Consider the following 56,912-nt stretch of genomic DNA (forward strand, 5'->3'; position numbering starts at 1 on the left):
GGCGTTGTTATCGACATCGAGGAGTAATCAATACTCCCTAAAAGAGGACCTGCCTTGCGGCAGGTCCTCTTTGTTTATAGGAGGGTGGCCGACCGAAGGAAAAGCGTTGCTATCGACATCGAGGAGTAATCAATACTCCCTAAAAGGGGACCTGCCTTGTGGCAGGTCCTCTTTGTTTATAGGAGGGTGACCGACCGAAGGAAAAGCGTTGCTATCGACATCGAGGAGCAATTCTCCTCAGTGAAACAGAAAGACCTGCCTTTAGGCAGGTCTTTCTGTTTCACTGAGGATCCAGCCGTCAGGCTGGCTATTTTTTTGCCCTTGTTGTGCGAGAGGGTGCCTGTAGAAGCAGAGGTCACACCCACAACTCCAACACGTGGATTTCCTGCCAGCGCAGGCCCTTCCGGGTCATGGCCTGGGTGAGGGAAGCCTCTGCCTCCACTGGGGCTTTCCAAGCCAGGCCGCAGCCGGCGCTGATCTCTCTCGGTACCGGAATGAGCCGGCCGGGCAACTGCTGCTGACGGCAGAACTGTTCCATGCTCATAGCGTCGGTAGTGGTGGAGAAGGTAATGACGAGGGCCGGTTTCTTTTCCCGCATGGCCGGCCTCAGGGACGGACCACCCGGCCGGCGGTAGTCATCTTTTCCACGATATCATACATGTTGGTGACTCCGCCCACCGCTAGCTGTTCAGTAAGGCCAAAGTAGTTCAGGCAGGTGCCGCAGGTGAGGATCTCCACCCCCTGGGCCTCCAGACTTTTCAGATCCTCCAGGGAAAGGGAGCCCTGAGTGGTCAGTTTTGCACCGCCGTTATAAAACAGAAGGGTCTTGGGAAGTACCTCCTGTTGGGTGAGGGCGAAAAGAAAACTCTTCATCAGGGCGGCTCCCAGCTCGTCGCTGCCGGTACCCATGCAGGGGGAGGAGATGACCACCACCGTGTCTCCCCTGCTGCCGCCGGGGACCAGGCAGGTCTCCTCTCCGGATTCCTGAGGGAGGGCGCTCTCCCCAATCTCCATGACTACCCGGAACTGCTTGTCTCCCAGCTTTTCGGATTTAACGCCGTAGCCATTGTTGTGGGCCAGACGAGTCAGGTTTTGCACTGCCACCGCATTGTCCACCAAAGTCTCCACCGTGCCGGGGCCATTCAGCTCCTTAATGGCGTTTTTGGTTTTGACTACCGGAATGGGGCAGGGATCGCCCATAGCGTTTACTTGCTTGCGCATGATTGTCTCCTCCTGTGTTGTAATCGGGCCTGGAGCCCGTTGGAGTAAAGTGCTTTTTCTTAGTATAGCCGCCAACGGGTTGGATGTAAAGTTCTATATAGATTATAGAAAAATAGAATAATTTGATTCAATCAGGTGAGAGAGTACTGGAATCCTGGATATAAATCCTGAGAAGCTGGAATTATAAAACGAAATTTCAGTTTATGGTTCGATTTATACCCATTACATTGCCATACCACTTTTTTTCTGATATGCTTATTTATAACGTGCACTCCCAAACAGAGAAAGTTGGTGTGCTATGAGGCAGTATGTGACCGGAGCCCTCCTGCGGTATATGGATCTGCTCGGGGACAGTACGGAGGATTACTATCTTTGTTATGATTGCAAAAAGGATGAACTGAGATTTTCAAAGAATATTGGGCAGATTGTGGACCTTTTTTCAGGAAAGGAGTCCAAATGTGGGCTGAAGGACTGGCTCGGGATCGTGGCCCCCATGGATCTGCCCAAACTGAAGCGGCTATTTCAGGATTTGCTGGAAGGGGAAATGCGGTATTTCAACGTGAATTACCGTATCCGAGACAGGTACGGCAACCGGATCTGGATCAACAGCCGGGCCAGATGCTATTCTGGTGAGGATGGCCGCCCGGACTATGTGCTGGGACGGCTTACTCGCCAGACCAAGGTGGGAAACGCCAGCGGCGCTTATCATCACGACGGATTGATGCAGACCCTGAGCCGTTACAGAAGCGAGGGCCTGGATGGATTTTTGATGGCTATCAGTGTGGATGGCCTGGAGCGGATCAATGTGAAATGCGGCCGGGCCTTCGGAGACGCTGTAATCAAGTCACTGGCCGAAAGTATGGCCGCCGCCATCCACAATGTAGAATTGGTATTCCGTACCAGCGGAGACTGCTATTGCGCCCTATTGCCCACCATCGATCAGGCGGATGCAGAGCGTTATTTTGAGACGGTACAGAGAGAACTGCGGGACCAGTGTACCATCTCCGGTGGGGCGGTTTCCATCCAGACCTATCAGGTGCCGGAGAGCTATATTCTCCTCCAATATGCGGAGAGTGCCCTGGATACCGCGAAGCTGCGGGGGAAAAACCGCCTTTGCTTTTTCTCCCCTCAGGATTATGAGCGGAAGCTGGCAACCATCGAACTCCAGGAAGAGCTGGAGGCCGCGGTCCGGGCGGAGTTTAAGGGATTTTCCATCCAGTTTCAGGCTCAGGTGCGGTCGGAGAGCTTTGATCTGTACGGAGCGGAGGCCCTGCTCCGGTTCGATTCCCCCCGGCGCGGCGCCATCCAACCCGCCGAGTTTATCCCCGTTCTGGAGGACAGCGAGCTCATCTGCCCGGTGGGACTGTGGGTGCTGCGGCAGGGACTGGAGCAGTGCCGCCAGTGGCGGAGGACCCATCCCCGGTTTCATCTCAGTGTCAATATGTCCTATGCCCAGCTCCGCCAGCCGGAGATCCAGTCCGATGTACTCCGGATCCTGCGGGAGAGTGGGGTACCAGGCAATGCCCTCACTATTGAGGTCACCGAGAGCATGGAACTCAAGGACTACCCACATCTAAATACCATTTTCAGAGAATGGAAAAAGGAGGGAATCCAGATCTCGGTGGATGACTTCGGCACCGGATATTCCAGCCTGGGCTGGTTGAAGGAGTTGGCCATCGACGAGATCAAGATCGACCGCTGCTTTGTCAGTGGAATCCAGAACAGCGCCTACAATTTGCGGTTGTTGTCCAATATGATGGAGTTGGCTGACAGCTGCCAGATCCGGGTTTGCTGCGAAGGAGTAGAAAAGCTTGAGGAGCTCTCCGCGCTGAGCCGGCTGCGGCCTGCGCTCTATCAGGGCTACTATTTTGCCAGGCCGTGTACACCGGAGGCCTTTGCAGATAACATACTGAACGGGCGCTTTGATCCTCCCAAGCTGGCAGTAGCGGCGGAGCCTGCCTGCGCCGGACAAGTCCCACTGGCCATGGAAGGACTGGAGCACGACCTGCTTAACGAGACGGAGGAGATCATTGCCATCTGCGACATTAAGACCTATGAGATCTGTTACCTGAATCCGTCTGGCCAGAATACATACGGAGTGCGGGATTACCTGGGGCAGAAATGCCACAAGGTATTCTATGGTATGGACTCTCCCTGCCCATTCTGCACGAACAGAGAGCTGCGGCAGGATACGTTTCTCGTTCGCGAGGAGTGGAATGAATATTGCAGCCGCCATCTGCTGCTCAAGGAAAAGCTGCTGCGGGAGCACGGCGGGCGGCTCCGCCTGAGTGTGGGAACGGACATTACCAAAGGAGAATTTGTGAGCCAGAGGACGCAGGAAAGGCTGGCCTTCTCTCAAAAGGTGGTGCAATATGTAGAGACCCTTTCCAGACAGCGGGACTTCGGCCACGCGGTGCTTCAGGCGCTGGCCGCGGTGGGAGAATTCTACAAAGCGGACCGGGCTTACCTGTTTGAACGCAATCCCGTTCAGGAGGACCACTGGGACAATACCTATGAGTGGTGCGACTGTAATGTGGCGCCCATGAAAGACAATTTACAGGGTGTGCCGCCGGAAGGAATCCAACGATGGATGGAGCTTTTTTCCAGAGATCAGTCGGTGGTTATTTACAATCTGGAGCCGTTGCGCAGAAACTGGCCCGTGGAGTGGCGGGATTTGAGCATGCAGGGTATCCAGCGGCTGATTGCTGTGCCCTTCCGGGAGGAGGGACGGCTGGTGGGCTTTATCGGGGTGGATAACCCCCGGTATTCCATCGAGGACGACGCCCAGATCCGATTGTTGGCATATTTCCTGGCCATGCGGCGGCAGCGGGACCGGGACGAGCACCGACGGTAAAAGAATATGTTCAGGCAGCGGACCGGCAGGTCCCGGGATCAGGCGGATCGGCTTCCCTGTCCCGGACCTGTCGGTCCGCTTTGGACGCGACGCCTTTTTACAGTGGGGACTCTCCCGCTGGCCCCGTGTGTGTTTCCGATCTCCGTTGAGGAATCGGTCGCCCTTGAGGGCTAGGTCTCTTTGGCTGGATAGATCCTTTGCTGCGCTCAGGATAACAAAACAAGGGGCTGTTGCGTCAAGCGCAACTGCCCCTTGTAAAATTGAGCTTACCCCGCCTGTTCTGCCGGCTTTCCGGTGTACAGCTGATAATATTTGCCCTTCTGTTCCATGAGCTGGTCGTGGGTGCCCCGCCCAATGATGCGGCCCTGCTCCATGACCATGATACAGTCGGCGTTGCGGACGGTGGACAGCCGGTGGGCGATGACGAAGGTGGTCCGCCCGGCCATCAGGGCGTCCATGCCGTCCTGCACCAGCTTTTCCGTGCGGGTGTCGATGGAGGAGGTGGCCTCGTCCAGGATGAGAGCGGGGGGATCGGCCACGGCGGCCCGGGCGATGGCAATGAGCTGCCGCTGACCCTGAGACAGGTTGGCCCCGTCCCCGGTGAGCATGGTATGGTACCCGTCAGGCAGGCGGCGGATGAAGCCGTCGGCGTTGGCCAGCCGGGCGGCGGCCATGCAGGCCTCATCGGTGGCCTCCAGATTGCCGTAGCGGATGTTGTCCATTACCGTGCCGGTGAACAGATGGGTATCCTGAAGGACGATGCCCAGGGAGCGGCGGAGATCCGCTTTTTTAATCTTGTTGATGTTGATGCCGTCGTACCGGATCTTGCCGTCGGCAATGTCATAGAAACGGTTGATCAGGTTGGTGATGGTGGTTTTGCCCGCGCCGGTGGCCCCTACAAAGGCGATCTTCTGTCCCGGCTTGGCCCACAGGCTCACGTCGTGGAGCACCAGCTTGTCGGGGGTATAGCCGAAGTCCACGTGATCCAGCACCACGCCCCCCTCCAGCTTGGTATATGTAACGGTGCCGTCGGCCTTGTGGGGGTGCCGCCAGGCCCACAGATCGGTGCGGGTGGCGCTCTCGGTAAGCTGGCCGCCGGGCTCCTCCCTGACGTTGACCAGCTCCACATAGCCCTGGTCGGCCTCGGGCGTCTGGTCCATCAGGTCAAAGACTCGCTGAGCGCCGGCGGCGGCGGTGACCACGAAGTTGACCTGCTGGCTCACCTGGGTGATGGGCTGGGTAAAGCTCTTGTTCAGGCCTACAAAGGTGACCACCGTGCCCAGGGTTACCCCTGCCAGGCTGTTGATGCCCAGCACAGCCCCCACGATGGCCACCAGCACATAGCTGAGCCAGCCAATGTTGTTGTTGATGGGCATAAGCAGGTTGGCATAGCGGTTGGCCTTGTCGGCGCTCTGGCGGAGGGACTCGTTTACCTGGCGGAAGTCGGCCTTGGCGGTCTCCTCGTGGCAAAATACCTTGACCACCTTCTGACCGTCCAGCATCTCCTCAATGAAGCCGTCCACAATGCCCAGATCCCGCTGCTGCTTTACGTAGTATGCTCCCGACAGCCTGGAGAAGGTGGCGGTGACCCACAGCATCACCAGGGCGGTAAGCACCGAGATGACGGTGAGCATGGGATTGATGAGCAGCATGGTGATCAGGGTGGCTACCATGGTAATGGAGGAGTTGACGATCTGGGGAATGCTCTGGCTGAGCAGCTGCCGCAGGGTGTCCACGTCGTTGGTGTATACCGACATGATATCCCCGTGGGCGTGGGTGTCAAAGTATCCGATGGGCAGGGCCTCCATCCGCTGGAAAAGGTCGTTCCGAAGCTGGCGCATGGTGCCCTGGCTCGCATTGACCATGATCCGGTTGTAGGCAAAGGCGGCCACCACGCCCACCCCCATCAGGCAGCCCAGGCGTACCATGCTGGCGGCCAGCCCGCTGAAATCCCGGGAGCCGCTGTTCACCATGGGGAGGATGTAGTCGTCCACCAGGGTCTGGGGAAAGGTGGCAGCTACCACCGTGGCCACAGCGGAGACAAGGATGCACAGGATCACTAGGACGAACAGGACCCCGTAGGAGCGGAGCATATAGCGGAGCACCCGGTTCAGCACTTTACCGGCACCGGCCTTTCGTTTGGTTTCGTTCATGATTGCGATAGCCTCCTTTTACGCGCTCTGGTCGAAGTCGCCCCCGCCCTTTACCTGGGATTCGTAGATCTCCCGGTAAATGGCGTTGGTCTTGAGCAGGTTTTCATGGGTATCAAAGCCATTGATACCGCCCTCATCCAGCACCAGAATGCGGTCGGCCTGCTCCACACTGGAGATTCGCTGGGCGATGATGAGCTTGGTGGTGCCGGGGATCTGCCGGGCAAAGGCCTGCCGGATCCTGGCGTCAGTGGCGGTGTCCACGGCGGAGGTGGAGTCGTCCAGGATGAGTACCTTGGGATGCTTGAGCAGGGCCCGGGCAATGCACAGCCGTTGCTTCTGGCCTCCGGAAAGGTTGGCGCCGCCCCGCTCCACCCGAGTCTGGTAGCCGTCGGGGAAACGGTCGATAAATTCGTCGGCGCAGGCTGCCTTGCATGCGGCGACGCAGGCCTCCTCGGTGGCCTCCGGGTCGCCCCAGCGCAGATTGTCCAGGATGGTGCCGGAAAACAGGGTGTTCTTTTGAAGCACCACCGCAACCTGACTCCGAAGGACCTCGGTATCATAGCGGCGCACGTCCACGCCGCCCACCCGGACGGCCCCCTGGCTCACGTCGTACAGCCGGCAGATCAGATTGACCAGGCTGCTTTTGCCGCAGCCGGTACCGCCGATGATCCCAATGGTCTCGCCCGCCCTGATATGCAGGTCGATATCCCGGAGGGCCATTTTATCGCTGCCGCTTTTATAGGAGAAGCTGACATGGTCGAAGTCGATGGAACCGTCGGCCACCTCGGTCACCGGCTGGGCCGGCTCGGACAGGTCGGGCGTTTCCCGCAGCACCTGGCTGATCCGGCGGATGCTGGCCATGGACATGGAGATCATCACCACCACCATGGACAGCATCATCAGGCTCATCAGCAGGGACATGATGTAGCTGAACAGGCTGGTGAGATCGCCGGTGGTCATGGAGCCTCCTACGATAAACTGAGCCCCCAGCCAGGAGGCGGAGAGAATGCAGAAGTAGACTGCCAGCATCATGGCCGGGTTGTTAAAGGCCAGCAGACCCTCGGCCTTGACGAACAGCCGGTACAGCGCGGCGGAAGCCCGGGAGAACTTGCGGTTCTCGTAGTCTTCCCGGACAAAGGCCTTTACGACCCGGATGGCGGACACGTTCTCCTGCACACTGGCGTTCAGGTCGTCGTATTTCTGGAACACCTGGTTGAAGAGCTTCAGGGTGACCACCATAATGGCTCCCAGCACCAGAATGAGAAAGACCACTGCAATGAGGAACATCAGGCTCATGGCGGGACTGATGAGGATGCACATCATGTAGCTGAACACCAGCATGAGGGGGGACCGGGCGGCGATGCGGATGACCATCATAAAGGCGTTCTGCACATTGGTGACGTCGGTGGTCATCCGGGTGACCAGGCCGGGCACGCTGAATTTGTCGATGTTGGAAAAGGAGAAGGTCTGGATTTTATTGTAGATGGCCTCCCGCAGGTTGGCTGACAGACCGGCGGAGGCGCTGGCGGCGTACTTGCCCGCCAGGGCGCCGAAGGCCAGGCTGAGCAGGGCCATGACCACCATCAGAAGCCCATAGCGGTATACCACCGGCAGGTTGGCGGCCTCCAACCCCCTGTCGATGATGATTGCGGTGATGAAGGGCATCAGGATCTCCATCAGCACCTCCAGCGCCGTCAACAGGACGCACAGGACGGCGTCCCTCCGGTACCGTCCCAGCTGTTGCAATACTTGTTTCACGAAATGAGTTCCTCCTCTTGCGCTTGACGCGGATAATGTTAGATACCTTACAATTTATAGCACATAATCCATTGCAAATGAAATCCGAATCTGTTATGATCAATAAAAGAAATTTATTGATTTTTGGATACCTGCATTATAATCGGACGAGAGAGGAGCGGTTTTTTTGAATACCACACAGCTGGAGTGCTTTATGGAGGTGGCGGACACGCTGAATTTTTCCCGGGCGGCGGAACACCTGCGGCTTACCCAGCCTGCCGTCAGTCACCAGATCAGGACTCTGGAGAATGAGCTGGGGGTGACTCTCTTTCACCGCACCAGCAAGACGGTCCGGTTGAGCAGGGAAGGACAGATGTTTCTGCAATACGCCGGAGACATCCTGAAACTGACGGGAGAGTCGGCGGCCCGGGTCAGGCGGTGTCAGGCCGAGCGGCCGGTGGAGCTGAGCATCGGCTGCCGCAGCGCCGTGGATCTGGAACTGATCCTGCCCGCCCTGGAACGGCTGCGGCGGGAGGAACCCAGGGTGATTCCACGGTTGCGGCTGGTGCCAACCACCGTCTTGGACAACTTGCTGGCCGAGGGAGAGGTGGAGGTGATGCTTACCTTCCAGGAGACCGCGCCCCAGAACAGCGTGTACCGGGAGCTGCTGCGCTGCCCAGTGGCGTGTGTGTGCCGTCCGGACCATCCCCTGGCCGCCACAAACAGGCTGAGGGTAGAGGACCTGACGGAGGCGGGGCGGATTGCCGTCTCCCGTCCTCCGGCTTGTCCGCCCACCGTGTTTGCCCTCCAGGGGCCGGTGGTCACGGCTAGCCCGCCGGAGCAGGTGATCTTCTGCGACAATATGGAAGTACTGCTTACCATGGCGGAGGCCGGGTATGCCTTTGGGATCATGGCGGTCTTTCCGGGAGTCCTGCGTCCGGGGCTGTGCTGCCGCCCTCTGGAGGGGTGCCAGCCCCTATCCTACGGGGCGGCATGGCGCAGAGGGGACCGCACTCACGCCCTACGCCGGTTTCTGGCTCTGCTGGAGGAGACCGTGGGACAGGACGGCGGAGAACAGGCTTTACAATGAGCCGGGGAAGGACTATCATGAGGACAAGCATCAACAGGGAGGAATGAACCGTGAAGCTGGATTTTACCCAAATGGAAGAGAACGCCATGCCCAACTTCAAGGGAGGCAAGCTGACCACCTACGGCAAGTTGCACGTGGATGACCACAACCGGATCATGCAGGGACGGCTGACGCCGGGAGCCTCCATCGGCCTGCACACCCACACGGGGAGCAGCGAGGTGGTGTACATCCTCAGCGGAACCGGCAAGGCCATTTATGACGGCGAGGAGGAGAAGCTGGGGCCGGGGGACTGCCACTACTGCCCCGAGGGCCATGCCCACACCCTCATCAACGACGGGGAAGAGGATCTGATCTTCCTGGCCGTGGTCCCCCAGCATTGAGTGGAGAAAACACAGAAGGAGACCGCCGCGGAACGATGCCGTCCGCGGCGGTCTCCTTCTGTTCTGTGGATCTGCATACCGGGAAGGGACTTCCGGAGAAGCCCCCGGACTGCGCTCAGGTATGATCTCTGTCCCGCAGATCCCGGAAGAGCAGGGTAATGCACCAGATGGCCGCCAGGCCCACCAGGGTGTAGACAATGCGGCTAAAGGTGCTGGCCTGACCGCCAAAGAGAAAGGCCACCAGGTCAAATTGGAAAATGCCGATGCTGCCCCAGTTGAGTCCGCCAATGATGGCCAGGATCAGGGCAATCTTGTCCAGGAACATAAGATATGCTGCCTCCTCCAAATTGAATTGCCGCAGTTAGCATATCCGTTTTTCCGGCCAATATTCAAAAAAATACAGCTCAGCCTCCCAGCCGGCGGCCCAGCCAGCCCCGGCGGAGCTCCACCGCCTTCTGAGGGCAGAGCTCGTGACAGCAGTAGCAGTGGATGCAGGACCGGGGGTGGACCTTAGCCTTGCCTCCCTTGCCCGTCATGGTGATGGCCTTGCCGGGGCAGGCGTTTTTGCAGATGGCGCAGCCCACGCACCGGTCCTCCATGATGTGGGGGGTCTGGGTGAGCAGCCCCTTGGTCAGTCTGTGTGCCGCCCTGGTGAGGGGCCCCAAAAAGCCCATCAGGTCCTCCCATACGAACTTGGGCAGACGGTAGTCCGGGATGCGCAGGTCCTCCAGCTTAGCCCCCACCAGCTGAATTTCTTCCGGGAGGGTGGGAGAGAGTCCCCGAGCCGCGGCGGCCAGCAGCACCGGATTATGCTCTCGTGGCAGGCCCATGATCTCCCCAGCGATCACGTCCAGGGCAAGGGGGCTGTCGGACAGCAGTAGCAGCCCCACCTGCCGGGGTGTGCCCGAGGAGCCGGGTCCCTCGCCCTCCATGGCCAGAACGGCGTCCATGACGCACAGCCGGGGGTTCAGAAAGCCCACCAGGTCCAGTAGCACCTGGGCGAACTGCTCGTGGCTGTGATGAGAGCCGTGGAATCCCACCTTGGCCAGGCCCGGGATGATGCCGAAGCTGTTTTTCACCGCTCCGGTCATGCTCATAAAGACATGGGTCTTCATTTTGCAAAGGTCAAAGGCCCCGTCGGTGTCCAGTACCGGGGCGATGATCTCCGCCTGCCGCAGCACCTGACCCTCCGGCAGATCTACCAGCCGGGCGGAGGGATCCAGGGCCAGCTCCGCCCCGGCCTCTTCCGCAGCCCGAGCCATGCCGGTCTTTTCGTACAGGTTTCGCAGCACCGACTCCTTTTGCAGCGCGCCCCCGGGGCTGTCTCCGATAACGGCGGTCCCGCCAGCCTCCTTTACCAGCCTGGCGATGGCCGCCACCACCGCCGGATGGGTGCAGATGGCGGACTCCGGCGGGACGGGCCGCAGCAGGTTGGCCTTCAACAGGATCCGCTCCCCCGGATGAACAAAACGCTCCATGCCCCCCATGGCCGCCACGGTTTCCCGGATGGCCTGCTCCGCGCCGCCGTAGTCAGGGCAGGGGACGGCGTATACCTGGTACTCCATCAGTCCAGGCTCCTGGGACCAAAGCCGTGGGGGAGCAGCTCAGCCAGAGTGAGTTTCACATACTGCCGGTCAGACCGGGCCACCAGCAGGGTGAGCCGGGGGGAAAACTCATAGAGCATCTGGCGGCAGGCCCCGCAGGGCCAGCAGTAGTCGGTGGAGTTGCCCACCACCGCCAGCCGCTCAAAGTCGTCCCGATGGCCCTCGCTTACCGCCTTCACCAGGGCGGTGCGCTCGGCGCAGAGGGTGGAGCCGTAGGCGGCGTTCTCCACATTGCAACCGGTAAAGACCGTCCCGTCGGTACAGGCCAGGGCGGCCCCCACCGGGAAGCGGGAATAGGGGACATAGGACCGGTCCAGCATGGTAAAGGCCAGGTCCACTAATTCTCGGTCAGTCATAAGATACCTCCTGTGGGATGGGATGGATAGCTATGCCCTGCCGGGGGCGGGCAGTCGCTGCACCAGCAGCATGGATACCCCGCCGGTCACTGCTCCGGTGACCAATGAGCACAGCAGCAGGGGGGGCAGGTACACCAGAGGGGCCCGGGAGCCCAGCACCACAATGGCGGCCAGGATCTGACCGGTGTTGTGGGCGGCGGCTCCTGCGATGGACACCCCGAAGAGGGACAGGCCGGGGAGGTGGACCAGCAGGGCCATGACCGCCAGGGCCAGCAGTCCGCCGGTGAGGGAGAAGGCCAGTGCCATTAAATTGCCCCCCAGCAAGGAGCCCAGCAGGCAGCGAGCCGTCAGAATGAGCAAGGCTTCCCGGCCGGACAAACGGCACAGAGCGTACACGGTGACCAGGTTGGCCAGCCCCAGCCGAAGGCCGGGCAGGGGGAAGAGGATGGTAAGAGGGACCAGACCCTCGGCCACCGACAGGGCCAGGGCAAGGGCGGTGAGCACCGCCGAGCGGGTGAGCCGCTGGAGTCCGTGGGTCACGGCATGCACCTCCTTAAAATGGGTATAAGGCAGGGGAACTTCTCAGCCGGTGACAGCGTCAAAGTCTAAGTCATGGGTCCCGGTAAGGGAGACGATCAGCCTGTTGGGCAGGCAGATGATCTGTTGACCCGCCTGGGTGATTTTTCCTGTGTGGACGCAGTCCTGACTGGGACAGTCGCTGTGAAGGATGGACACTCCGTCCCCCTCCACCAGAAGGGTAAGAGGGTAAGACAGCTCATCCAGGGTCAAAGTCACCGGTTGGGTAATCTCCTCCAGCCGGTACTCCGCCAGGATCTCTCCATCCAGGGTGACGGCGGCGGTGAGACTTTCCCCGGGCTCCGATTGAAGGGCGGCCAGCAGCAGAAAAGCGGCGGTGGCCACCAGCAGAGCTGTCAGTCCGTCCCACAGGGTGGGCCTGCGGCGGTCAGCGGCGGGCGATCTCATAGGTATACCCCCGTTCCTCGCCGGTGGGGCGCAAACCCTCCTCCAGCCCCTGGGTGACCACCACCCGGCTGTCGGCGGTACACAGCACCAGCTCAAAGTTCGTCCGGCTTCGCCAGAACTCCAGGGCGGCATCCTCCCCCGCCACAAAGAGGGCAGTGGACAGAGCGTCGGCCAACATATGGTTTTCAGATACCACTGTTACCGATAACAGGCCGGAGTCGGCGGGATAGCCGGTTTTTGGATCGATGATATGGTGATATTGTATGCCATTCTCTTCAAAATACCGCTCATATCCTCCGGAGGTGGAGGCGGTCTGATCCTCCATGGAGAGGACGCACAGGGTCTGAGCGGTGTCCTGGGGATCTTTGACCCCCACTTGCCAGGCCGAGCCGTCTTCCTTCCGGCCCAGGGCGGTAACGTTGCCTCCCAGATCCAGCAGGGCGGAGGAGGAGCCGGCATCCCGGATGGCGGCGGCAGCCTGGCCGGCGGCGTAGCCCTTGGCCACCGCACCCAGATCCACCTCCATGCCGGCGGCCTCCAGCCGGGCGGTGGAGGCTTCCTTGTCTACCTCCAGCTTGCCGCTGTCCACCAGAGACAGGGCACCAGCCAGGGTCTGAGGATCGGGCACCTGTCGTTGGTCGGTGGTGAAGCCCCAGGCGTCCATCACCGGGGCGATGGTGACATCAAAATCTCCGGGGAGCAGCTGGGACACCGACTTGGCAAAGGCGAGCAGCTCTGTCACCCGGCTGTCCAGGGGCACGGAGATACCGTCCCCGGCATGAGCGTTGAGGGCCGAGAGCTGGCTGTCCGCGTCTGTGCGGGAGAGCAGGCCGTCCAGCTCTTCCACCGCCTGCCGGGCGGCCTGGACCGCCTCCTCCCCCGGGCCGTCGTATACTCGGACGGTCATAACCGTATCCATAGAAAAAAACTGGGCCTGGGAGGGCTCCGTCTGGGCGGCGGGAGCGGCGCAGCCCGTTAAAAGAATAAAAAACAGGAATACAGAGAGGATTCGCTTCATATGGTACTCCGATCCGGGATGTCATCTTTTCCAGTTGTAAAAACACATATTCCAACACATCCAACGAACAATATTTTAGCATAGTTTGCGCAAATTGAAAAGGGAAAAGGAATCGGGGCTTGCAAAATGCCCCGGGTTCTGATACACTATATGAGATTGATGATTCGGAGCGCCTGCGGCAGCCGGCGCACAGTCACAGGAGATGGATACATGAACAAGAAAGAACAGAGAGTGCAGCGTGCCCGGGAAGAGGATATTATCCTGACTAAAGTACTGTGGTGGATCCTGGGCGCGGTGGTGTTAGAGGTCCTGCTCCTTCTGCTGAATAAGTTCTATGTCAATTATACGGTAGATGGGATTGAGGTCGCCGTGGCGATCCAGAGCATGTTCAACGTGCTGATCTATGTTGTGCCCGCTGTTTTCGCGGTTCTGCTGGTTTGGGCTCTGGTGGCCTACAAGCGGGGCAAGGGCTATCTGCTGCCCTTTGTGTTGACTGGCATCGCCTTTGTGCTTACGGTGTGTACCGTGATCATCTGGAAGTTTTATGACAGGGGGATTAGCCTGCTGACCGTGGCGGTGCCTACCGTGGCGGTGCTGGCCCTGATTTTTTACCTCTATCAGCGGGAGTTCTTTTTCTCCGCATGCCTCAGCGCCCTGGGTCTGCTTGGGGTCCGCATGGCTGCCAGCGCGGCGGGAAATCCCGTGATAGCCTATGGATATCTGGCGTTGCTGGCGGTGGTGTTGCTGGTGTCCGTGGTGGCGTTCCGGAGCATGCAGACCCACGGCGGTGCGCTGGTCCTGAAGGGCAAGAAGCAGGAGATCCTTGCCAAGTCCGCCAACTATGTTATGTTGTATGTCACCTGCGCCCTGGTGGCCGCCGTGGTTGTTGCGGCTGTGGTGCTGGAAGGCCTGATGGTTCTTTACGGAGTACTGGCGGCCTGGCTGCTCATCCAGGCGGTGTATTACACCGTTCGCCTCATGTAAGTTAAGAATGAAAAAATGGACTCGCATTTTGCGAGTCCATTTTTTATGTGTTACCACCGCAAATGAATTGAAAATAGGCCTGCTTGATATGACTGCTGTCCTTTTTCCGTATGGGTACCCGGTCGCCGTTGTCCATCAGGAATCCGTCGCTCTCCACAGCGGAGATTCGATTCATGTTGGCCACGCAACGCTTATAGCAGGACAGAAATTGCGTCTGGCCATCCAGAGCCTCCATAAAGGTGTCAAAGGGGATATATGTACGCAGTACACCGGCGTCTGTGTGAAGTTGCACGGCGTTATGGTGCATATCCACCCACAGCAGCCGATCCAGATCCACCCGAGTCCAAAGTCGGTTGGTCAGCACCTCCACATATTTGTGGGCTTCGGCCTGGGGTTGATGGAGATTTACTGTATTAAATACAGGTGCGGGATGCTTTGCAGCCGTATTCTTTGTGTCCACTGATAAACTCCTCCAGTCCATACCGCGGTTTGCAGGGCGGGAAATACCGGGGAACGGGCCGGCATTGCTTTTTTGTTACATTATAGCAAAGCTTACCTTGTCTGACATCAGCCTAAAGTATGAGAAGGGGCCCATGGCAGAAAAATGGGGAATTACCATTGTCTCAGCTTGCTTTTTACGGTACAATCAAAGCAGGCTGGCAGAAATGAGGTGCTGCATGGATACCCAACACAGAGAACAGGTAGACCGCCAGATCTGCGCCAACTGCGGCGGTACCATAAGGTGGAACATTGCCAGGCAACGGCTGGAGTGCGCCTCCTGCCGGACGCCTTATGAGATCCGCACCACGGTGGACAGGGTGGAGGAGCACGACTTTGACGGCTATATCAGACGGGAGGGGGAGTGGGTCTCCTTCCCAGAGACGACCATGATCGTCTGCGGAGGCTGCGGGGCCCAGATTGCGGTGGACGAGCACACAACCGCCACGGTCTGCCCTATGTGCGGATCCACCCAGCTGCTGGAGGGCCGGCAGGAGGCAGGCGTCCCTCCAGACGGGGTGGTGCCCTTCCGCATTGACCGGGAGACTGCCCAGCAGAATTTTTCAAAATGGGTGAAAAGCCGGTGGTTTGCGCCCAACAGGCTGAAACAGGCCTACCAGGCCGGCAAGCTCCAGGGGATATATCTCCCTTTCTGGACTTTTGACGCTCAGGTCACCAGTTATTACTGGGGGGCGGGGGGCACCCAGCACCATGTGGATGACGGAGAAGGTAAAAGCCACGTGGAGGTCCACTGGCACCCGGTGAGCGGCCAGGTAGAGGGAAGCTATGACGATATCCAGATATGCGCCGCACAGAACGCCGCCAGTCAGGTGGTGGAAAAGGTGCTGCCCTATAACACGGTGGAGAATACAGCTCCCTTTTCCCCCAGCTATCTCTCCGGTTTCCTGGCGGAGCGGTATGCCATCCCGGCCACCCAGGCGGTGGACAGCGCCCGTGCCCAGATCCAGGCGGATCAGGAGAACCAGGCCGAGGGGGATATCTTGGGCAGAGGTTACAACCTGGCCCGGGTGGATCGGGTGGAGAGCCATTACCACCGGCTAACCTACAAGCATGTGCTGCTCCCTGCCTGGACCTCCGCCTTTGCCTACAACGGCAAGCAGTACATGTATATCATCAACGGCGAGAGCGGCAAGGTCGGGGGGCAACGGCCCTACAGTGTTCCAAAGATCCTGGCCGCGGTGGGGGTGGCGGCTGCTGCCTTTATCACGGCGGTGATGCTGCTTTCCGGTGCGGTGGCCCCGGCCCCCGCGGGGGATGTGCCGCCGGAAGAAGCTGTGGTCTGCCAGATGGAGTTGCCCTGGCAGGCCTGGGACGAGACCTTGTAAACAGAAAGGACGGATAATCCATGGCATGGTTTGGTCAGGGAAAAGACACCATTGAGTGGGAAGAATTTCGGGACGACGTACTCTTTTACAAATGGCCCGCCAAGGAGATCAAGCGGGGTTCCCGGTTGATCCTTCGTCCGGGACAGAAGGCTATCTTCTACTCCGACGGAGTGGTAGGGGCCGTCTTTGAAAACCCGGGCAACTTTGATATCTACACCGACATCGTGCCCTTCTTTTCCACGCTGAAAGGCTGGCTCTCTCTCCGGGGAGACAGCGGGATGCGGGCGGAGGTCTACTTCGTCAACGCCAAGGAGCTCACCCTTCCCTGGGGCACCCGGCAGCGTATCATGATCCCCACCCCTGAGGTGCCCACCGGGGTGCCGGTGGGGTGCAACGGCAACCTGGTTCTGGAGTTTCGGGATTACCAAACCTTTATCAACCAGGTGGCCGGAGTGCGGGAGACCTACTCCCTGGAGGACGTGTCCGAGCGGATCATGGGCGAGCTCAACCCTGTAGTGGCAGAGGCCATCCTGGGGGGCGAGCGGCAGATGGGTCTCAATGCCCTCATTGCCCTCCAGCAGAACAGCCGCCGGCTGGGCAAGGCGATCCAGACCGAGCTGGACAAGGAGCTCAGCGAGTTTGGCTTGGGGGTGGCCGATGTAAATATCCTGGCCTTCAGCTATCCTCCCGAGGTCCAGAAAATGGCGGAGAAGGCGGCTGCCCAGTCCTTTATCAGCGATCTGAACAAGTATACCACCATCAGTATGGCTGACAGCATGGACGTCCCCGGGGGTGCTGGGAACAACGCCGCCTCCGCGATGGGTATGGCGGTGGGAATGCAGATGGCCAGCCAGATGATGGAGTCCATGAAGCAGCGGCAGCCTGAGCCCGAGCCCCAGACCGCCGGGCCGGCATGCGCCGCCTGCGGCTTCCAGAGCCCCATTGCCTCCAAGTTCTGTCCCCAGTGCGGCACCCCCATGCCCCAGGCGGCCCAACAGGCCGGGGACCGGTTCTGTCCCACCTGCCGGAAAATGGTTTGTGGAAAGTTCTGCCCCGATTGCGGTACCCAGACAGTGTAACAGAGCAAAAACTCCGCCCCGGATTGATACGGGGCGGAGTTTTTATGGGGCGATGGGATTACAGGCAGCTCTTCAGCTGGTCCACCATGTCGGTGTGCTCCCAGGGCAGGTCGATGTCGGTGCGGCCGAAGTGACCGTAAGCGGCGGTCTGCTCGTAGATGGGGCGGCGGAGGTCCAGCTTCTCAATGATCTTGGCGGGGCGCATATCAAAGCACTGGTTGACGATCTGAGACAGCTTCTCCTCGCTGACCACGCTGGTGCCGTAGGCGTCCACCAGCACGGACACGGGATGGGCCACGCCGATGGCGTAGGCCAGCTCGATCTGGCACTTGCGGCACAGGCCGGCGGCCACCAGGTTTTTGGCGATGTACCGGGCCATGTAGGCGGCGGAACGGTCCACCTTGGTGGGATCCTTGCCGGAGAAGCAGCCGCCGCCGTGGGCGGCGGAGCCGCCGTAGGTATCTACAATGATCTTGCGGCCGGTGAGACCGGTGTCGCCCACGGGGCCTCCAACCACGAAGCGGCCGGTGGGGTTGACGAAAAACTTGGTGTCCTTGGTGATGTACTGGGCGGGGATGATGGGCTTGATGATCTCCTCTACAATGGCCTCCCGCAGATCCTTCAGGGCGATGTCGGGGTCGTGCTGGGTGGATACCACGATGGCGGGGCAGGAGAGCACCTTGCCGTCGTCGTCGTACTCCACGGTGACCTGGCTCTTGCCGTCGGGGCGGAGCCACTTCAGCTTGCCGGCCTTGCGCACGTCGGCCAGCTGGCGGGACAGCTTGTGGGCCAGGGAGATGGGGGCGGGCATCAGCTCGGGGGTCTCGTCGCAGGCGTAGCCGAACATCATGCCCTGGTCGCCGGCGCCAATGCGGTCGGCCTCGTCGCTGCCGCCCTCCTGGAGCTCAAAGGACTGGTTGACCCCCATGGCGATATCGGGGGATTGCTCGTCAATGGCGGTCATCACCGCGCAGGAGCGGTAGTCAAAGCCATAGGCGGGGTCGGTGTAGCCGATGCGCTCCACCGTCCGGCGGACGATGGCGGGGATGTCAGTGTAATGGCTGGTGGTGATTTCACCCATGACGGTGACGATGCCGGTGGTGGTAAAGGTTTCGCAGGCCACGTGGGCGGTGGGGTCGGCGGCCAGGATATCGTCCAGAACAGCGTCGGAGATCTGGTCGCACACTTTGTCGGGGTGACCCTCGGTGACGGACTCCGAGGTAAACAGACGGTTTGCCATAATGATACCTTCCTTTCTAAGCTGGAGCAAAAACGCGCTCCGCCGGACGGCGGAGCGCGTTGGGCTCGTCCATCCTCATCTTTCGATTTCCTCGCCGGATTTGGCACCTTGCCAACGCAGGTTGCCGGGCTTCATCGGGCCGTTCCCTCCACCACTCTCGATAAGGCATATTCAATTGACTGTGGCTATTTTACTGGCTTTTTCCCAGTATTTCAATAGACAAATAGACGAAAGTGTATAGGCCCCGCGGCGCTGTTCTGTCAGGCCTTCCAGCCGTTCAGGTAGGCCTCCTGGTCGGGGGTAAGCCTGTCGATGGCCAGGCCCATGGCGGCCAGCTTCACCCGGCCGATCTCATCGTCGATCTCGTCGGGCACCTGGTAGACCTTTTTCTCCAGGCTGTCTTTATGGCGCACCAGCCATTCCAGGGCCAGGGCCTGGACAGAGAAGGACATGTCCATAATCTCGGCGGGGTGGCCGTTGCCGGCGGCCAGGTTCACCAGACGGCCCTCGCCGATGACGTTGAGCACCCGCCCGTCGGGCAGGGTAAAGCCCTCGATGTTGTCCCGGCGGAGTTCCCGGCGTACAGCCATTTCCGCCAGACTCTTCACGTCCACCTCGCAGTCGAAGTGGCCGGCGTTGGTGAGGATGGCGTTGTGCTTCATCACCGCGAAGTGCCGGGGGACGATCACGTCCTTGCAGCCGGTGACGGTGACAAAGATATCGCCGTATTTAGCGGCCTCATCCATGGGCATGACCCGGAAGCCGTTCATAGTAGCGTCGAGAGCCTTAAAGGGGTCCACCTCGGTGACGATGACGTTGGCGCCCATGCCGGAAGCCCGCATAGCGACCCCCTTGCCGCACCAGCCGTAGCCGGCCACCACCACCGTCTTGCCCGCCACTACCAGGTTGGAGGTGTGCATGATGGCGTCCCACACGCTCTGGCCGGTGCCGTACTTGTTGTCATAGTAGTGCTTGGCCTTGGCGTCGTTCACCGCCATCATGGCGCAGGGCAGGATGCCCTCCCGCTCCCGGGCCTTCAGGCGGAGAATGCCGGTGGTGGTCTCCTCGCACCCGCCGATGAGGTTCTCTCCCAGGTCGGCGCACTTGCCGCCCAGCAGATGGATGAGGTCGCCGCCGTCGTCCACCACCAGGTGGGGCTTGAACTTCAGGGTCTCGATCAGGTGGCTCTCATACTCCTCGGCGGAGGCGCCGTGGATGCCGAAGGTCTCCACTCCCAGGTCGGCCAGGCCGGCGGCCACGTCGTCCTGGGTGGACAGGGGGTTGGAGCCGGTGAGCCGCACCTGAGCGCCCCCTTTGGAGAGCACATAGCCCAGGTTTGCGGTTTTGGCCTCCAGATGGACGGACACCGCCACCCGCAGCCCGGCAAAGGGCTGTTCCTTCTCAAAGCGGGCTTCAATGCCGCTGAGGGCGGGCATGAAGTCCCGCACCCAGCTGATCTTGCGGCGGCCCGAGAGGGCCAGGGAAGGATCTTTTACAATACTCATAGGTTACCTCCTTGGGGAGCGGCCGAGGGACTGGGCCCATCCCAGAAATCCAAAGTAAGCAGGGGCATGGTTTTGCGGAATGCCTTGATCCGGTTATGGATGTCAAGCAGCTGCTCCCGGGTAGGGGCGGCGGGAGAGCCGTAGGCGGGACAGGTAAAGAACCAGCAGAACTTGGCTCCCGCCTGGATAACCTTCCGGTAATAGGGCTCGGTGGCTACCCAGTGGGCATTTTCCACAGTGCACCGGCAGGCCACCCCGAAGGGCAGCTTGTGGGAGCGGAGCAGGGTGGAGGCCCGGGCGGCGTCCCCTGGGTCCACGTCCACCTGGATGGCGGGGAAGAGGTTGCCCACCCGCAGCAGGTCGGCGCACAGGGCGGGGGTGATGGCCTGAGGAGGGGTAAAGGCGGCAAAGACGCAGTCAGTATATTTATTGCACAGGGCAATGATCTTCTCCTGAAGAGAGAGCGGGTCGCCGCCGCTGAAAATAAAGAGGTGGCCGCCGCCGGCCCTCCTGACTTCCAGCTCCTGATCCAGGCTGTCAAACTCCATGGACGGACGCACCCCGTAGATGGAAGCGCCGCAGCCGTCACAGTTCATAGCGCAGGGAAAGGAGGGAGGAAAGATGACAGACCAGGGAGCCTTCTGCCCGCCCTGAGTGGAGCTGGACTCCCGGGCGGGCCAATCCAGCAGCCCGCCGTGGATAACGAAATTTTCAAAGATTTTTTTCAATACCTGAGGGTGGATGTCGGTATACATGCTCCGGATGAGCTGATTCCAGTTGTTGTCCGGATCAGTCATGGCCCGGTGAAACAGATTCCGGTAGGCCGGGGAGAGCTGGGCTCCGGTATGCTTGTCCAGCCAGTCCATCAGCCTGGGCAGATTGGCGTCCGGGTCCCGCTCCAGATAGTCCATGGCTTTGGAGACGCCGAAGGCTTTGAGCAGGTTCGGTATGCCCATAGCGAGCCTTCCTCCTTCCGCATACGATGACATTTTGACTATCATACCGCCTGGAGCCCCGGCACGCCATAGACAAATATGGGATGCTGTATAGTTTGATGAATATGAAACAAAATTACCGCCCTGCCGATATACAACCGGGGGAGAGTGTGGTATACTAAACTGATACTTTAATGCTACCTTTACCAGATACGAGGAGTGAGCCTATGCGCACCGGACTCATTACATTCCATTTTGCCCACCACTACGGCGCTCAGCTCCAGGCCCTGGCTACCATGAAGGCCATCGAAAGCCTGGGTCACAGCTGTGAGATCATCGACTACCGCCTGCCCCACACCACCCGCTCCAGCCAGCTGTTCAAAAAGCATCTGGCCGTCCGGGATATGGCGGCGGATGCCCATACCGCCCTCCATTACGCCGCCTTCAAGCGGAGGTTTGACCGGTTCGAAGCCTTTGTGACGGAAGAAATGAACCTCTCTCCCCGGCGATATATCTCCATCGACCAGCTGCGGCAGGCGCCCCCGGCCTACGACGTGTATGTGTCGGGCAGCGACCAGATCTGGAATCCCTTCATCTATGAGGATAAGCAGTTTGATCCGGCCTTCCTGCTGGATTTTGTCCAGGAGGGCCGGCGGATCGCCTATGCCCCCAGCCTGGGAGTGCCCCAGCTGCCCGAGGACAAGGGGCGGGAGCTGAAGGCCTACCTGGAGCCCTACTCCGCCCTCTCCGTCCGGGAGAAACGGGGGCAGATGCTGGTGGCCCAGACCACCGGACGCCAGGCCAAGGTAGTGCTGGACCCCACCCTGCTGCTCAACGGGGAGGACTGGGGCAAGCTGGCCAGTCCCCCTGCCTTCCAGGAGCCCTATATCCTGTGCTATTTCGTCTCCGATCCCGGAGAGGTGGCTCCCTATGCCCAGGCCCTGTCCCAGCGCACCGGCTGGCCCATCGTCCAGCTGGCGGGGGCCCGGCGAAAGATCGACGGGGCCCGGGAGCTGGTCTTTGACGCGGGGCCCCGGGAGTTTCTGGCCCTGTTCCGGGATGCTTCCGCTGTGGTTACCAATTCCTTTCATGGCGCCGCCTTCTCCCTGCAATTCAAGAAGAATTTCTTTACCTCCATGTCTCCCAAGGAGCGGCGGGAGCCCACCTTCTCCCGGATCTACAGCCTGCTGTCCCGGCTGGGCTGCGCCGATCGGATCATCGGCCTGGACACCACCGCCCCCATCGACCGTGAGATGGACTACGAGGCGGTGTACCGGAAGCTGGAGGAGGCCCGGGCCGACTCCATTGCCTACCTGAAGGCTGCCCTGGAGGGAAGTGTTCAGGAGGATACTCCGGAGGAGGTGGGAAAGTCCGTTGCCAGCAAGCCAGTTCTGTGCAAGAGTGAGGATTGCACCGGCTGCACCGCCTGCGCCTCTGTTTGTCCTGTGGGGGCTATCACCATGGAGGCCGACCACGAGGGCTTCCTCCGACCGGTGGTGGGGGAGAGCTGCATTCTCTGCCGCAGGTGTGAGCAGGTGTGTCCTGCTTTGAAGGAGTCCCTCAGGGGTCCCGCTCCCAGCTGTGCCCACGCCCTGTGGAATCTGGACGCCGCCATCCGGCAGGAGAGCACCTCCGGCGGATTCTTCACCCTGCTGGCCGGGCAGGTGCTGGATCGGGGAGGCGCGGTGTTTGGCGCCGCCTTTGACGACACTATGACCGTCCGCCATGTCTGTGCCCGCAGCCGGGAGGAGCTGGCCGCCATGCGGGGGTCCAAGTATGTCCAGAGCGACCTGACCGGTGTGTTCCCCCAGGTGAAGGCTCTGCTGGAGGAGGAAGTCCCCGTCCTGTTTACCGGCCTGGCCTGCCAGGTGGACGGCCTGCTGCAATATCTGGGGAAGGACTATGACAACCTGCTCACCTGCGACATGGTGTGCAACGGCGTCCCCTCTCCCGCCGTGCTGAAGGCCTGGCTTCACAATCTGGGACTCAACCACGGGGCTCCGGTCACTGGGGTCCGGTTCCGGGACAAGGCCGGCGGCTGGACTCACTCTCAGATGACGGTGCGCTTTGCCGATGGGGCCACCTTTAGCCAGCCCCTGAACAGCAGCCCCTATGGCCGGGGCTTTGGGATGCAGCTCTTTCTTCGACCGGCCTGCTCCAAGTGCCGCTATACTTCCACCAGCCGCCCGGCGGATCTGACCATGGGGGATTTCTGGGGCCTGGACCCCAAACTGAAGCTTCCCACTCAGCGGGAGCAGGGGATCTCCCTGGTGCTGGTGAACAGCGCCAAGGGCCAGGTGGCCTTTGACGCTCTGGCGGACCAGTTCAGCCAGGTGGAGCGGCCTGTGGCTGAGGCGGTGGCGGGCAATCCCCGGCTCCATCACCCGCTGAACCATAATCCCAAGCGGGCTGCCTTCTTTGCGTCCTTTGCCGCTATGCCCTTTGAGAAGGTGGAGCAGAAGTTCCTCACCCCGCCTCCCCTGTACAAGCGGGCGGCGGGCAGGATGCTCACCCCCGGCATGAAGGATATGATCCGCAAGATCCTGAAATAATGGGGAAAAGTTTACAAATTGTTTGGGAATTTTCCCGTCTACCCTGCTACACTGGGGCACACTGAGGCTGGGGCGGAGGTTTCGCCCCCTGGGAGGTAATTGAATTTGAGTGTGATCCAACGCTGGCTGGACCGGCTCTGCTACAAGCATCCCCGGTTCGGTATTCCCAATCTGATGCTCATTGTGGTCATCGGTACCGCCCTGGTGTGGCTGCTGGATCAGTTCAGCCAGAGCTATTCCATGTCCAATCTGCTGTGTTTTGCCCCCTATTTTATCCTGCGGGGGGAGGTATGGCGGTTGGTGACCTTTATCTTTGTGCCGGAGACCAGCAACCTGCTTTTCCTGGCGATTTCCCTCTACTTCTACTACTGGATCGGCTCGGTGCTGGAGAAGCACTGGGGAACCACAAAGTTCACGGTGTTCTATCTGGTGGGGCTGGTGCTCAACATTCTGGCGGGCTTTTTGGTCTACTTTGTGTTCCCCACCCCGTTCAACACCGCAACCATGTACTATGTGAACCTGTCCCTCTTCTTCTCCTTCGCTACCCTGTACGGGGAGATGCAGGTGCTGCTGTTTTTTGTGATTCCCATCAAGGTCAAGTGGCTGGCCTGGGCGGACGCGGCCCTCTTTGCCTTTGATATCATTCTCAGCCTGACCAAGATCCCTACTTTGGGTATGTACGCTCTGGTTGGAGTGGCGGCCCCTATCGTGGCCATCCTCAACTATCTGATCTTCTTCTGGGATGATCTGATGGCCAGTCTGGGCAGGGTGAAGCGGCAGACCGCCCACCGCGCCTCCCGCCAGACGGTGAACTTCAAGCAGGCCACTAAGCATGCCCAGCAGACGAAAGGATATATTCACAAGTGCGCCGTCTGCGGTAAGACCGACACCGACTACCCGGATGAGGAGTTCCGGTACTGTTCCAAGTGCAACGGCTACTACTGCTACTGCTCGGAGCACATCCACAACCACGTGCACATCCAGTAAAAAAATCGCCCCGGAGCCGCGCTCCGGGGCGATTTTTTAAAATTCTTTTTTTGCGTAAATGCCCTGGGAGATAAAATAGGAGATTACAAAGCCACCGATGCACACCAGGCCAAAGAGCACGGGAGAGACGGTCAGCAGCCAGGCGGGGGGCTGAGGCAGGGGAATGCCGTCCTTAGCCAGGCCGGTAAAAAGCACCGCCCCGCCGAAGATGAGGACAAAGGTAATCATGCTGATGATTCGGGCCTTTTCCGCTCCATATTTCAGCAGGAAGGGGAGAATGACAGCGTCTATGGCCAGGGTGAGGCCGGCACAGGCCAGCGCGGTCCAGACCAGATCCAGCGGAAGGGCTTTGGTGAGTCCTACCAGGGAGAGTATTACCATCAGCCCCAGGGCTACCGCGCAGCCAAGGAAGATGATCAGCAGGGTAAAGAGATACTTTCCCGCTACTACCCCCCGGCGGCCTGCGGGAGTGGCCGCAGCGTACCGGTCCCACCGGGCGGCCTCATCCAGGGTCACCGAGGACACGGGTACGGTGAGGCCGAACACGGCAATGAGGGCCCCCAGGATAGAGAAGTCAAAGGCCCCCACCAGACAAAGTCCGCCATAGACGAAAATAAACACGATCAGAATGGAGAGCTGCTTTTTCAATGCCATGATATCCTTATAAATAAGACCGATCATTGGTGATCCCCCTTTCCGGTAAAGACCATGATATCTTCCAGGGCGACGGGGTCCACAGTCAGGCTGGGGTAGCGGCGGGCAAAGGCGTGACGGTCCTTGACCAGAGCCTCGCACCCGAACTGACCCACCCGGCTCCCTACCAGCAGGGACCGGTCCACCTCCTCCAGATCGGAACGGCTGCACACCAGCTTGCCGTAGGTGTCCAGCAGTTCATCCTTGGCTCCGGTGAGGGCTACCTTCCCCTTGTGGAGGTAGGTAATGTAGTCGGCTGCCTTTTCCAGGTCGCTGGTGATGTGGCTGGAGATAAGAACAGCGTGGTCCTCATCCTGAATAAACTCCAGGAACTCGTCCAAAATTTCGTCCCGCACCACCGGATCCAGGCCGGAGGTGGCCTCGTCCAGAATGAGCAGCCGGGGCTTTGCGCCAAAGGCAGCGGCCAGGGCCAGCTTCATTTTCATGCCCCGGGAGAAGGTTTTCAGCGGTTTTTTCTCCGGCAGCTCAAATTTTTTCAGGTAACCGCCGTAACACCCCCTGTCCCAGTGAGGGTAAACCCTGGACAGCATGGTTCCGATCTGGGTGGGAGTGAGGGCGTCGTGGAATAAGGACTCATCCAGCACTACCCCGATCTCTCCTTTTACTGCCCGCTCGTCTGTCAGGTTGTCCCGGCCGAATACCGTGATCTCCCCGCCGTCCCGGCGGACCAGGTTGAGGATGCACTTGATGGTGGTGGACTTGCCCGCCCCGTTTTCCCCGATGAGGCCCATGATGGTGCCCCCGGGCACGGAGAAGGATACGTCGTCCAGCTTGAAAGAGCCGTAGTCCTTGGTGAGATGAGATACGTTCAATGCGTCATTCATTCTGAATCCTCCCCATACAGAAGGTTTAAGGTTTCGGTGAGCTCGGCCAGGGTGATCCCGCCGGTCTTGGCGATGTCCACCGCCTGGGACAGATGCTCCTCCGCCCGGCGGAGGGTGTCCTCCCGCACCAGCTCCAGGTTCCGGGGGGCCACAAAGCACCCCTTCCCCGGCACGGTGGTGATGAATCCGTCCCGCTCCAGCTCCTCATAGGCCCGCTTGGTGGTGATGACCGAAATGCGCAGCTCCCTGGCCAGCAGCCGCATGGAGGGTAGGGCCTCTCCCTCCCGCAGCTCCCCCCGGAGGATGAGGCCTTTCATCTGCCGGGTGATCTGGTCGTAAATGGGCACGCCGCCGGAATTGCTGATGATGATATCCATGGAACACCTTCTTGCTGCCATACTGTATATACTTGACATATACAGTAATAACACAGAGAGACTTGCTTGTCAATAGGATAGCGAAAATTTCTTGCCAGAGCGCCGTGGAGCAGGTATGATGAAGGTATCAAGTCGAAAGGGAGGAGCCGCCATGTACGCCCCCATCCTGGAGATCCACACCCGAAAAGTGACGGAAAACGCCAGAAAACTCCACGCCTTCTGTAAAGCCCACGGGGTGGAGCTCACCTTTGCCACCAAGGGCTTCTCCGCCCTGCCCCAGGTTATCGCGGCGGCCCGGGCGGGAGGGATTGAATCCTTCGCGGACAGCCGGCTGAAAAACATCCGGGCCGCCAAGCAGGCCATCCCCGGCCTGCGCTATCTGCTCATCCGCGTCCCCGCCATAGCGGAGGCGGAGGACGTGGTGCGGTGGGCGGACTGGAGCGTCCAGAGTCAGATCGAGGTGATCCGGGCGGTGTCAGAGGCCGCCCTCCGCCAGGGGAAGGTCCACCCCATCCTGCTGATGGTGGATGTGGGGGATCTGCGGGAGGGGGTATTTGGCCGGAAACAGCTGGACGAGATTGCCCCCCAGATCAAGGCCTGCGCCGGGGTGGAGCTGGTGGGCATCGGTACCAATGTGGGCTGCTACGGCAGCGTGCTCCCCTCGGTGGAAAACACCGCCGTGCTGGTGGAACTGCGGGACTACCTCAATGCCGCCTATGGCTTTTCCATTTCGGTGGTGTCGGCGGGAGGCACCTGCGCCCTCAAGCTGCTGGAGGACGGGATGATGCCCGCCGGGGTGAACCAGCTCCGGGCGGGGGAGGCGGTGCTCTACGGGGAGGATACCACCGGCAACCGGTTTCTGGAGGGCTATCACCAGGACGCCTTTCTCTTCAAGGCTCAGGTGGTGGAGCTGCGCCGGAAGCCCTCGGTGCCCATCGGGGAGCTGGGCCGGGACGGCAAGGGGGACACGCCGGAGTATCCCGACCGGGGGGTGCGGCTGAGGGCCATCGTGGCCGCCGGCAAGCAGGATGTGGCCTGGGGGGCTCTCACCCCGCTGCTGCCCGGGGCCCAGCTCATCGGGGCCAGCTCCGACCACATGATTATAGATGTGGAGGACTGCGCCGGACAGGTGAGCGTGGGGGACTGGATGGCCTTCCGTTGCGGTTACATGGCGGTGCTGGACGCCACCACCTCCGCCTATGTGGAGATCCGGGCCCTGTAGGCTGTGGATTTTGCAGTCCCAATCCCTGGCATTGCTGCGCCTTTTTATCTATAAGGTATGAAAATATGGACTGCTGGATAAAAAATCGTTGACTTGAATATCCACCCCGGGTATGCTATAGTTGTCTTTGTATGATTCCACGGGGGAAGATGTGAGGCTGTATGTACCCTCTGTTTGCGCGGGGATAAAAAGGGCATACCGGAGGAAATAATTTCCTTCGATATGCTTTTCTGCGTAAAATTGGGGCGGTATTGCCCATCCTACCCTCCAGGAGGATAGAACTGTGATCAAGAAATGCGCCCTCTGGCTGCGGGACGCCTTTGTCCGCAACCGGAGTCTCAACCCCACCCGGATTGTGGCGGGCTCCTTTGCCGCCATCATCCTCATTGGGGCGCTGCTGCTTACCCTGCCCGTCGCCTCCCGGGACGGACAGAGCGCCGGATTTTTTACCGCCTTGTTTACCGCCACCTCCTCCACCTGCGTTACCGGCCTGATTTTGGCGGATACCTGGGTGCAGTGGTCGCTGTTCGGGCAGCTGGTGATTTTGGCCATGCTCCAGCTGGGAGGGCTGGGCTTTATGACGGTGATCACCCTCATCTCCTTTGCCCTGCGCCGCCGCATCGGCCTGTCCGAGCGGCTCATCATGGTGTCCACCTTCAACCTCAACGACCTGGACGGGGTGGTGCGGCTGGTGCGCCACGCCCTGATGGGCACCTTCCTGATGGAAGGGGTGGGGGCGGTGCTGCTCTCCATCGCTTTTGTGCCCCGTTTCGGCTGGCTGGGAGGGATCTGGAGGGGCATCTTCCACGCCGTCTCCGCCTTCTGCAACGGGGGGTTCGACCTGCTGGGGGGCAAATACGGCGCCTTCTCCAGCCTGATGGGGGTCCAGGACGACCCCCTGGTGCTGGGCACCACCGCCGCCCTCATCGCCATCGGCGGTCTGGGGTTCTTCGTGTGGGAGGATATTCTGGCCAAGCGGAGCTGGCGCCGCCTGTCGGTGTACAGTAAGATGGTGCTCATCGTCACCGGGACCCTCATTCTGGGGGGCGCCCTCTTTTTCCTGACGGAGGAGTGGGCCAATCCGGCCACCCTGGGGGCCATGCCTGTGGGGGAAAAGGTAATCAATGCCTTTTTCCAGTCGGTGACGCTCCGCACCGCCGGGTTTGACGCCATCGGCCAGGGGGGGCTTACCGACACCAGCAAGGCATTTTCCTCCATCCTCATGCTCATCGGCGGCTCCTCCGGCTCCACCGCCGGCGGCCTCAAGACCGCCACGGTGGCGGTGCTGCTGCTGGCCCTCCGCTCCGGCCTGGCGGGCCGGGAGCAGGTTACCTTCCGGGGCCGCACCATTCCCTACCGCCGGGTGCTCAACGCCATGACCCTGGCCCTGGTGATGCTCTTCCTCTTCCTGGTGGGGTCCATGGTGATCTCCACGGTGGAGAATCTGCCCTACCTGGATTGCGCCTTTGAGGTGGCTTCCGCCATGGGCACCGTGGGACTTACTACTGGTATTACTCCCACTTTGAGCACCTTTTCCCAGAGCCTGATTATCCTGCTAATGTACACTGGCCGGGTGGGCGTACTCTCCTTCTCCATTGCTGTGATGACCAGGAGCAAGGCTCAGGCAAAGATCAAGTACCCCGATATAAATATCATGATCGGGTGAGTAATCCACTGGAAGGACGTGTCTGTATTGAAAACCTTTGTCGTCATCGGCCTTGGCCGGTTTGGCAGCGCCGTGGCTACCGAGCTCAGCTCGCTTGGTCATGAGGTGCTCGCGCTGGACGATTCGGAAGAAAATGTGATGAAGGTGGCCGATCAGGTTACCCACGCTGTCACCGGCGACGCCCGGGACCCCGCTGTGCTGCGGGCGCTGGGGGTGCGCAACTACGACTGCGCCGTAGTGGCGGTGGGGGTGGATGTGGGCACCTCCGCCCTGGTCACCCTCAACCTGAAGGAGCTGGGTGTGCGCCAGGTCATCTGCAAGGCCCAGAGTCACGTCCACCGGAAGGTGCTGCAGAAGATTGGGGCCGACCGGGTGGTATTCCCCGAGTATGAGATGGGAGTTAAGCTGGCTCAGGGCCTGTCCAGCTCCAACGTGCTCAACTTTATCGAGCTCAGCGACGATGTGGGTATCGTGGAGACTACCGTTCCCCGGGAGTGGCTGGGCAAGAGCCTGGCCCAGCTCAATATTCGGGTCAAGTATAAGGTAAACATCATTGCCGTCCGCAAAAAGGGTGAGGAGGACTTCGACGTCACCCCCGGCCCCAATACGGTGATGGAGGCGGGAGACACAGTGGTGGCCCTGGGCCGCACTGAGGATGTGAACCACCTCCAGGATCTGTGATTATGGAACGGATTACTAGCCGCCAGAATCCGCTGATCGCCCGTCTGCGGAAGCTGGGAACGGATAAAAAGACCAGACGGGTGGAAGGAACCTTTCTGTGTGAGGGAACCAAGCTGGTGGAGGAGGCCCTGAAATGGGGGGCTGAGCTGGAGACGCTGGTGGTGGCGGAGGGAACAGAGCCCCCTGTCCACCTGTCAGAGCGCGTACGACTGGTGGAGGTCCCTGCCGATGTGCTCAAATCGGTTTCCACAGTGGAGACGCCTCAGGGGATGATTGCCATCTGCCGGACCCCGGAGCTGGCTCCGCCGGAGGAACTGGCCTCCGGCCGTTATCTGGTGCTGGACGGGGTGCAGGACCCAGGAAACGTAGGCACCGTGTGGCGTACCGCCGACGCATTCGGGGCAGAGGGGCTGGTCCTGCTGCCCGGCTGCGCCGAGCCCTTTGCCCCCAAGACCGTGCGGGCCACCATGGGGGCTTGTTTCCGTCTACCGGTGTGGGAGATGGAGCTGCGCACCCTGGTGCGCCTGCTGGACAGGGCGGGGCTTCCCTTGTATGCCACCGCCCTCCGGGCGGACACGACCGATCTGAGGCAGGCCTGTCTCCACCGGGCGGCGGTGGTCATCGGCAGCGAGGGCCGGGGTGTGTCCGCCCCGGTGCTGAGCGCCTGTAAATCAACCCTGAAGATCCCCATGCGGGCGCGTTGCGAGTCTCTCAATGCCGCTGTGGCGGCTTCCATCGTGATGTGGGAGGGCTGGCGGTAACCGGATAGAAAGGAGGGGCCTGCTGTGGCGGAGATCCAATATCTGCTGTGGCTGTCCACCTGCCCGGGGCTCCCTCCCCGGAGCCAGGTGGCGCTGCTGCGCTATTTCGGGACAGCCGAGCGGGTCTACTACGCGGAGGGAGAGGAGTTGACGGCCTTTTCCCTGCCGGAAAAGGCGGTGTCCGCCCTCCGGGACAAGTCTCTGGAGCGGGCGGAGCGGATCCTGGAGCGGTGCGACCGGCTGGGCCTGTTTCTGCTGACCTGCCGGGACGGCACCTACCCCGAGCGGCTGCTCCAGCTGGAGGACTATCCTCTGGTGCTCTATGGCAGAGGCCGGCCTGTTCGGTTTGACGAGGAAGCGGCCATCGCTGTGGTGGGCTCCAGGGCATGCTCCCCCTACGGGGTGAAAATGGCCGGTCGTTTTGGCTTTGGTTTGGCCCGGGCGGGAGCCCTGGTGGTGTCCGGCCTGGCGCAGGGTATTGACGCCGCGGCCTTGAAGGGGGCGCTCCAGGGCGGAGGCGCTCCGGTTTCGGTGCTGGCCGGGGGTGTGGATGTGATCTACCCCAGGCAAAACGACTGGTTGTACCAGGATGTGGCCGCCCGGGGAACCATTCTGTCGGAGAACCCGCCGGGCACCCGGCCTGACGGCTGGCGGTTCCCACTCCGCAACCGGATTCTCAGCGGCCTGAGTTTGGGGACGCTGGTGGTAGAGGCCGGGGAACGCAGCGGGGCTCTTATCACGGCCCACGCCGCCCTGGACCAGAGCCGGGAGGTTTACGCCGTTCCGGGCCCCATCGACGCGCCCATGAGCGCCGGTACCAACTGGCTCATCAGCCGGGGCGAGGCCAGACTGGTCAACAGCGCCTGGGACATTTTGTGGGAATATGAGAGCCGGTTCAGCCATAAACTGCGGCATCCCAACCTGGTGACCCAGGAGGAGGCGGACCAGCGGCTGGAGGCCGCGCCCACCCCGCCCCCGGAGCCTGAACCCCGGGCAAAGGAAGAGGGACTGCCTGTTTTGCCCCGGACCCAGTTGGATCAGATGGGGGAGGAACAGCGGGAGATCTTCCTGCTGCTGGCGGAGAAGGCCCGCACCGCCGACGATCTGGTGGGGGAGACTGAGATCCCCGCCCGACGGGTGAACACCGCCCTCACCCTCATGCAGACCATGGGCTATTTGAAGGAATTACCCGGCCGGCGCTTTGCCGCCGCCGTCCGTTTTGAGGAACAAGGATAAAGGAGCGTCAAACTGTGGCAAAATCGAATCTGGTCATCGTGGAGTCTCCGGCCAAGGCCAAGACCATCGGCAAATATCTGGGCCCTGGCTATGAGGTGAAGGCCTCCATGGGCCATGTCCGGGATCTGCCCAAGAGCAAGCTGGGCGTGGACGTGGACCACGACTTTACGGTGGATTATCAACCTATCAAGGGCAAGGAAGAGGTCATTGACGACCTGAAGAAGGCGGCCAAAAAGAGCGATAAAGTCTTTCTGGCCACCGACCCGGACCGGGAGGGGGAGGCCATCTCCTGGCATCTGAAGGAGATGCTGGGTATCCCCGACGACAAGACCTACCGGGTCACCTTCAACGAGATCACCAAGAAGGTGGTCAACGACTCCATCGCCCATCCCCGAGCCATTGACATGGATCTGGTGAATGCCCAGCAGGCCCGTCGGGTGCTGGACCGTATCGTGGGCTACCAGATCTCCCCCCTGCTGTGGAAGAAGATCCGCCGGGGCCTGTCCGCCGGACGGGTACAGTCGGTGGCCACCCGGCTGGTGTGTGAGCGGGAGGCCGACATCAAGGCCTTCGTCCCCCAGGAGTACTGGTCCCTGGAGGCCGACCTGGCCCGCGTCGCCCCTAATCTGGGACAGTTCAAGGCCAATTTCTACGGCAGAGAAAAAAAGATGGAGCTGAACAGCCAGGAAGAGGTTGACGCTGTGGCCAAGGCAGTCCAGGCCGCCCCCTTTTCAGTTACCGGAGTGAAGCGACAGGACAAGCAGCGCAACCCGGCGCCTCCCTTTATCACCTCCACCCTCCAGCAGGAGGCCAGCCGCAAGCTGAACATGACGCCCCGGCGTACCATGTCCATCGCCCAGCAGCTCTACGAGGGCGTGGACATCGAGGGGGAGGGCACCGTGGGTCTCATTACCTACATGCGTACCGACTCCCTCCGCCTGTCCGACGAGGCCACTGCCGCCGCCCGGGACTTCATTCTCTCCCGGTATGGGGCGGAATACTATCCCGGCAAGCCCAGGGTGTACAAGACCAAGTCGGGGGCTCAGGACGCCCACGAGGCCATCCGGCCCTCCAACGTCCACCTTACCCCGGAGGATGTGAAAAAGTCCCTGACCACCGAGCAGTTCAAGCTGTACAAGCTGATCTGGAGCCGGTTTTTAGCCTGCCAGATGGCCTCTGCCATCTACGACAGCGTGTCCATTGAGGTGGCCTCCGCCGGGTATACCTTCCGGGCCACCCATTCCTCTCTGAAATTCTCCGGCTATACTGCCGTATATGTGGAGGGCAAGGACGAGGAGGACGAGACCTTCCAGTCCCCCCTGCCCGACCTGAGGGAAGGGGAGCCCCTGGAGCTGAAGGGCCTGAAGCCCGACCAGCACTTTACCCAGCCCCCCAGCCGGTATACCGAGGCCACCCTCATCAAGGCCCTGGAGGAGAAGGGGATTGGTCGCCCTTCCACCTACGCCCCCACCATCTCCACCATTCTGGACCGGGAGTATGTGGTGAAGGAGGGAAAGAACCTCCGCCCAACCCCCCTGGGGGAGGTGGTCACCGGTCTGATGAAGGACAAATTTACCGACATCGTGGACACCGCCTTTACCGCCAACATGGAGGAGCAGCTGGACCAGGTGGAGACCGGCAAGGTGGACTGGAAGAGTCTGCTGGGCCAGTTCTACGGCGGCTTTGAGAAAGAGATGAAGCAGGCCGAGGCCGACCTGGACGGGGAGCGGATCAAGGTGCCCGACGAGGTTTCCGACGTGATCTGCCCCAAGTGTGGCCGGAACCTGGTATACAAATCGGGCCGGTTTGGCCGGTTTCTGGCCTGCCCCGGCTGGCCGGAGTGCGACCATACCCAGCCCATCGTCATCGAGATGCCGGGCAAATGCCCCAAGTGCGGGGGCAAGATCCTGAAAAAGACCTCCAAGCGGGGGTACGCCTATTACGGCTGTGAGCACAACTCCAACAAGGACGAGGCCCGTCGCTGCGACTTCATGACCTGGGACGTGCCGGTAAAGGAGACCTGTCCCGAGTGCGGTCACACCCTGTTCAAGAAGTCGGGCCGGGGCTTCAAGAAGCCCTTCTGCATCAACCCGGAGTGCCCCAACTTCCTGCCGGAGGACCAGCGGGGCTATAAGAAAAAGACCACTGCCGAGACCCCGGCGGAGGGGACTCCGCCCGAGGAGGAGAAGAAGCCCCCCTCCAAGAAGGCGACGGCCAAAAAGCCCGCGACGAAAAAGACAACGGCGGCCAAAAAGCCCGCCGCAAAGAAAACCACCACCAAGAAGAACGCGGAATCGTAGGGGCTTGCCCACGTCGGCCCCACTGATATCATACAAAGGAGAACCCATGGAACCTGTTACCGTCATCGGGGCGGGGCTGGCGGGCAGCGAGGCCGCCTGGCAGCTGGCCCGCAGGGGCATCCCCGTGCGCCTGAAGGAAATGAAGCCGGAAAAAATGACCCCCGCCCACCACACCCCCTGGTTCGGGGAGCTGGTGTGCTCCAACTCCCTGCGCTCCGACCAGCTGGAAAACGCGGTGGGGCTGCTGAAGGAGGAGCTGCGGCGGATGGGCTCCCTCATCCTCGCCTGCGCCGATGCCCACCGGGTGGAGGCGGGGGGCGCCCTGGCGGTGGACCGTCACGGCTTCGCCCAGGCTATTACCGAGAAAATCCGCAGCCATCCCCTCATCACCGTGGTGGAGGAGGAGGTCACCGCCCTCCCGGCGGAGGGGAACGTGATCGTGGCCTCGGGGCCCCTGACCTCCGACCCGCTGGCGGAGGCAATTCGTGACTTCTTCCCCGAGAGCCACTACCTGAACTTCTTTGACGCCGCCGCCCCCCTGGTCACCTTCGAGAGCGTGGACATGGACAGCGCCTTTTTCGCCTCCCGATATGACAAGGGCACTCCGGACTATATCAATTGCCCCATGACCGAGGAGGAGTATGACGCCTTCTGGACCCAGCTGTGTGCCGCCCAGGAGGCGGAGGTCCACGGGTTTGAGGACAAAAATGTGTTCGAGGGCTGTATGCCGGTGGAGGTGATGGCCCGCCGGGGGAAGCAGACCCTGTGCTATGGGCCGCTGAAGCCCCGGGGCCTGAAGGACCCCAAAACCGGGAAGGAGCCCTTCGCGGTGGTGCAGCTGCGGCGGGACAACGCCGACGGCACCATCTACAACCTGGTGGGCTTCCAGACCCACCTGAAGTGGCCGGAGCAGAAGCGGGTGTTCTCCATGATCCCCGCCCTGAAAAACGCCGAGTTCGTCCGGTACGGGGTGATGCACCGCAACACCTACCTGGATTCCCCCCGGCTGCTGGACCGGTATTACCGGGTGAAAAAGGAGCCCCGGATCTGCTTTGCCGGGCAGATCACCGGGGTGGAGGGCTATGTGGAGTCCACCGCCTCCGGCTTCCTGGCGGCGGTGGAGCTGGCCCGGCGGCTGGAGGGCAAGCCCCCGGTGGATTTCCCCCGGGAGACCGCCACCGGCGCCCTGGCCCTCTATGTCAGCAACGAGAGCGTCGCCGATTTCCAGCCCATGAACGTGAACTTCGGCATCATCCCGCCCCTGGGCTACCGGGTCAAGGGCAAGCGGAACAAGAACGCCGAGCTGAGTAAACGGGCCCTGGAGATTTTGGATACCCTGGACGTGGCGGGCCGATGAGGGCATCGGCCCCTACAGGCGGCAAGCACGCCCGGCAGGAGCGGCCGGCATATATGCCGGCCCTACGAATGGGACGCAGATTTCCTGTAGGGCCGCCATATATGGCGGCCGTCCGGCGGGCCCGAACAATTACAGGCGGTGGAGGGCCAGGCCCAGCCGCAGGCCCCGGAGAAAAGCGGCCTCCTGGTCCGCCTGACCCTGCTCCACCAGGGTCTCCCACAGCTTGTCCATGAATTCCTCCCCCAGCCCGGCCCGGACGGTGTCCAGGTGCCGGGCCAGCAGCCGCTGGCGGGCGTGAGCCTCGGCGTCGGGCACAATGGGAAATTGTTCCTGGGCCAGGGAAGACAGGTCAGAAAGTAATGCGTTCATAATATCACCCCAATAAAATCGTGTATTCAATATACACGGTTTTATTGGGTATATCAAGGGGGCGGCCATGTATCATAATGAATTATTTGGGTTGCGTCTGCGGAAGGTGCGTGGTCAGGCAGGGGAAACCCAAAAGCAACTTGCGGAAATATTAGGCGTAAAGCCCAACCAGGTCGGTGAAATGGAGAATGGGAGAGGGGCAACTACACTGGCCCGTCTCGCTCTGATTTGTATCCACTATAATGTTTCCGCTGATTATCTGCTGGGCCTCACTGACGAACCCAGACCGCTACGGAGGGACGAAGGGACGGGCGGCTGATAGCCGCCGCTACAAAGAGAACGAAAACGGTCCCTGAGTTTTGTAGGGGCGAGTATCAATCGCCCGCCGGCCCTTTATCCCGGAGAACGAACATAGAAAGTAGAGGAGAAGGTTATGAAGATCATCGTAGACGCCATGGGCGGCGACAACGCGCCTGCCTCCAACGTGCGGGGCGCTCTGGCTGCCGTCAAGGAGCTGGGGGTGGAAGTGATCCTGGTGGGCCAGGGGGAGGAGATCCTGAAGGTGCTCAAAGAGGACGGCATCGGCGATCTGCCCCCCGGACTGGAGATCGCCCACGCCAGCCAGGTGGTGGAGATGTGCGACAATCCCGCCACCGCCTTCCGGGAGAAGAAGGACTCCTCTCTGACGGTGGGGCTGAATCTGCTCAAAAGCGGCGGCGGCGACGCCTTTGTGTCCGCCGGCAGCACCGGGGCCCTGCTCTCCGCCGCAACCCTGATGATCCACCGGGTGAAGGGCATCCGCCGGGCCGCCCTGGCCCCCGTGGTGCCCACCGGCAAGGGGGGCGCGGTGCTCATCGACTGCGGCGCCACCGCCGAGGGCACCCCGGAGTACCTGCTCCAGTTCGCCTTCATGGGCTCCTACTACGCCGAGCGGGTGCTCAAGCGGCCTGAACCCCGGGTGGGTCTGCTGAACATCGGGGCGGAGCCCTCCAAGGGCACCGATCTTCAGCGGGAGGCCCACGCCCTGCTCACCGCCGCCGACAAGGCCGGCCGCATCCGCTTTGTGGGCAACGTGGAGGCCCGGGAGGCGGTGTACGGCGAGGTGGACGTGATCGTGTCCGACGGCTATTCGGGCAACATCTTCCTCAAGACCATGGAGGGCACCGGCGGCTTCATCTCCAAGCAGCTCAAGTCCATCTTCATGAAGAACATCTTCACCAAGCTGGCGGCGGTGATGGTGGCCGGCGGCCTGAAGGAGTTCAAGAAGATGATGGACTCCAGCGAGGTGGGCGGTACTGCCCTCATCGGCATTTCCAAGCCGGTGATCAAGGCCCACGGTTCTTCCAACGACTACGCCATCAAGAACGCCATCCGACAGGCCCGGGACTTCGCTGCCTCCGGCATGATCGACGATCTGGTGGAAAACATCGAATACATGAAGCTCTCTGCCGGCGAGGGATAAAAAATTTGCCTTACCTATTGACAGGTGCCCAAAACTTGCCTATTATCATAGTGCAAGCGGAATAAACCGTCACATGACGGATGGGACAGGAGTAGATTAACATGATTTTTGAGAAGCTTACCGGTCTGCTGTCCGAGCAGTTTGGCGTGGAAGCCGACAGCATCACCATGGAGACCACCTTTGAGGATCTGGGAGCCGATTCCCTGGATATCGTGGAGCTGACCATGGCGGTGGAAGAGGAGTTTGGCCTGGAGAATATGGGTGAGGACGATATGTCCGGCCTGTCCACTGTGGCCGATCTGGTAAACTATCTGAAGTCCAAGCTGGAGGACTGACACACATCAGCGCAATGGGGAGCCCCGCCTGTGGCGGGGCTCCTGTCATGAAGGGAGAGACCGGGATGGAAGCCTTGGAAGAAAAGCTGGGCTACCGCTTCAGCCAGCGGGCCCTGTTGGAAAACGCCCTGACCCACAGCTCTTACGCCAATGAGAACAAGGCCAGGGGCAGCCAGAGCAATGAGCGGTTGGAGTTTTTGGGGGATTCGGTGCTGGGGATGGTGACCGCCGATTACCTGTTCCGCGCCCACCCCGACCTGCCCGAGGGAGATCTGACCCGCACCCGGGCTGCCCTGGTGTGCGAGGGCAGTCTGGTGGAGGTGGCCCAGCAGCTGGACCTGGGGTCCTACCTGAAGCTGGGCAAGGGGGAGGACGCCGGCGGCGGCCGGGAGCGGCCCTCTATTGTGGCAGACGCTGTGGAGGCGGTCATCGCCGCCGTCTACCTGGATGGGGGCATCGGCTCCGCCCGGAAGATCATCCAGAAGTTCATCCTGGACCGGGAGGAGGAGAAGAGCGCCAGCCGGGACTATAAGACTGCCCTCCAGGAGCTGGTGCAGCGGGAGAGCGGCCAGGTGCTGGGCTATCAGCTCATCGGCGCCGAGGGTCCCGACCACGCCAAGATCTTCTCGGTAGAGGTGGATCTGAACGGCACCCCCATCGGCCAGGGCAGGGGCCACAGCAAAAAAGAGGCGGAGCAGAATGCCGCCAAGGCTGCCATTGAGAAGCTGAAAGGCTGAGAGACCGCCAGGGCGCTCCGCCTCTTTTGCGCGCGTAAGCGCGCCGCCGCTATGCGGCGCCAAGTATTTTGCGCAGCAAAATCTTGATGCCGGGCGAATTGAGTTCGCCCGGGCAGATGAGATCAAAGGGACCCCAAACCGCCCCGCGGTTTGGGCGGCGGAGCAGAATGCCGCCAAGGCTGCCATTGAGAAGCTGAAAGGCTGAGAGACCGCCAGGGCAGATGAGATCAAAGGGCCCCCAAACCGCCCCGCGGTTTGGGCGGCGGAGCAGAACGCCGCCAAGGCTGCCACTGGGAAGCGGAAGGGCTGAATCATGTAAAAAAGGCAGATGGACCTGTCGCAGAATTTTTCTATTCTGCGACAGGTCCATCTGCTGTTTTGAGAGATATTTCGTTGGGGAGATCGGACAGGCGCAAGATCAGCCTTACTTGAACTCGATCCAGCCGGTGCCGCCGCAGCGGCTGCAGTCCACCTCACCCGAACCGTGGCATTTATAGCAGGTCTCCCAGTCCCATTTGTCTGTGTTGCTGCCCACGCCGTCATACTGGGGCGTGGAGTTGTCATAGACCTGTCTGCCCCCTTCGCCGTCGCAGGCGCTGCATTCCACTTTGCCGTCGGAACACCCGACGAAGGTACAGCGTATCTGGACGGGCCTGTCGGAATCGGAGTCGGAGGAAGAGGAGCTGCCGGAGCTGCCGCTGCCGGAGGGGGTGGTGGAGCCTTGGGAGTCCGAGCCGGCGGGAGCGGCAGTCAGGTCCACGGCCACCAGGGCCTCCACGGCGTAGGGTTTGGTGTCATATTCGGCGTAGATGTAGTAGACTCCCTCCACGCCGGGGTTCCAGTACATGATCCGAACTGTAAGATCTTGGAATTCATTGCGCGAGCCCACCACGGGAGTGATGAAATCACCGTCGTGGCCGGCGCCGAAGAAAAGCTGCCAGCGGAAGTCGTCAAACTGGTTTGCGGCGGTGAAGTCCCAATTTATGATCCAGGATTCCTCCTGCGCAAGGTCTTTCAGGGTATAGATATCGCCTGTCATCACCGCGTCCATGGGGGTACAGAAAAAGAAGGATTCATTGCGGTAGTAGCTGTCCACCCAGAGCTTATCCCGGGCATTCCCCTGGTCGGCCTGGAAGGTGGCGCCGGCACTGTAGGCCACCCCGTCCCGCAGAACGGCGGCCTGGCCAAGCTGAGTTTTCAGCCGGCCGTCAGAGGTCTCAAAGCTGCCGTCCCCATTCCGGTAGAGCCCGGCCAGGGCGGAGGGCCCGGCGATCCCCGTGGAGACAGAGGGACTGTCATACCGCAGGCCCAGATCCACCTGCTTCATCTGCGTGGGGATCTCCACGGTGGCCTCCAGCTTGCCGCGCTCGATGGTGCCCCAGATACAGATGTTGGCGGAGGTCTTCGCGAAGGTCACGCCTTTTTTGGAGGTGACGTCCCCGGTGCCGGTGTAGTCCAGCCCCCAGCTGAAAAAGGTGGTGGTGTAGGTCTGGTCGTATTCCGCCACCAGCTCCAGATTGTATCCGCCGCCGGTGAGGACCGCCACATATTCCTCCAGAATGGCCTTGTCCTCTGCTGTGCCCTCAAATTTGCGGTCGGTATAGGTGCTGCCCACGCTGGCGTTGTGGTAGGTCAGGCCGGTACCGCAGAAGTCCCGCAGATCCTGAATGACCACGCTGTCCCGGGTCACCGTATAGTCCAGGGGATCCTCCTCAAGGGCCTGGGACACCAGGACCCGGCCGGAGTCAGCGCCGCCCAGGCTGAAGGTCACCCGGAGGCTGGGATTGGCCATGCGGGCGACGATGGTGGCGGCCTCGCTCCGCTGGATGGTGGACTGGGGGGAGAAGCTGCCCTTGGCGTCCCGGCCGGTGAGAACGCCCGCATTGTAAAGCAGGTAGACGCCGGCGGCGTAATCCGCCGCGGCGGGCACGTCGGGGATGGAACCCTGGGCCACAGAATTGATGGCGGGATAGACCTCCTGGTTGAGGGCTTTGACCAGAATGGACACAAACTGTGCCCGGGTGGCGGCAACGTCATATCTGCCGTATTGTCCCGGGAAGATGATGCCGTTGGCCACGGCGTAATCCACATAGACCTGGTACCAGGGCGTCCCTCCACCCAGATTGCAGACGCCGGTGTGGTAGATGCTGTGCAGCCGGCAGGCCAGGGCGATGGTCTCCGCCAGGGTGATCTCCCCCGTGGGGTTGAAGGTGGTGGCGGAGTTGCCCTGGAACAGCCCCTGCTCCCATGTGGACCGGACGGTCTGGGCATACCAGGCGTTGGCGGCCACGTCGGTAAATTGCCCCTGCGTGTAGGAATTGACCTTTTTGAAGTTATCCAGACTGGCAGCGGATGCCGCGGGAGTCAGGAGAAGGACCATGGTCAATGCCAACAGGGAGGAAAGAATTTTTCGCCGCATGTGTCGTCGCTCCTTTTTATCTCACGTTGAGACGGCGGTTCCGGGGAACAGTGCCATATGGAAGCGCCGCCCTTCTCTGTTATCAGTATAGTGGATGGGCTGGCAAATGTCAAAAGATGTGAAAGAAAAAGACGGGGAGTGATTGGCGCCGTTCAATAGAGAAGGGCGAAAGAAAACAAAGGCTTTCCACGACATTGTTTTGTGCATGATAGGGGTTAAAAAGGTTTGCAATGAAGGGCTGTCCTTGATATAATACTATATTCAGAAGTATGAAGGTTGCGAGGTGCCTGCCTTGTATTTAAAGGCATTGGAAATACATGGAGAACCCACCAAACCGCTGTAATGTCTGGGAAATCGTTAATTTGATGGTATGGCTGCCTAATGAATTACACCAATTTTACACCAGTTGAGACAGGGTCTGATATAGCACGTAGGTATAGTACAGTTATAATTGGGGAGGCAGTCGCTTCGATTTTGCCTCTTTTGGCAGAAACGGCCACTGCAATAGAAAAGATTAAAGGGTTTTGGGGATATACCAAGTAAAGAATACCCCAAAAGAATACTGCAAAAGAAGCGCCCGAGACTTACGAGCCTCGGGCGTAATTCTATATTTGTGGGGTGTAAAATACATCCCATGAAATGTAGTACATATACAAAGATTAATAATGTGCTATAGGCAGAAAACTGCATGGGTAGTGAGTCAGAAAATCGGCTTTGCTGGCAGAACTCAACAACTACCGTTATCATCAGTCCAAAGATTCTCATTACGCCGTTTTCTATAATCCTCTTGTTCTTCGTCGGTTGCTGGGCGAATGGTCGTTTTCCCGCAGTCAGGACAGGTCTTTTCAACTGTTCTGGGGAACAAGTAATGGCAATTATCACAGGCATATAGCATTTTAATCAAGCCTCGCTTTCGTGTTTATCAGTGTAGCACGGAGCGGGGCTTTTTTCAATCTATACAGAAGGGAGGCCGACGAGATGAAGTGCCTACTCAAATATCAATGGGTCAAGTTGCCCCGCAATCAGCTCCCATCAGGAAAGGGTATCATGGGCGCCTGGACTCGCATGGCCTCCCGCGCAGCGTTCCGAAATGGGCAGGCCCACTACTGTGGTTATATCAATAAGGTAAACGCCGGAGGATGGGCAGGAGGTATTGTCGGCCTGAAAAGCATCCTGGGGGTTAAGCGACGGCAACAGGCCCTGGGACTAATAGACGAACTCTCAGAACTTGGCTACATTTCTTACACGCTGGATGCGAAGACAAAGAAACTGACCTATCAAGTCACGGACTGGGTCGTAAGATGCTCTGGCGAGCCCTGTATGGGCCGTGAGGCGGTTTATGCGACGGAGGGGTATGGATTCCTCTGTCTGCCCAGAAATGCCACACAGAGGCTTACAGAGCGCAATTATCAATTTGCTGAGGCAGACGCATGGCTGGATCTCTGGTGCCACACAGTTTGGCAGGAGCCGAGCAATGCGTTTTCCTACTCAGCGCCAGCTGTCCAGTTTGGGCAGTACGGCGCTGTTTTGACATTGGAATCCCTTGGCAGGCGCTGGGGATGGGAAAAGACGAAAGTTTGGCGCTTTTTCAGAAAACATGCGGATGCCTTCCCGCTGTATAAGCTGCCTGGTGCTTTCGGCTGCCTCATCTTCAACGCAGCCTATCCGACTGGAGAACAATTCACGTTGCCATCCCAAGATGAAATCGAGCGCATTTTGCGAGAAATACGCAAAAAAGACGGCAATACGCACGAAAAACAGCAGAGCGATCATGCCCGCATCTGCAAACTGGTCGCCTGGTATAGCCGTACCGCGCTGCCCCGGGGGCAGGTTGAGTGCCGTGTTGCATCTGAGGACTGCTATAATACGCGCGCGTATTTTTCTCTGGGTAAGATTTTAGAGTATGTTTGGGAGGACTGCCAAGGGAATTCTCCAGTGACGCCGAATTTTGAATTTTTCCGTGGAAACTCCGCACGGGCTGGACCTGCGGAACAGGACGATGGAGGTATTGAACATGGCAGATTTGAAGGCATCCCTTTGTGGTGAACTGCCGAATCAGGTAAGCGCGATTCCCAAAGAGCAGCTGCGCAGTTTGTTGGAGCGCAGAGGAATTGTGGGTGATCCGGACATCCCTAATGCGAAAGCGCGGCTTGCGGAGCAGGAGCTGCGTCGGAATATGTACCACAATACCCAGGTCATGCTCAAGCACTATCGAGATATCGTTTGGGCCCTGGAGTGCTTTCCCGGTGAGGTGGCTCAGGAACTGGATCAGCCACTGAAGGACTTAGATGCGCTGCTCAGTGTGGTGGATACGCAGGTAGCGCTGGGGAATGCGAAATTAGAGCACCGTCTGCTCAGTATCCGGAAGTCCCGACTCCTACTTGATCGGATCAACGAGGCCCTGACCGTCCTGCGCCATAAGCCGGGCAACGGGGAGCTGATGTATAACATCATCTTTCAGACGTTCATCACGCCGGACAGGCCAAGCCACTCGGATATCCTGTACCGGCTGGACATCTCGGAGCGGCATTATTACCGCCTTCGCCAGCAGGCGGTCAATATCCTCTCCATCCGGCTTTGGACAGCTCCGGTCGGCTGTCTGGACGCCTGGCTGGAACTTTTGACGCTGCTGGAGGGGTGATGTCCTATTCTATGGCAGAAAAAAGGCAGAAAATTGGCAAGGTCGGTGCGGATGACAAGGGGAGCGCAGATGTGCTATCCTGATATCGTCCAAAACTGGACCTGACGGCAGGGAGCCGCCTTGAAACGATTGGAAACGATCGCTTCGAGGCGGCTCTTTGCTGCAATTTTGACGAAAAGGAGGGAAGGAAATGGAAAAAGATGAAAACAGATGGAACCGCTGGGTGAGGGTATCACAGCGGCTGCGCAATGGGTTCCAGATGGCGATGGTGTCCTGCTATATCCCAGATCCATCCGTAGAGCAGACACCAGACACCCAGCAGTCATCAGAAGAGGTGCAACAGCCGCAGGAACAGAATACCGCCACAGAGCCTGCCAGCGGTATTCCCATCGTTCCTCTGGTGGTTTTCCTGGTCGGCCTTGCCTGCGGGGGCGGCGGCTTGGTGGCGCTCCACTTTGCCAAGCGGCACCGCCAAGAGGCTGATTATGACGAGTGGGCAGACGAGGACGACGAGCAGTATTGAAAGGAAAAACGCCCCCAGACTGAGATGGGATCTCCCAGACTGAAAACGGCAAAAAAGTTGATGAAATTACCGCGAAAATGAGGATTTTTGTTGACTATTTCACGGTATCTTGTTATAATTCCATTGTAACAAGATACTGCGCACAGGCTCTCGATACGCCGGGGCGCCTTGGCGTCAGACCTGCCAGAAGAGGGTGGGAAATCGTGACGGAGCCGCTGTACCGCGGCCCCACAAGGCGCAGATCTTGTCTTAAAAGAATGTGGCCGGAAGGCCGCTGAAATACAGTGCAGAGTCAATGGCTGGATGCGACACCACTATTCCAGCGCTTGGCTCTGCATTGTCTTTTTCAGCGGGCTTCCGGCCTTTTTTTGTGTTTCGGCGGTTTTGGCGATGCCGGTGCGAGTAGGGAATATGGAAGTTATCTTCTGGTAAGGAGGGACACAAGATGAGCAAGAAATCAAGACGCAGCCGGGCAGGGGTACTGCCTGGCGATGGGCGGCTGCGCTGCCACTGCGGCAGCCCCGCGGTGCTCCGCAGTGCGGAAGGCCTGTGCAGGACGCACCGGCCTGGTGCGATGGCCTATGTCTGTTCCCGGTACCCGGCCTGCGATTTCTTTGTGATGGCGCACCCGGGGACCTTGGAACCCATGGGTAGCTTGGCCGGGCCGAGACTGCGGAAGTTGCGGTATGCCGCGCATCAGGAGTTCAACAAACTGTATCAGTCTGGACTCATGAGCAAGCGGGACGCCTACCAATGGCTGGCCATGACCGTGCAGGCGCCTATGGCCCACGCCCACATCGGGCATCTGGGCGAGTATTACTGCCAGGTGGTCATTGACGAGAGTCGGAAACTGCTCCAGGAGCGGCTGGAGCAGCAAAACAAATTGAGAAAAGTATCAGGAGGTGCATGATATGCTGTCGCCGCTTACGAAGGAGCAGCGGATCAAGGTTGAGGAGAACATGGGACTGGTGGGCAAGGTGATCCAGGACTGCGTCCATACACTGGGCGCGGGGAGCATGTTCGGCTATGACGACCTGTTCCAAATCGGGTGCCTGGGACTGTGCAAGGCGGCCCAAACAGATAAGCCGGGGCACACGGTGGCCTTTTCCACCTACGCCTACCGTCTGATCCGCAATGAGATCTATACTGAGTTGGAGCGTGCCACCCGGCGGGGGCGGGAGGTGGCCACTGACCCTGCTGAACTGCCCTGCACGGTGCTGGACGATGATATACCAGAACAGCGAGAGGCATGTATGTCGCTTCTGCAGCGGCTTGAGCGGGCAGAAGCCGAGGCCACCGGGGTGACAGCCAAGGGATTCCAGGCCATCCGGATGCTGATGGATGGATACACCAACCGAGAGATCGGGGAGCGGTTCGGTGTAGCGGCAAACCATGTGACGGCGTGGGTAGCCAGAGCGCGCAAGGTGCTCAGTACGCGAGAGTGATAGACGTGGGGATTTTATCTGGGCTGGAACCGCCGGTCATGGTACTTAGATTCTGAGTTGTATAGTTCCGGGCGTGGGGAAAGCATCCACGAAATAGAATAGGCAGGTTACCGAGTTATTCAGTATCCTTGCTTACAAGAGCGAGGTGGGATGGGCGCAGTTCAAAATAAATCGAACCTTTCTGCTGCTGTCATTGACAGAGGCAGGATCGCACCGGCCTCAGATAGACCGGCTTGTCCAGAAGAATTGGTACCAAAATTAGTACCTGAAGGCCCACGACAAAACTGAATACCCACCGTACAATGGCATTGTAAAGGGATGTTTATACCAAAGGAGGCGAAAGTATGGAAAAGATCCCGATCTCGGCGGTGTGGCCCCTACAGGACGGGGTGCTCCAAATCATTTTTGAGACAGGGAGCACAGCCGTGGTCAATTTCCAGACGAAATTCCAGACAGCCCGGTTTGGCCCCCTGCGGGAGGAGGCAGTCTGGAAGAGTGCGAAGACGGACGGAAAATTCGTCCGCTGGTACCGGGACAGTTTCCCGGTGGTGGAGATGGCCTGCGATGAGCTGCTGGGCATGATCGTAGGCTCATACTATTAAGGCTTGTCTGAAATATGTCAACAAGCCTTAAGGATTCCGCGAGAGAAGAAAAGGCCTTGATTTTAGAAAGGAGAGCACGCTGCGATGAAAAAGAGGACTGCGCTTTTGGCTCTGCTCCTGACCCTGGCGATGGCGGTTCCCGCCTCCGCCGCCTGGATCGCCGATCTGCCGGAGGACAACTGGGCCTATCCTTATGTGGATGCCCTGGTGGATCAGGGGATCATGACCGTGGACAGCGAGGGCAATTTTGGACCTGACGTCTTTACCACCCGCGCCGAGTTTATCTACTCCCTGTGGCTGGCCTTCGGCTCGCCCGACGCGGAGATTGACCGGACCTTCAACGACGTCCACCCATACAGCATCTACATCGAGGCGGTGGAGTGGGCCATGGACTGCGGCATCACCACCGGCATTGGCAACAACAACTTCGGGCCTGACCTATACCTGTCCCGGGAGCAGGCATTCACCTTCCTGTACCGGGCCATGGACTATATGGGCTGCGCCCCCGGCTACGGCACAGGCAGTGAGTCCTACCGGCAGATTGCGGAGTTCCACGACTACGGGGAGATCGGCAGCTGGGCCCGGGATTCCATCCAGCTTCTGATGAACGTGGGCATTGTGGAGGGTACCGACAACGGCTACCTGATGCCCACGCGTGATCTGACCAACGCCGCCACCGCCGCCGTACTCTACCGTTCCCTGGCTTACATGGGCATACTGGAAACTGGCCGGGGCGACTACTTCCCCGACGGAGGGAATGGCGCCGTCACCGCCGAGGACTTCTACGGTTGCTGGGAGTACGTCAACACCGATGTGTGGCTGTGCATCTACGGCGACGGCACCTATGAATTCTACAACACCGAAGGCCTGGCGGATGCGGGCACCTATTACATGGACGGGGAGACCCTGCGCCTGAACAGCGGCATCAGTTTTGTGCTGGACCCGGCGGGAGAGGCCGGCTGGATCCTGGACAACAATGACGAGTATCTGTTTGCCTCCGAACTGCCCTTTGCCGGCTGATCTGGCGTCTGTCCGCGCATGGGCGGGCTGGAAAAAAGGGAGGACATGACATGAAAAGAATGAAGATGTGCGCGATCTTTGCCTGCTGCCTTACGCTGCTGCTGGCCCTCGCCGCCTGCGGCGGATCCAGCAGTTCCGATAAGTCCGACAGCTCCGGCAAACCTGACAGTTCCAGTGAGCCCGACGCCCCCCAGGGTTATGAGGGCACCTGGCGGCATGCGGACGGGGACACCGAGTACTGGCTGGAGCTGGGGGAGAACGGCCGGATCTTCCTATACGACGTGCAGTTCGACCTGGTCACCACCGGCTCCTGGGTGGAAACGGAGGAGGGCGTCATGGTAACACGGGAGTTCTCGGTGCCCTCGGATATGGAAGTTTCGGCAAGCATGTTCGAACTGCCGCTGATTGACGACGGGGAGGGCGGCCTGACGCATGGGGGCGCCGATCTGCTCTTCATCCGGGCCGAGGACCTGGAGGTACCGCGGACCACGGTGCAGACCCTCGACAGCTATCTCTGGATCGACCCGAAAAGTGAGTACGAGCTGTGCTTTTACTGGGATGGCTCCTGGGAGATCTATGACAGCGGGTACGAGGACCTGGTGGAGGGGGACGAGGACGGCACGGCCATCGACGGATACGCCATTACCCTCACCACCCTGGATGGGGAGGATCTGGAGCTGACCCTGTCGGAGGAGGGCACCCAGATCACCGGCTATCGCGATATGGTTTTTGTCCGCAGTGACATCCTGGCAGGCCGGGAGGACGAAGAAGGCGAATACGGCGAGGTGTACTGGGAGATATATGCCTACGCCTTCTACGGCTGTTGGGAGTATGAGAACTACTACGTCTGGGTCGATATCCGGGAGGACGGCACCTATGAGTGGGTGGATGGAGACAACGCCAGTTCCGGCAGTTACACCATGGAGGAGGATGAGTTGGTGCTGGACAACGGTCTGCGCTTTGTCGTGGACGGGGCAGGCGGCCTGATTGACAGCGACGGCAACGCCCTGTTCCCCTCGACGCTGCCCAATGCCGATGAGGGTGCCGTCTCTCAGATCACCATCGCGGACTTCGTCGGATGCTGGGAGTACACGGCGTACGACAACTGGATCTGCATCTTCGGGGAGGGCTCCAGTTCCGGCACCTACGACTGGTACCAGATCGACGGCCTTGAATCCAGCGGCTCCTGCTACATGGACGGCGAGACGCTGTACCTGGAGGGCATAAACCTGGCCCTGACCCTGGACGGGGAAGGCGGCCTGATCGACAGCGACGGCGACACCCTGTTTGCCTCCCAGCTGCCGGACTCAGCTCCTAGGATCGCCGCCCTGTCCGCTGCGTAGATCCGGGCCAACAGGAGCGCAAACGCGTGTCAGAGAGGAAAGCGTATGAAACGAAAGAAATTATCTGTACTGACGGCTTGCCTGGCCTTGCTGCTGGGCCTGCTGGCCGGCTGCGGCGGAGGCGATGACGCCGAGATCACCGCCGAGGATTTCTACGGCTGCTGGGAGTATGAAGCGTATGACCTTTGGCTGGTCGTCCATGAGGACGAGGCCTACGACTGGATCAGCCCGACGGACACCTCCTCAGGGACATACACCGTGGAGGATGGGGAACTGGTGCTGGACAACAGCATGCGCTACACCCAGGACGGGAAGGGCGGCCTGGTGGACAGTGACGGCGATGCCCTGTTCGCCTCGGAGTTGCCCGACACCTGGGACGACGAGGAGGGGCTCGGGGTGCCCGACTACGAGCCGGAGGTCAACGCCGAGGACTTCTATGGCGTGTGGGAGTACGCCAACCAGGATGTGTGGCTGTACATCCAGGGCGGCGGCACCTATGAGTGGATCAGTGAGTACAGCAGTCTCAGTGCCGGCTACTACATGGACGGCGTGGAGCTGTACCTGGACGGTCTGGGCTTGACTGTTTCTCTGGACGGGGAGGGCAACCTAATCGACAGCGACGGCGAACTGCTGTTTCCCTCGGAACTGCCCGACTTCTACTACGAATGGGACGACGAAGAGGACTACAGCCCCACCGTCACCGCCGAGGACTTCTACGGCTGCTGGGAGTACACCGACACCTACACCTGGGTATGCATCTACGGCGACGGCACCTATGAGTGGTACGACTCGGACGGGCTGGATGTCATGGGCAATTACTACATGTCCGGCGACGAGCTGTGCCTGGAGGACAGCGCGATGACCTTTGCTCTGGACGGCTCCGGCGGCCTGGTGGACAGCTTTGGAGACACCCTGTTCCTCTCCGAGCTGCCCGAGTGGTGATGGCCGCGGCCGGAGGAGATTTTCCCGGATACATCAGATAGATTTCTTAGGAGGAATGTGGATATGAAGCTGAGAAAGATCGGCGCGCTGTTTCTGAGCCTGGCTATGGCGCTCTCCCTGCTGGCCGGCTGCGGCGGCGGGAGCGAAAGCGAGAGCGAGGGCGAGGAGGATGGCCGGGGCGATGTGATCGAGAGCGACCCGGGGGACACCCTGGATGAACCGGAAGTCAACTTCGAGGACTTTGTCGGCTGCTGGGAGTACTGGGATTATGATATCTGGCTGTATGTCTACGGCGACGGCACCTATGAGATGTACAACGCGGACGGCGACAGCACCTCTGGCAGTTACACGCCGGAGGGCACGGAAATCGTTCTGGACAGCGGCGAGCGTTTTGCCCTGGACAGGGACGGCGGCCTCATCGACGGGGAGGGCGACGGGCTCTTTGCCTCGGAACTGCCCGACTTCACTCCGAACTACTACTTCGACGAGTATGAGATCGGGATCAACTACGAGCTGGGCCAGGGGAATGCCACGCTGGAGGACGGCGCCTACTACTTTGAGATGAATACCGATGGCCAATACTACAATGTGGGCCCGCTGGTGTGCTCCGTGGATCTGGAGAGCGAGAGGGATCTGGGCAACGGCTATGTGGAGCGGATCGTCACCCTCTACCGGGGCTTTACCGAGGAGGACATCCCCATGTTTACCATCGGCGTTTCCATGGGTGCCTCGTACCTGTTCTACGACTACTACACCGGCGTTCTCCTGCCGGACAACGACAACTTCGAGACCAGCGACGGGAGCTACTACTTCGCGTTCGACACCCCCGAGGGGGCGGTGGAACTGGACATCGGCGTGGAGAGCAGCCGGCGGAACGACGTGGAGGGCTACCGCAACATCTATGCCGAAACCATCACCATCACGGCCCCCGACTGGTATGACGGACTGGTTTTGTCGGTCCCCACCCAGGCGGACACCTATGACGGGGTGAACGCGAGAGGCGAGGCCTTCGCTGCGCTGGACGACTATTATCCCGCCCTGGATCTGCCCTGGGATGCGGAAAGCGCCCTGAACTGCCTGGTTCTCTGGTGAGGCGGAGCGGGAAAGGAGGCGCAAGCCTATGAGAGGGAAAAAGTGCCTGCTATCCCTGCTTCTGTGTCTGGCCCTGCTCTCCGGCTGCGGCGGCACCGGGACGGGAGGAGAGAGTTCATCCCAGCCGACCTCTGCTCCAGAGATCTCCGCCCCATCGGTCTCCGACCCGGAGACCGGCGACGGACAGGAGGATGCCGGGAGCGCCGAGCCCCAGCCGGAGCAGTACCCCGAGGCCATGCCGGAGGACTTTGAGCTGGCGGTGGAGGATGTGCCGGAGCTGGTGCCAGACCTGCTGGGCATCCGGGAGCTGATCTATGAGGAGGAGCCCCTGTTTGCCAGCCAGGAGGAGGTGGCGGTCTACGCCCTTTGGAACCTGCTGTGGGGCCGCACGGAATTTGAGTGCCGCCTGACCCGGGAGTTGGCCCCCAGCGACGGGGCGGGGCACGTGGTGCTGGACAGCGCCTGCACCGCCGCTATGTCCTACTACCTGTTCAGCGCCTATCACACCTGGGACATGTACATCCAGGAGGACGGCGACCCGGACAGCGTCTTCGCCCGGGTGGAGCTGCGGTACGAGCACCCGGAGTGGGATCTGGAGGCCAGGGCCGAGGCCCTGGAGTATGTGATGAAGAATCCGGCGCCCATCGGCGGCTTTGCAAGCTATGAGAGCGAGATGGAGTACGCCAGAGAGATCCACGACTATGTGGCCTGCCAGGTGACCTATGACCCCATGGGCTACGACCCCAACGATATGCTCTATTCCTCCAGATATGACTCTCTGCAGGAGGCCTACAACGTGCTGGGAGAGGGACAGGAGACGGCGGTCTGCGCCGCCTACGCCCGGGCCTTCGCCCTTATCGCCCACTACGCCGGCATCAACTGTGCCTGGGTGTGGGGCAACGAGACGGAGGAGAGCAGCCACGCCTGGAACGTGATCTACCCCTGCGACGGCAGCGAGCCGGTGCTGGTGGACGTGACCTGGGATGACAACATGAGCTGGGATGAACCGGGCCAGACTGAGGTGAGCGGCGCCTACTTCTACCTGCCCCTGTCCACGGAGATGGAGCATCAGGCCGACGCAAATATGGACGCGTTCCTGCGCTTTGTCAATGAGGGGGTGGGATGACGACCAAAGGAGTCCCCGCGAAGCGGATGAACATATATGACCTGCAAAAAAATTAGACAAAAAGGAGGAATCACCATGAAAAAGAAATTGAGTCTTGTTCTCGGCACGATCCTGGCCCTCTCCCTGTGTCTGCTGACCGCCTGCGGCGGCGACGACCCCGCACCCGAGGGCGCCTATGACAACGACGAACTTGAGATGAGTATGGTATTCTTTGAAGACGGCACCTGTGAGGTTTCCGACTATTATGACTCGGCGGAGTGCGAGTTCAAGATGGACGGCGACGAGCTGACCATCGAGATGGACGGCATGGAAGTGACGGGCACCTATGACGCGGACGAGGACACCTTTACCATAGACGACAACGACGGCGAGTTCTACTCTGTGGGCGAGGCGTTCTACACGCCCTGACCGCAGATCTTGCTGGGGCGGCGGAAACCGCCCCAGCAAGGCGATACACGGGATATATTCTGAACAAGGAAGGAGAAGCACAGATGAAAAAGAAACTTTATAGTGTGTTTGTCATGGTGCTGAGCCTGGTCCTCTCCCTGAGCCTGCTGAGCGGCTGCGGCGGCAAGGAGTCCGTCAGCCTGGTTGGCGGCTGGGACAGCGACGACTATGAGCTGAGCCTGGTGTTCTATGAGGACGGCACCATGGAGATGTCCGAATCCCTCGGCTACGACACGATGAACTATGAATGGGACGGCGAGACCCTGACGGTGGATTACGGCGGCGAGATCCTGGAGGGATTCCTGAATGATGACGGCAGCCTGGTGCTGGACGGTGATGTTGTCTTTGTCCGGGTGGAGGAGATCAGTTACTATCCATCCGAAGACAGCGAGCCCATCCCCTTTGACATGACCGACACCGCATGGGATGCGGGGGGCATCATCTACAACTTCTACTCCGACGGCACCCTGATCATCGACGGGGAGTACCTTGGCAATTACGACTGGGACGGCTATTCCGGCACGCTCTACATCGACGGCAGTTCTACCTCGATCTCTTACGACGGGGAGGATCTCTACATTGCGGGCGAAGACGGCGAGCTTTACCTGATGGACTACTACAGCGCGGCCGACTATGACCTGTATGACGGGATGGCCGGCGGTGATGATAACGGCGACGAGGATGACGGCGGCGAGGAGCTGGCCGGCGCCTACGACAACGACGATGAGGAGATGAGCATCGTCTTCTACTCCGACGGCACTGTCGTCATGTCCGATTTCGAGTTCTCGGATGAGGGTACCTACACGGTGGACGGCGACTATATCCTGATGGAGTTTGAGGGTCAGTTCCCCTATGAGGCCTACTACGACTCCAGCGACGACAGCTTCCAGGTAGACGGCCTGGACGGATGGTTCTACTACGTCGACGAAGCCTGGTACACTCCCTGAACTATGAACCTCACCGTGGGCGGCTTTTGCCGCCCACGACAAACATGACGGATCGCGGCGCTTTATGTGCTCTCGTTTTAAGAAGGAGGAGAAATGAGATGAAAGGCAAACTGAGAATAACGCTGAGCCTGGCTCTGGCTCTGCTGCTGGCTCTGTGCCTTCTCACCGCCTGCGGAGACACCGGCAGCGACAAAGCAAGCGACAGCGGTGGAGACCTCGCCGACGACGACGGCGTAGTGGGCCTGTGGGAGAGCGAGGAGTGGGGCGGCATCTGCCTGGAACTGCTCGATGACGGCACCGGCACGATCTATACCTACAGCGACATGGGCGATCTCACCTATGAGTGGGACGGCAAGACCCTGACCCTCATAACCGTGGACGAGGACGACGGTGAACTCGAGGAGACCACCGGCGAGCTGCAGGCGGACGGCTCCATCGGCATCATGGGTCTGGGATATTTCTTCCCGGTGGAGGAGCGCTCCTACGGCCCCGACATGGCGGGCAGCAGCTTCATGGAGGCCGGCGGCATGGAGGGCGAGCTGGAGGGGGACTGGATCCACAGCAGCGGCAACCGCATGCTGACCTTTGACGGCAGCGGCTCCGTAACCTTCCAGGAGACGTATGAGGGCGGCAGCTCTTCCAGCTCCTCCGGCTGGTACAGCTATGACGGCCAGACCGTGACCGTCGATACGTCGGCGGGGATCGCCGAGGGCTATATCGACAGTATGGGTGACCTGATCATTGAGATCGATGGCGAGGGCGGCTGGTACAGCCCGGGGGACAGCTCCCAACTGACCTATCCCGACATCACCGGCCCGGAGGCGGAGATGGTGGGCCAGTGGGCGAACAGCTCCACCGGCGACTCCGTGGAGTTCACCAGCGACGGCTCCGTGGTGTACGCCATCGGCGGCAGTTTCGGCGTTGCCTCCCGCTTCACCTTTGACGGGGAGACGGTGACCTTCAGCGACTACACGGGCTATATCGACGGCGACGGCGACCTGATTGTGGAGGGCCTGGACGGCTGGTTCAGCCGCACCGAATCCTCCAGCAGCGGGGGCGAGAGCGACTCCGGCGATTCCAGTTACTCCCTGGGCGGCGCCTATGACAACGACGATGCGGAGGTCAGCATCGTATTCTACAGCGACGGCACCGTCACCATCTCTGACTACAATACCGCCCAGGACGGCATCTATACAGTGGACGGCAGCTACGTCTGGCTGGAAATGGAGGGCACGGTTCAATATGAGGGCTACTACGACCCCTTCGCTGACATTTTCACGCTGGACGGCCTGGACGGCGAGTTCTACGCGGTAGACGATCCCTGGTACACACCCTAACGGCTGATCCCGCGGGGGCGGCAACCGCCGCCCCCGCGCAGCCATACAAAGAGATAAAGCGGGAGGGAATGCTGTGTTTTTCTTTACATTTGATCTGTTCACCCTGCTCATCGGCGGGGCCATCGTCCTGGCAGTCCTCTGGGTTATCAGCACCATCAACGGCTTCAAGCGCCGGGAGATCAAGATTGAGGAGGCCCTGTCGGGCATCGAGGTGGCGCTGACCAAGCGCTATGATATGCTCACCAAGCTGCTGGACACCGCCAAGGGCTTCATGGAGCACGAGAGCGACCTGTTCAGCCGGGTCATTGCCCTGCGCCACGGCATGAGCGTGGGGGAGATGGGCAAGGCCGACCGGGAGATGAGCGAGCTCACCGGCCGCCTGTTCGCCGTGGCGGAGAACTACCCCGAACTGCGCTCCAGCGAGGTGTTCCTGGAACTGCAGCGGGGCATCCGGGACGCGGAGGAGCATCTCCAGGCCGCCCGGCGGCTCTATAACGCCAACGTCAGCAGCTACAACATCGCCATCGCCATGTTCCCCGCCAAGCTCCTGGCCAAGGGCCACAGCCCCAAGGAGTTCTATGACGCGGATGATGAGAAGCGCGGCGACGTGAAAATGCAGTTTTGAGGCTGTCCGATTCCCGAACCTCTGACCGGTGATCGGGGAGCGCGGGAAAGGAGCGTGGAATATGACAACAAAATATGGATCTGCTCAGGAGATTGACCAGCGGCTGCAGAAACTGGGCCGGCAGGGCCGGCTGGGGGGCAAACTGCTCGGGATAGGCCTTCTGATGGTGTTTGGCACTGCTATTTTGTACTCTGTTTTGGTGATGCTGGCCACGGACCTGCTGGAGAGTTTCGGTGCCATGTTCTTCGTGCCGGTGCCGGTCGGCTTTCTCATGATCATAATTGGCGCCGTGATCACGTCCAAAACCGGCCGTGAGCGCTCCCAAATTCAGGACGCTTACATCCCGATCGCCCTCGATCAGGCCATGGACCGGGTGGACCAGTTCTGGGGCGCGACCCTGGATGAGCGCTATTTCAAGGAAGAGCTGGGCCTGCCCATGTTTGATGAGTGCAGCCAGTCCAGCTATTTGAAAGGGGTGCTTCGGGGCATCCCCTTGGAGATGAGCTGCTTCGTGCTGAAAAAGGAGACCACCAAGGATGACGACAACCAGCCAAACTATGAGATCGCCTTCAGCGGACTTATGATCGTCTGCCGCCACACCATGGAGCTGAAGGAGGAGGGTTTTGCCTTCACCCAGTTCACCCGCTTCCTGGGCGGTATGAAGACCGAGAGCGAGGCGTTCAACAAGGCCTTCTCCATCTACGCCGAGGGCGGACTGGATGTGTTCCGCCTGCTGACTCCCCAGTACATGGAGCATCTGGTCTCCCTGCCCGAGGCCCGGGAAAAGGAGCTGGGCGTGCGCCTTTGCCAGGACGGCACCCTGCTGATCGTGCTGGAGCACCGGAGGATCATCGTGGATAACGACGACATCACCACCGGGAGCGGCATGGTGGAGTACATGGCAGATCACATCCGGGGCATCGCGGACACCATTGACTCCCTGGAGCTGCCCATCCAGCGGGAGGCCTAGGACTTCAGCCGGCAGGATACAAAAAGGAGTGAGACAGATGACCGGAACAGCGAAGGTGTCCCGTGCCATGGATCGAAAACATGCGGGGCGATTCTGGGGAAGCCTCTGTATGCAATGGGCGATCTTTTGCTGCCTGACCCTTGCGCTGTTGCTGCTGGCCGGCTGCAGTGGAAGGAACGAAAATGAGAAAAGCGGCGGGGTGAGACCGGACGGCAACGGAATACTGGGCGGCGGCGCGGAGGAGGACGGCGGCGGCGCCGAGGACTTCTATGGCTGCTGGGAATATGCGGATTGGGACTACTGGCTGACGGTCTATGATGACGGCACCTACACGCTGCTGGATGGGGCCGGCGACGGCGTCACCGGCGGCTACTACATGGAGGACGGCACCCTGTGTCTGGACGACGGCAGTTTCTGTTTCACCCTGGACGGGGCGGGCGGCCTGGTGGACAGCGACGGCGACGCCCTGTTCCGCTCCAGCCCGCCTGATACGGCTGAGGACTCTAACGGCTGGGAGGATCCGGATGACTGGGAGGAGCCCAGCGGTTGGGAGGATCCGGACATTCAGCAACTTGGGGCCGGGGCGGAGGAATTTTATGGCTGCTGGGAGTACCAGTATGCAGACGAGTGGCTCTATGTCCGGGATGACGGCACCTATATGTGGTACGACGCGGACGGATAGTCTGTCAGCATAACCTCGATTTGCAGGACGATTTCAGCATCTCCCAGTACACAACGTATATCGGAGGGAACGCCGTCCGCACCGAAAGCGAGGCGTTCAACAAGGCGTATTCCATCCGCGGAAATGACGGGCACAGCATCTTCTATCTGCTCACCCCGCACTACATGGAAAAGCTGCTGGCCCTCTC

General features: G+C 60.3%; 56 protein-coding genes and 1 riboswitch (1 of these 57 running past the window's edge). Of the genes, 37 read left to right on the forward strand and 19 right to left on the reverse strand.

The genetic code is table 11. From position 1 onward, the window contains the following. Window positions 1–355: 355 nt before the first annotated feature. Window positions 356–598, reverse strand: a complete 243-nt coding sequence (locus H6B51_RS04630) for a putative Se/S carrier protein (RefSeq protein ID WP_204882574.1) — start codon at window positions 596–598, stop codon at window positions 356–358. Window positions 599–606: 8 nt separating this feature from the next. Next, window positions 607–1,221, reverse strand: a complete 615-nt coding sequence (yedF, locus tag H6B51_RS04635; RefSeq protein ID WP_204882575.1) for a sulfurtransferase-like selenium metabolism protein YedF — start codon at window positions 1,219–1,221, stop codon at window positions 607–609. A gap of 334 nt (window positions 1,222–1,555) precedes the next feature. On the opposite strand from yedF, the gene H6B51_RS04640 reads away from it, so the two are divergent. Continuing rightward, window positions 1,556–4,075, forward strand: a complete 2,520-nt coding sequence (locus tag H6B51_RS04640; RefSeq protein ID WP_275967501.1) for an EAL domain-containing protein — start codon at window positions 1,556–1,558, stop codon at window positions 4,073–4,075. A 266-nt stretch (window positions 4,076–4,341) separates the two neighbouring features. On the opposite strand, the gene H6B51_RS04645 is transcribed toward H6B51_RS04640, so the two are convergent. Further along, the gene (locus H6B51_RS04645; protein ID WP_204882577.1) at window positions 4,342–6,228 is read right to left on the reverse strand and encodes an ABC transporter ATP-binding protein; all 1,887 of its coding nucleotides are present in this window, start codon (window positions 6,226–6,228) and stop codon (window positions 4,342–4,344) included. An 18-nt stretch (window positions 6,229–6,246) separates the two neighbouring features. Then, complete coding sequence (locus H6B51_RS04650) at window positions 6,247–7,986, reverse strand: ABC transporter ATP-binding protein (RefSeq protein ID WP_204882578.1); 1,740 nt, start codon at window positions 7,984–7,986, stop codon at window positions 6,247–6,249. 166 nt (window positions 7,987–8,152) lie between these two features. Here H6B51_RS04650 and H6B51_RS04655 point away from each other — a divergent pair, with 166 nt between their 5' ends. Next, window positions 8,153–9,055: a LysR family transcriptional regulator gene (locus H6B51_RS04655; RefSeq protein ID WP_204882579.1), complete on the forward strand. Its 903-nt coding sequence runs from the start codon at window positions 8,153–8,155 to the stop codon at window positions 9,053–9,055. Between the two features lie 50 nt (window positions 9,056–9,105). Then, window positions 9,106–9,435: a cupin domain-containing protein gene (locus tag H6B51_RS04660; protein WP_204882580.1), complete on the forward strand. Its 330-nt coding sequence runs from the start codon at window positions 9,106–9,108 to the stop codon at window positions 9,433–9,435. 115 nt (window positions 9,436–9,550) lie between these two features. On the opposite strand, the gene H6B51_RS04665 is transcribed toward H6B51_RS04660, so the two are convergent. From H6B51_RS04665 to H6B51_RS04690, 6 genes are all read right to left on the reverse strand, one after another. Beyond that, a complete protein-coding gene (locus H6B51_RS04665) occupies window positions 9,551–9,760 on the reverse strand; it encodes a DUF378 domain-containing protein (protein WP_204882581.1) in 210 nt (69 codons plus the stop codon). Between the two features lie 79 nt (window positions 9,761–9,839). After that, window positions 9,840–11,000, reverse strand: a complete 1,161-nt coding sequence (locus H6B51_RS04670; protein WP_204882582.1) for a DUF362 domain-containing protein — start codon at window positions 10,998–11,000, stop codon at window positions 9,840–9,842. Then, entirely contained in the window at window positions 11,000–11,395 is a 396-nt protein-coding gene (gene cdd, locus H6B51_RS04675; RefSeq protein WP_204882583.1) for a cytidine deaminase, read from the reverse strand. Before cdd ends, H6B51_RS04670 begins: the two co-directional genes overlap by 1 nt. A gap of 30 nt (window positions 11,396–11,425) precedes the next feature. Continuing rightward, window positions 11,426–11,935, reverse strand: a complete 510-nt coding sequence (locus H6B51_RS04680; RefSeq protein ID WP_204882584.1) for a Gx transporter family protein — start codon at window positions 11,933–11,935, stop codon at window positions 11,426–11,428. Between the two features lie 42 nt (window positions 11,936–11,977). Next, on the reverse strand, window positions 11,978–12,379 hold the full coding sequence (locus H6B51_RS04685) for a NusG domain II-containing protein (RefSeq protein WP_204882585.1): 402 nt from the start codon (window positions 12,377–12,379) through the stop codon (window positions 11,978–11,980). After that, window positions 12,360–13,397, reverse strand: coding sequence for an FAD:protein FMN transferase (locus H6B51_RS04690; RefSeq protein WP_204882586.1), 1,038 nt, complete (start codon window positions 13,395–13,397; stop codon window positions 12,360–12,362). Before H6B51_RS04690 ends, H6B51_RS04685 begins: the two co-directional genes overlap by 20 nt. Window positions 13,398–13,607: 210 nt before the next feature. Between H6B51_RS04690 and H6B51_RS04695 the strand changes: the two genes are divergently transcribed. Beyond that, window positions 13,608–14,381 carry a hypothetical protein gene (locus tag H6B51_RS04695; protein ID WP_204882587.1) on the forward strand — a complete coding sequence of 258 codons (774 nt, stop codon included), beginning with the start codon at window positions 13,608–13,610 and terminating at the stop codon, window positions 14,379–14,381. Between the two features lie 43 nt (window positions 14,382–14,424). Here H6B51_RS04695 and H6B51_RS18050 read toward each other — a convergent pair whose 3' ends face one another. Continuing rightward, window positions 14,425–14,841, reverse strand: a complete 417-nt coding sequence (locus tag H6B51_RS18050; RefSeq protein WP_204882588.1) for a LytTR family transcriptional regulator DNA-binding domain-containing protein — start codon at window positions 14,839–14,841, stop codon at window positions 14,425–14,427. A gap of 217 nt (window positions 14,842–15,058) precedes the next feature. On the opposite strand from H6B51_RS18050, the gene H6B51_RS04705 reads away from it, so the two are divergent. Both H6B51_RS04705 and H6B51_RS04710 read left to right on the forward strand, forming a co-directional pair. Beyond that, a complete protein-coding gene (locus H6B51_RS04705) occupies window positions 15,059–16,225 on the forward strand; it encodes a TFIIB-type zinc ribbon-containing protein (RefSeq protein ID WP_204882589.1) in 1,167 nt (388 codons plus the stop codon). Between the two features lie 20 nt (window positions 16,226–16,245). Next, window positions 16,246–17,304, forward strand: a complete 1,059-nt coding sequence (locus tag H6B51_RS04710; protein WP_204882590.1) for an SPFH domain-containing protein — start codon at window positions 16,246–16,248, stop codon at window positions 17,302–17,304. A gap of 58 nt (window positions 17,305–17,362) precedes the next feature. Here the strand turns inward: H6B51_RS04710 and metK are convergent, their stop codons facing one another. The 3 genes from metK to H6B51_RS04725 form a co-directional block, all read right to left on the reverse strand. Next, complete coding sequence (metK, locus tag H6B51_RS04715) at window positions 17,363–18,544, reverse strand: methionine adenosyltransferase (protein ID WP_204882591.1); 1,182 nt, start codon at window positions 18,542–18,544, stop codon at window positions 17,363–17,365. A 72-nt stretch (window positions 18,545–18,616) separates the two neighbouring features. After that, window positions 18,617–18,711: riboswitch (SAM riboswitch) on the reverse strand. A 93-nt stretch (window positions 18,712–18,804) separates the two neighbouring features. Continuing rightward, on the reverse strand, window positions 18,805–20,049 hold the full coding sequence (locus H6B51_RS04720; RefSeq protein ID WP_204882592.1) for an adenosylhomocysteinase: 1,245 nt from the start codon (window positions 20,047–20,049) through the stop codon (window positions 18,805–18,807). After that, complete coding sequence (locus tag H6B51_RS04725) at window positions 20,046–21,005, reverse strand: radical SAM family protein (RefSeq protein ID WP_204882593.1); 960 nt, start codon at window positions 21,003–21,005, stop codon at window positions 20,046–20,048. The genes H6B51_RS04720 and H6B51_RS04725 overlap by 4 nt, the downstream gene beginning before the upstream one ends. Window positions 21,006–21,211: 206 nt before the next feature. Here H6B51_RS04725 and H6B51_RS04730 point away from each other — a divergent pair, with 206 nt between their 5' ends. Together H6B51_RS04730 and H6B51_RS04735 are read left to right on the forward strand one after the other, a co-directional pair. Continuing rightward, window positions 21,212–23,536 (forward strand): polysaccharide pyruvyl transferase family protein, encoded by a 2,325-nt coding sequence (locus H6B51_RS04730; protein WP_204882594.1) that lies wholly within the window; start codon window positions 21,212–21,214, stop codon window positions 23,534–23,536. 111 nt (window positions 23,537–23,647) lie between these two features. Beyond that, window positions 23,648–24,523, forward strand: coding sequence for a rhomboid family intramembrane serine protease (locus H6B51_RS04735; protein WP_335342108.1), 876 nt, complete (start codon window positions 23,648–23,650; stop codon window positions 24,521–24,523). A 36-nt stretch (window positions 24,524–24,559) separates the two neighbouring features. Here the strand turns inward: H6B51_RS04735 and H6B51_RS04740 are convergent, their stop codons facing one another. From H6B51_RS04740 to H6B51_RS04750, 3 genes are read right to left on the reverse strand one after another with little or no spacing between them, the layout of a single operon-like run. Further along, window positions 24,560–25,204, reverse strand: coding sequence for an ABC-2 transporter permease (locus tag H6B51_RS04740; protein WP_204882595.1), 645 nt, complete (start codon window positions 25,202–25,204; stop codon window positions 24,560–24,562). Continuing rightward, the gene (locus H6B51_RS04745) at window positions 25,201–26,061 is read right to left on the reverse strand and encodes an ABC transporter ATP-binding protein (RefSeq protein ID WP_204882596.1); all 861 of its coding nucleotides are present in this window, start codon (window positions 26,059–26,061) and stop codon (window positions 25,201–25,203) included. Before H6B51_RS04745 ends, H6B51_RS04740 begins: the two co-directional genes overlap by 4 nt. Beyond that, on the reverse strand, window positions 26,058–26,438 hold the full coding sequence (locus H6B51_RS04750; RefSeq protein ID WP_204882597.1) for a GntR family transcriptional regulator: 381 nt from the start codon (window positions 26,436–26,438) through the stop codon (window positions 26,058–26,060). The genes H6B51_RS04745 and H6B51_RS04750 overlap by 4 nt, the downstream gene beginning before the upstream one ends. A gap of 151 nt (window positions 26,439–26,589) precedes the next feature. Here H6B51_RS04750 and H6B51_RS04755 point away from each other — a divergent pair, with 151 nt between their 5' ends. From H6B51_RS04755 to trmFO, 7 genes are all read left to right on the forward strand, one after another. Beyond that, entirely contained in the window at window positions 26,590–27,660 is a 1,071-nt protein-coding gene (locus H6B51_RS04755; RefSeq protein ID WP_204882598.1) for an alanine racemase, read from the forward strand. Between the two features lie 283 nt (window positions 27,661–27,943). After that, window positions 27,944–29,326 (forward strand): TrkH family potassium uptake protein, encoded by a 1,383-nt coding sequence (locus H6B51_RS04760; protein WP_204882599.1) that lies wholly within the window; start codon window positions 27,944–27,946, stop codon window positions 29,324–29,326. Window positions 29,327–29,353: 27 nt separating this feature from the next. Then, window positions 29,354–30,007, forward strand: a complete 654-nt coding sequence (locus tag H6B51_RS04765) for a potassium channel family protein (protein ID WP_204882600.1) — start codon at window positions 29,354–29,356, stop codon at window positions 30,005–30,007. Between the two features lie 2 nt (window positions 30,008–30,009). Next, window positions 30,010–30,768, forward strand: coding sequence for a TrmH family RNA methyltransferase (locus H6B51_RS04770; RefSeq protein ID WP_204882601.1), 759 nt, complete (start codon window positions 30,010–30,012; stop codon window positions 30,766–30,768). 24 nt (window positions 30,769–30,792) lie between these two features. Then, window positions 30,793–32,004 (forward strand): DNA-processing protein DprA, encoded by a 1,212-nt coding sequence (gene dprA, locus H6B51_RS04775; RefSeq protein WP_204882602.1) that lies wholly within the window; start codon window positions 30,793–30,795, stop codon window positions 32,002–32,004. Between the two features lie 14 nt (window positions 32,005–32,018). After that, complete coding sequence (gene topA, locus H6B51_RS04780) at window positions 32,019–34,304, forward strand: type I DNA topoisomerase (RefSeq protein WP_204882603.1); 2,286 nt, start codon at window positions 32,019–32,021, stop codon at window positions 34,302–34,304. Between the two features lie 46 nt (window positions 34,305–34,350). Next, on the forward strand, window positions 34,351–35,661 hold the full coding sequence (trmFO, locus tag H6B51_RS04785) for a methylenetetrahydrofolate--tRNA-(uracil(54)-C(5))-methyltransferase (FADH(2)-oxidizing) TrmFO (protein ID WP_204882604.1): 1,311 nt from the start codon (window positions 34,351–34,353) through the stop codon (window positions 35,659–35,661). A 129-nt stretch (window positions 35,662–35,790) separates the two neighbouring features. Here trmFO and H6B51_RS04790 read toward each other — a convergent pair whose 3' ends face one another. Beyond that, entirely contained in the window at window positions 35,791–36,030 is a 240-nt protein-coding gene (locus H6B51_RS04790) for a hypothetical protein (protein WP_204882605.1), read from the reverse strand. A 67-nt stretch (window positions 36,031–36,097) separates the two neighbouring features. Between H6B51_RS04790 and H6B51_RS04795 the strand changes: the two genes are divergently transcribed. From H6B51_RS04795 to rnc, 4 genes are all read left to right on the forward strand, one after another. Beyond that, window positions 36,098–36,349, forward strand: coding sequence for a helix-turn-helix domain-containing protein (locus H6B51_RS04795; RefSeq protein ID WP_204882606.1), 252 nt, complete (start codon window positions 36,098–36,100; stop codon window positions 36,347–36,349). A gap of 114 nt (window positions 36,350–36,463) precedes the next feature. Beyond that, a complete protein-coding gene (gene plsX / locus H6B51_RS04800) occupies window positions 36,464–37,492 on the forward strand; it encodes a phosphate acyltransferase PlsX (RefSeq protein WP_204882607.1) in 1,029 nt (342 codons plus the stop codon). A 101-nt stretch (window positions 37,493–37,593) separates the two neighbouring features. Then, window positions 37,594–37,827 carry an acyl carrier protein gene (gene acpP, locus H6B51_RS04805; RefSeq protein ID WP_204882608.1) on the forward strand — a complete coding sequence of 78 codons (234 nt, stop codon included), beginning with the start codon at window positions 37,594–37,596 and terminating at the stop codon, window positions 37,825–37,827. 65 nt (window positions 37,828–37,892) lie between these two features. Further along, window positions 37,893–38,564 (forward strand): ribonuclease III, encoded by a 672-nt coding sequence (gene rnc / locus H6B51_RS04810; RefSeq protein WP_204882609.1) that lies wholly within the window; start codon window positions 37,893–37,895, stop codon window positions 38,562–38,564. A gap of 424 nt (window positions 38,565–38,988) precedes the next feature. Here the strand turns inward: rnc and H6B51_RS04815 are convergent, their stop codons facing one another. Further along, window positions 38,989–40,983, reverse strand: coding sequence for an S-layer homology domain-containing protein (locus tag H6B51_RS04815; RefSeq protein WP_204882610.1), 1,995 nt, complete (start codon window positions 40,981–40,983; stop codon window positions 38,989–38,991). A 978-nt stretch (window positions 40,984–41,961) separates the two neighbouring features. On the opposite strand from H6B51_RS04815, the gene H6B51_RS04820 reads away from it, so the two are divergent. From H6B51_RS04820 to H6B51_RS04905, 18 genes are all read left to right on the forward strand, one after another. Continuing rightward, window positions 41,962–43,029, forward strand: coding sequence for a hypothetical protein (locus H6B51_RS04820; protein WP_207753841.1), 1,068 nt, complete (start codon window positions 41,962–41,964; stop codon window positions 43,027–43,029). Then, window positions 42,998–43,624, forward strand: a complete 627-nt coding sequence (locus tag H6B51_RS04825) for a hypothetical protein (RefSeq protein ID WP_204882612.1) — start codon at window positions 42,998–43,000, stop codon at window positions 43,622–43,624. Before H6B51_RS04820 ends, H6B51_RS04825 begins: the two co-directional genes overlap by 32 nt. Before the next feature lie 190 nt (window positions 43,625–43,814). Then, window positions 43,815–44,147: a hypothetical protein gene (locus H6B51_RS04830; RefSeq protein ID WP_204882613.1), complete on the forward strand. Its 333-nt coding sequence runs from the start codon at window positions 43,815–43,817 to the stop codon at window positions 44,145–44,147. Window positions 44,148–44,592: 445 nt separating this feature from the next. Continuing rightward, window positions 44,593–45,057 carry a zinc-finger-containing protein gene (locus H6B51_RS04835; RefSeq protein WP_204882614.1) on the forward strand — a complete coding sequence of 155 codons (465 nt, stop codon included), beginning with the start codon at window positions 44,593–44,595 and terminating at the stop codon, window positions 45,055–45,057. Window position 45,058: 1 nt separating this feature from the next. Next, window positions 45,059–45,592, forward strand: coding sequence for a sigma-70 family RNA polymerase sigma factor (locus tag H6B51_RS04840; protein WP_204882615.1), 534 nt, complete (start codon window positions 45,059–45,061; stop codon window positions 45,590–45,592). 344 nt (window positions 45,593–45,936) lie between these two features. Further along, on the forward strand, window positions 45,937–46,194 hold the full coding sequence (locus tag H6B51_RS04845; RefSeq protein ID WP_204740574.1) for a frataxin family protein: 258 nt from the start codon (window positions 45,937–45,939) through the stop codon (window positions 46,192–46,194). An 84-nt stretch (window positions 46,195–46,278) separates the two neighbouring features. Next, entirely contained in the window at window positions 46,279–47,214 is a 936-nt protein-coding gene (locus H6B51_RS04850; RefSeq protein WP_204882616.1) for an S-layer homology domain-containing protein, read from the forward strand. Window positions 47,215–47,264: 50 nt separating this feature from the next. Continuing rightward, on the forward strand, window positions 47,265–48,557 hold the full coding sequence (locus tag H6B51_RS04855) for a hypothetical protein (RefSeq protein WP_204882617.1): 1,293 nt from the start codon (window positions 47,265–47,267) through the stop codon (window positions 48,555–48,557). A gap of 45 nt (window positions 48,558–48,602) precedes the next feature. Next, the gene (locus H6B51_RS04860) at window positions 48,603–49,499 is read left to right on the forward strand and encodes a hypothetical protein (protein ID WP_204882618.1); all 897 of its coding nucleotides are present in this window, start codon (window positions 48,603–48,605) and stop codon (window positions 49,497–49,499) included. Between the two features lie 63 nt (window positions 49,500–49,562). After that, entirely contained in the window at window positions 49,563–50,591 is a 1,029-nt protein-coding gene (locus H6B51_RS04865) for a hypothetical protein (protein ID WP_204882619.1), read from the forward strand. Window positions 50,592–50,619: 28 nt separating this feature from the next. After that, complete coding sequence (locus H6B51_RS04870) at window positions 50,620–51,717, forward strand: transglutaminase domain-containing protein (protein WP_204882620.1); 1,098 nt, start codon at window positions 50,620–50,622, stop codon at window positions 51,715–51,717. 75 nt (window positions 51,718–51,792) lie between these two features. After that, window positions 51,793–52,125: a hypothetical protein gene (locus H6B51_RS04875; protein ID WP_204882621.1), complete on the forward strand. Its 333-nt coding sequence runs from the start codon at window positions 51,793–51,795 to the stop codon at window positions 52,123–52,125. Between the two features lie 83 nt (window positions 52,126–52,208). Beyond that, window positions 52,209–53,111 carry a hypothetical protein gene (locus H6B51_RS04880; RefSeq protein ID WP_204882622.1) on the forward strand — a complete coding sequence of 301 codons (903 nt, stop codon included), beginning with the start codon at window positions 52,209–52,211 and terminating at the stop codon, window positions 53,109–53,111. Between the two features lie 98 nt (window positions 53,112–53,209). Further along, the gene (locus H6B51_RS04885) at window positions 53,210–54,448 is read left to right on the forward strand and encodes a hypothetical protein (protein WP_204882623.1); all 1,239 of its coding nucleotides are present in this window, start codon (window positions 53,210–53,212) and stop codon (window positions 54,446–54,448) included. 73 nt (window positions 54,449–54,521) lie between these two features. Continuing rightward, entirely contained in the window at window positions 54,522–55,073 is a 552-nt protein-coding gene (locus H6B51_RS04890; RefSeq protein ID WP_204882624.1) for a LemA family protein, read from the forward strand. Window positions 55,074–55,134: 61 nt separating this feature from the next. Continuing rightward, complete coding sequence (locus H6B51_RS04895) at window positions 55,135–56,043, forward strand: DUF3137 domain-containing protein (RefSeq protein WP_204882625.1); 909 nt, start codon at window positions 55,135–55,137, stop codon at window positions 56,041–56,043. A 109-nt stretch (window positions 56,044–56,152) separates the two neighbouring features. Next, window positions 56,153–56,725 carry a hypothetical protein gene (locus tag H6B51_RS04900; protein ID WP_204882626.1) on the forward strand — a complete coding sequence of 191 codons (573 nt, stop codon included), beginning with the start codon at window positions 56,153–56,155 and terminating at the stop codon, window positions 56,723–56,725. Then, window positions 56,704–56,912, forward strand: the 5' end (the start) of a protein-coding gene (locus H6B51_RS04905) for a DUF3137 domain-containing protein (protein ID WP_204882627.1). 211 nt of this gene lie beyond the right edge of the window; the window shows 209 of its 420 coding nt (coding positions 1–209); it begins with the start codon at window positions 56,704–56,706; its stop codon lies beyond the right edge, outside the window. The genes H6B51_RS04900 and H6B51_RS04905 overlap by 22 nt, the downstream gene beginning before the upstream one ends.

The organism is Pseudoflavonifractor phocaeensis (assembly GCF_016901955.1).
GTDB classification, from domain to species: domain Bacteria; phylum Bacillota; class Clostridia; order Oscillospirales; family Oscillospiraceae; genus Flavonifractor; species Flavonifractor phocaeensis_A.

Coding starts and splice junctions, on each gene's coding strand:
- H6B51_RS04630 (WP_204882574.1), bottom strand. CDS start 598: ATGCGGGAAAAGAAACCGGCCCTCGTCATTACCTTCTCCACCACTACC.
- yedF (WP_204882575.1), bottom strand. CDS start 1,221: ATGCGCAAGCAAGTAAACGCTATGGGCGATCCCTGCCCCATTCCGGTA.
- H6B51_RS04640 (WP_275967501.1), top strand. CDS start 1,556: ATGGATCTGCTCGGGGACAGTACGGAGGATTACTATCTTTGTTATGAT.
- H6B51_RS04645 (WP_204882577.1), bottom strand. CDS start 6,228: ATGAACGAAACCAAACGAAAGGCCGGTGCCGGTAAAGTGCTGAACCGG.
- H6B51_RS04665 (WP_204882581.1), bottom strand. CDS start 9,760: ATGTTCCTGGACAAGATTGCCCTGATCCTGGCCATCATTGGCGGACTC.
- H6B51_RS04670 (WP_204882582.1), bottom strand. CDS start 11,000: ATGGAGTACCAGGTATACGCCGTCCCCTGCCCTGACTACGGCGGCGCG.
- cdd (WP_204882583.1), bottom strand. CDS start 11,395: ATGACTGACCGAGAATTAGTGGACCTGGCCTTTACCATGCTGGACCGG.
- H6B51_RS04685 (WP_204882585.1), bottom strand. CDS start 12,379: ATGAGATCGCCCGCCGCTGACCGCCGCAGGCCCACCCTGTGGGACGGA.
- H6B51_RS04690 (WP_204882586.1), bottom strand. CDS start 13,397: ATGAAGCGAATCCTCTCTGTATTCCTGTTTTTTATTCTTTTAACGGGC.
- H6B51_RS04695 (WP_204882587.1), top strand. CDS start 13,608: ATGAACAAGAAAGAACAGAGAGTGCAGCGTGCCCGGGAAGAGGATATT.
- H6B51_RS04705 (WP_204882589.1), top strand. CDS start 15,059: ATGGATACCCAACACAGAGAACAGGTAGACCGCCAGATCTGCGCCAAC.
- H6B51_RS04710 (WP_204882590.1), top strand. CDS start 16,246: ATGGCATGGTTTGGTCAGGGAAAAGACACCATTGAGTGGGAAGAATTT.
- metK (WP_204882591.1), bottom strand. CDS start 18,544: ATGGCAAACCGTCTGTTTACCTCGGAGTCCGTCACCGAGGGTCACCCC.
- H6B51_RS04720 (WP_204882592.1), bottom strand. CDS start 20,049: ATGAGTATTGTAAAAGATCCTTCCCTGGCCCTCTCGGGCCGCCGCAAG.
- H6B51_RS04725 (WP_204882593.1), bottom strand. CDS start 21,005: ATGGGCATACCGAACCTGCTCAAAGCCTTCGGCGTCTCCAAAGCCATG.
- H6B51_RS04730 (WP_204882594.1), top strand. CDS start 21,212: ATGCGCACCGGACTCATTACATTCCATTTTGCCCACCACTACGGCGCT.
- H6B51_RS04740 (WP_204882595.1), bottom strand. CDS start 25,204: ATGATCGGTCTTATTTATAAGGATATCATGGCATTGAAAAAGCAGCTC.
- H6B51_RS04745 (WP_204882596.1), bottom strand. CDS start 26,061: ATGAATGACGCATTGAACGTATCTCATCTCACCAAGGACTACGGCTCT.
- H6B51_RS04750 (WP_204882597.1), bottom strand. CDS start 26,438: ATGGATATCATCATCAGCAATTCCGGCGGCGTGCCCATTTACGACCAG.
- H6B51_RS04755 (WP_204882598.1), top strand. CDS start 26,590: ATGTACGCCCCCATCCTGGAGATCCACACCCGAAAAGTGACGGAAAAC.
- H6B51_RS04770 (WP_204882601.1), top strand. CDS start 30,010: ATGGAACGGATTACTAGCCGCCAGAATCCGCTGATCGCCCGTCTGCGG.
- trmFO (WP_204882604.1), top strand. CDS start 34,351: ATGGAACCTGTTACCGTCATCGGGGCGGGGCTGGCGGGCAGCGAGGCC.
- H6B51_RS04790 (WP_204882605.1), bottom strand. CDS start 36,030: ATGAACGCATTACTTTCTGACCTGTCTTCCCTGGCCCAGGAACAATTT.
- H6B51_RS04795 (WP_204882606.1), top strand. CDS start 36,098: ATGTATCATAATGAATTATTTGGGTTGCGTCTGCGGAAGGTGCGTGGT.
- plsX (WP_204882607.1), top strand. CDS start 36,464: ATGAAGATCATCGTAGACGCCATGGGCGGCGACAACGCGCCTGCCTCC.
- acpP (WP_204882608.1), top strand. CDS start 37,594: ATGATTTTTGAGAAGCTTACCGGTCTGCTGTCCGAGCAGTTTGGCGTG.
- rnc (WP_204882609.1), top strand. CDS start 37,893: ATGGAAGCCTTGGAAGAAAAGCTGGGCTACCGCTTCAGCCAGCGGGCC.
- H6B51_RS04815 (WP_204882610.1), bottom strand. CDS start 40,983: ATGCGGCGAAAAATTCTTTCCTCCCTGTTGGCATTGACCATGGTCCTT.
- H6B51_RS04820 (WP_207753841.1), top strand. CDS start 41,962: ATGAAGTGCCTACTCAAATATCAATGGGTCAAGTTGCCCCGCAATCAG.
- H6B51_RS04825 (WP_204882612.1), top strand. CDS start 42,998: ATGGCAGATTTGAAGGCATCCCTTTGTGGTGAACTGCCGAATCAGGTA.
- H6B51_RS04830 (WP_204882613.1), top strand. CDS start 43,815: ATGGAAAAAGATGAAAACAGATGGAACCGCTGGGTGAGGGTATCACAG.
- H6B51_RS04835 (WP_204882614.1), top strand. CDS start 44,593: ATGAGCAAGAAATCAAGACGCAGCCGGGCAGGGGTACTGCCTGGCGAT.
- H6B51_RS04840 (WP_204882615.1), top strand. CDS start 45,059: ATGCTGTCGCCGCTTACGAAGGAGCAGCGGATCAAGGTTGAGGAGAAC.
- H6B51_RS04845 (WP_204740574.1), top strand. CDS start 45,937: ATGGAAAAGATCCCGATCTCGGCGGTGTGGCCCCTACAGGACGGGGTG.
- H6B51_RS04850 (WP_204882616.1), top strand. CDS start 46,279: ATGAAAAAGAGGACTGCGCTTTTGGCTCTGCTCCTGACCCTGGCGATG.
- H6B51_RS04855 (WP_204882617.1), top strand. CDS start 47,265: ATGAAAAGAATGAAGATGTGCGCGATCTTTGCCTGCTGCCTTACGCTG.
- H6B51_RS04860 (WP_204882618.1), top strand. CDS start 48,603: ATGAAACGAAAGAAATTATCTGTACTGACGGCTTGCCTGGCCTTGCTG.
- H6B51_RS04865 (WP_204882619.1), top strand. CDS start 49,563: ATGAAGCTGAGAAAGATCGGCGCGCTGTTTCTGAGCCTGGCTATGGCG.
- H6B51_RS04870 (WP_204882620.1), top strand. CDS start 50,620: ATGAGAGGGAAAAAGTGCCTGCTATCCCTGCTTCTGTGTCTGGCCCTG.
- H6B51_RS04875 (WP_204882621.1), top strand. CDS start 51,793: ATGAAAAAGAAATTGAGTCTTGTTCTCGGCACGATCCTGGCCCTCTCC.
- H6B51_RS04880 (WP_204882622.1), top strand. CDS start 52,209: ATGAAAAAGAAACTTTATAGTGTGTTTGTCATGGTGCTGAGCCTGGTC.
- H6B51_RS04885 (WP_204882623.1), top strand. CDS start 53,210: ATGAAAGGCAAACTGAGAATAACGCTGAGCCTGGCTCTGGCTCTGCTG.
- H6B51_RS04895 (WP_204882625.1), top strand. CDS start 55,135: ATGACAACAAAATATGGATCTGCTCAGGAGATTGACCAGCGGCTGCAG.
- H6B51_RS04900 (WP_204882626.1), top strand. CDS start 56,153: ATGCAATGGGCGATCTTTTGCTGCCTGACCCTTGCGCTGTTGCTGCTG.